This window comes from Bacillus sp. TH50 (genome assembly GCF_016650565.1).
In the GTDB taxonomy this organism is placed as follows: Bacteria; Bacillota; Bacilli; order Bacillales; family Bacillaceae_G; genus Bacillus_A; species Bacillus_A mycoides.
In genome coordinates this window covers 2,191,253-2,248,198 of record NZ_JAEKFM010000003.1, presented here as the reverse complement: position 1 = coordinate 2,248,198, position 56,946 = coordinate 2,191,253, and the positions used below count along the sequence as shown (strand labels likewise).

At 38.1% G+C, this 56,946-nt stretch carries 62 protein-coding genes and 1 other annotated feature (2 of these 63 only partly in view); of the genes, 44 read left to right on the top strand and 18 right to left on the bottom strand.

The genetic code is table 11. The annotated features are described in order from the left end of the window. The 3 genes from JFU23_RS11660 to mnmL form a co-directional block, all read right to left on the bottom strand. Positions 1-22 carry the 5' end (the start) of an ABC transporter ATP-binding protein gene (locus tag JFU23_RS11660; protein WP_002034419.1) on the bottom strand. Its footprint begins 812 nt before the window's first position, so the window shows 22 of its 834 coding nt (coding positions 1-22); its start codon is at positions 20-22; its stop codon lies off the left edge, out of view. A 185-nt stretch (positions 23-207) separates the two neighbouring features. Next, positions 208-780 carry a tRNA 5-(aminomethyl)-2-thiouridylate-methyltransferase MnmM gene (gene mnmM, locus JFU23_RS11655; RefSeq protein WP_002129524.1) on the bottom strand — a complete coding sequence of 191 codons (573 nt, stop codon included), beginning with the start codon at positions 778-780 and terminating at the stop codon, positions 208-210. Beyond that, positions 777-1,736 carry a tRNA modification radical SAM protein MnmL/YtqA gene (gene mnmL, locus JFU23_RS11650; RefSeq protein ID WP_002129523.1) on the bottom strand — a complete coding sequence of 320 codons (960 nt, stop codon included), beginning with the start codon at positions 1,734-1,736 and terminating at the stop codon, positions 777-779. Before mnmL ends, mnmM begins: the two co-directional genes overlap by 4 nt. Positions 1,737-1,847: 111 nt before the next feature. On the opposite strand from mnmL, the gene JFU23_RS11645 reads away from it, so the two are divergent. From JFU23_RS11645 to leuS, 9 genes are all read left to right on the top strand, one after another. Continuing rightward, positions 1,848-2,111, top strand: a complete 264-nt coding sequence (locus JFU23_RS11645) for a YtzC family protein (RefSeq protein ID WP_002089099.1) — start codon at positions 1,848-1,850, stop codon at positions 2,109-2,111. A 15-nt stretch (positions 2,112-2,126) separates the two neighbouring features. Next, on the top strand, positions 2,127-2,276 hold the full coding sequence (locus JFU23_RS11640; RefSeq protein WP_001129345.1) for a hypothetical protein: 150 nt from the start codon (positions 2,127-2,129) through the stop codon (positions 2,274-2,276). A gap of 129 nt (positions 2,277-2,405) precedes the next feature. Then, entirely contained in the window at positions 2,406-3,167 is a 762-nt protein-coding gene (locus JFU23_RS11635; RefSeq protein WP_002129519.1) for an ABC transporter ATP-binding protein, read from the top strand. Positions 3,168-3,184: 17 nt separating this feature from the next. After that, positions 3,185-5,044 carry an FtsX-like permease family protein gene (locus tag JFU23_RS11630; protein ID WP_201031933.1) on the top strand — a complete coding sequence of 620 codons (1,860 nt, stop codon included), beginning with the start codon at positions 3,185-3,187 and terminating at the stop codon, positions 5,042-5,044. A 345-nt stretch (positions 5,045-5,389) separates the two neighbouring features. Beyond that, on the top strand, positions 5,390-5,956 hold the full coding sequence (locus JFU23_RS11625; RefSeq protein ID WP_201031932.1) for a tyrosine-type recombinase/integrase: 567 nt from the start codon (positions 5,390-5,392) through the stop codon (positions 5,954-5,956). 34 nt (positions 5,957-5,990) lie between these two features. Further along, a complete protein-coding gene (locus JFU23_RS11620) occupies positions 5,991-6,488 on the top strand; it encodes a cation:proton antiporter regulatory subunit (RefSeq protein ID WP_001026048.1) in 498 nt (165 codons plus the stop codon). 3 nt (positions 6,489-6,491) lie between these two features. Next, positions 6,492-7,715: a cation:proton antiporter gene (locus JFU23_RS11615; RefSeq protein WP_002034427.1), complete on the top strand. Its 1,224-nt coding sequence runs from the start codon at positions 6,492-6,494 to the stop codon at positions 7,713-7,715. Between the two features lie 190 nt (positions 7,716-7,905). Beyond that, on the top strand, positions 7,906-9,099 hold the full coding sequence (locus tag JFU23_RS11610; protein ID WP_201031931.1) for an MDR family MFS transporter: 1,194 nt from the start codon (positions 7,906-7,908) through the stop codon (positions 9,097-9,099). Positions 9,100-9,298: 199 nt separating this feature from the next. Continuing rightward, positions 9,299-9,517, top strand: a binding site (T-box leader). Between the two features lie 65 nt (positions 9,518-9,582). After that, entirely contained in the window at positions 9,583-11,991 is a 2,409-nt protein-coding gene (leuS, locus tag JFU23_RS11605) for a leucine--tRNA ligase (protein WP_201031930.1), read from the top strand. A gap of 25 nt (positions 11,992-12,016) precedes the next feature. Here leuS and JFU23_RS11600 read toward each other — a convergent pair whose 3' ends face one another. Further along, positions 12,017-12,445, bottom strand: coding sequence for a GNAT family N-acetyltransferase (locus tag JFU23_RS11600; RefSeq protein ID WP_085312562.1), 429 nt, complete (start codon positions 12,443-12,445; stop codon positions 12,017-12,019). Between the two features lie 166 nt (positions 12,446-12,611). On the opposite strand from JFU23_RS11600, the gene JFU23_RS11595 reads away from it, so the two are divergent. Further along, positions 12,612-13,661, top strand: coding sequence for a VrrB protein (locus JFU23_RS11595; RefSeq protein WP_201031929.1), 1,050 nt, complete (start codon positions 12,612-12,614; stop codon positions 13,659-13,661). 44 nt (positions 13,662-13,705) lie between these two features. On the opposite strand, the gene JFU23_RS11590 is transcribed toward JFU23_RS11595, so the two are convergent. The 5 genes from JFU23_RS11590 to JFU23_RS11570 form a co-directional block, all read right to left on the bottom strand. Further along, positions 13,706-14,128 (bottom strand): pyrophosphohydrolase domain-containing protein, encoded by a 423-nt coding sequence (locus JFU23_RS11590; protein ID WP_002034433.1) that lies wholly within the window; start codon positions 14,126-14,128, stop codon positions 13,706-13,708. Between the two features lie 97 nt (positions 14,129-14,225). Then, entirely contained in the window at positions 14,226-14,411 is a 186-nt protein-coding gene (locus JFU23_RS11585) for a hypothetical protein (protein WP_201031928.1), read from the bottom strand. A 92-nt stretch (positions 14,412-14,503) separates the two neighbouring features. After that, positions 14,504-15,583 (bottom strand): Ger(x)C family spore germination protein, encoded by a 1,080-nt coding sequence (locus JFU23_RS11580; protein WP_201031927.1) that lies wholly within the window; start codon positions 15,581-15,583, stop codon positions 14,504-14,506. Further along, entirely contained in the window at positions 15,559-16,653 is a 1,095-nt protein-coding gene (locus tag JFU23_RS11575) for a spore germination protein (protein ID WP_201031926.1), read from the bottom strand. The genes JFU23_RS11580 and JFU23_RS11575 overlap by 25 nt, the downstream gene beginning before the upstream one ends. Positions 16,654-16,669: 16 nt before the next feature. Further along, the gene (locus JFU23_RS11570; protein WP_201031925.1) at positions 16,670-18,874 is read right to left on the bottom strand and encodes a spore germination protein; all 2,205 of its coding nucleotides are present in this window, start codon (positions 18,872-18,874) and stop codon (positions 16,670-16,672) included. A 152-nt stretch (positions 18,875-19,026) separates the two neighbouring features. Here JFU23_RS11570 and JFU23_RS11565 point away from each other — a divergent pair, with 152 nt between their 5' ends. Further along, positions 19,027-20,151, top strand: coding sequence for a homoserine O-acetyltransferase family protein (locus JFU23_RS11565; RefSeq protein WP_201031924.1), 1,125 nt, complete (start codon positions 19,027-19,029; stop codon positions 20,149-20,151). Between the two features lie 48 nt (positions 20,152-20,199). On the opposite strand, the gene JFU23_RS11560 is transcribed toward JFU23_RS11565, so the two are convergent. Continuing rightward, a complete protein-coding gene (locus tag JFU23_RS11560; RefSeq protein ID WP_002129493.1) occupies positions 20,200-20,382 on the bottom strand; it encodes a hypothetical protein in 183 nt (60 codons plus the stop codon). Between the two features lie 199 nt (positions 20,383-20,581). Here JFU23_RS11560 and JFU23_RS11555 point away from each other — a divergent pair, with 199 nt between their 5' ends. From JFU23_RS11555 to JFU23_RS11530, 6 genes are all read left to right on the top strand, one after another. Next, the gene (locus tag JFU23_RS11555) at positions 20,582-20,887 is read left to right on the top strand and encodes a rhodanese-like domain-containing protein (RefSeq protein ID WP_000141214.1); all 306 of its coding nucleotides are present in this window, start codon (positions 20,582-20,584) and stop codon (positions 20,885-20,887) included. A gap of 76 nt (positions 20,888-20,963) precedes the next feature. Further along, a complete protein-coding gene (locus JFU23_RS11550) occupies positions 20,964-21,188 on the top strand; it encodes a spore germination protein (RefSeq protein ID WP_000512595.1) in 225 nt (74 codons plus the stop codon). A gap of 20 nt (positions 21,189-21,208) precedes the next feature. Further along, on the top strand, positions 21,209-21,532 hold the full coding sequence (locus JFU23_RS11545; RefSeq protein ID WP_201031923.1) for a hypothetical protein: 324 nt from the start codon (positions 21,209-21,211) through the stop codon (positions 21,530-21,532). A 121-nt stretch (positions 21,533-21,653) separates the two neighbouring features. Then, positions 21,654-24,419: a BclA-related collagen-like exosporium protein gene (locus JFU23_RS11540; protein ID WP_201031922.1), complete on the top strand. Its 2,766-nt coding sequence runs from the start codon at positions 21,654-21,656 to the stop codon at positions 24,417-24,419. Positions 24,420-24,616: 197 nt separating this feature from the next. Then, positions 24,617-25,630, top strand: coding sequence for a GTP 3',8-cyclase MoaA (gene moaA / locus JFU23_RS11535; RefSeq protein ID WP_002138702.1), 1,014 nt, complete (start codon positions 24,617-24,619; stop codon positions 25,628-25,630). A 16-nt stretch (positions 25,631-25,646) separates the two neighbouring features. After that, on the top strand, positions 25,647-26,660 hold the full coding sequence (locus tag JFU23_RS11530; RefSeq protein WP_002190938.1) for a molybdopterin-synthase adenylyltransferase MoeB: 1,014 nt from the start codon (positions 25,647-25,649) through the stop codon (positions 26,658-26,660). Between the two features lie 42 nt (positions 26,661-26,702). Here the strand turns inward: JFU23_RS11530 and moaC are convergent, their stop codons facing one another. Continuing rightward, positions 26,703-27,188: a cyclic pyranopterin monophosphate synthase MoaC gene (moaC, locus tag JFU23_RS11525; protein WP_002129484.1), complete on the bottom strand. Its 486-nt coding sequence runs from the start codon at positions 27,186-27,188 to the stop codon at positions 26,703-26,705. An 83-nt stretch (positions 27,189-27,271) separates the two neighbouring features. Between moaC and JFU23_RS11520 the strand changes: the two genes are divergently transcribed. From JFU23_RS11520 to JFU23_RS11490, 7 genes are all read left to right on the top strand, one after another. Then, complete coding sequence (locus JFU23_RS11520; protein ID WP_201031921.1) at positions 27,272-28,561, top strand: molybdopterin molybdotransferase MoeA; 1,290 nt, start codon at positions 27,272-27,274, stop codon at positions 28,559-28,561. Next, positions 28,525-29,046 (top strand): molybdopterin-guanine dinucleotide biosynthesis protein B, encoded by a 522-nt coding sequence (gene mobB / locus JFU23_RS11515; protein ID WP_201031920.1) that lies wholly within the window; start codon positions 28,525-28,527, stop codon positions 29,044-29,046. The genes JFU23_RS11520 and mobB overlap by 37 nt, the downstream gene beginning before the upstream one ends. Next, complete coding sequence (locus tag JFU23_RS11510; protein WP_201031919.1) at positions 29,043-29,507, top strand: molybdenum cofactor biosynthesis protein MoaE; 465 nt, start codon at positions 29,043-29,045, stop codon at positions 29,505-29,507. The genes mobB and JFU23_RS11510 overlap by 4 nt, the downstream gene beginning before the upstream one ends. 2 nt (positions 29,508-29,509) lie before the next feature. After that, a complete protein-coding gene (moaD, locus tag JFU23_RS11505) occupies positions 29,510-29,743 on the top strand; it encodes a molybdopterin converting factor subunit 1 (protein WP_002067685.1) in 234 nt (77 codons plus the stop codon). Positions 29,744-29,842: 99 nt separating this feature from the next. Beyond that, on the top strand, positions 29,843-30,265 hold the full coding sequence (locus JFU23_RS11500; RefSeq protein ID WP_002138695.1) for a DUF3888 domain-containing protein: 423 nt from the start codon (positions 29,843-29,845) through the stop codon (positions 30,263-30,265). A gap of 33 nt (positions 30,266-30,298) precedes the next feature. Further along, complete coding sequence (glcU, locus tag JFU23_RS11495) at positions 30,299-31,156, top strand: glucose uptake protein GlcU (protein ID WP_002138694.1); 858 nt, start codon at positions 30,299-30,301, stop codon at positions 31,154-31,156. Between the two features lie 12 nt (positions 31,157-31,168). Further along, positions 31,169-31,954 (top strand): glucose 1-dehydrogenase, encoded by a 786-nt coding sequence (locus tag JFU23_RS11490; protein ID WP_002138693.1) that lies wholly within the window; start codon positions 31,169-31,171, stop codon positions 31,952-31,954. Positions 31,955-32,028: 74 nt separating this feature from the next. On the opposite strand, the gene JFU23_RS11485 is transcribed toward JFU23_RS11490, so the two are convergent. Then, positions 32,029-32,523: a CarD family transcriptional regulator gene (locus JFU23_RS11485; protein WP_087955830.1), complete on the bottom strand. Its 495-nt coding sequence runs from the start codon at positions 32,521-32,523 to the stop codon at positions 32,029-32,031. Between the two features lie 265 nt (positions 32,524-32,788). On the opposite strand from JFU23_RS11485, the gene JFU23_RS11480 reads away from it, so the two are divergent. Next, a complete protein-coding gene (locus JFU23_RS11480) occupies positions 32,789-33,025 on the top strand; it encodes a DUF2553 family protein (protein ID WP_002138691.1) in 237 nt (78 codons plus the stop codon). A gap of 1 nt (position 33,026) precedes the next feature. After that, on the top strand, positions 33,027-33,209 hold the full coding sequence (locus JFU23_RS11475) for a sporulation protein Cse60 (protein WP_000621746.1): 183 nt from the start codon (positions 33,027-33,029) through the stop codon (positions 33,207-33,209). Between the two features lie 33 nt (positions 33,210-33,242). Here JFU23_RS11475 and JFU23_RS11470 read toward each other — a convergent pair whose 3' ends face one another. Further along, complete coding sequence (locus JFU23_RS11470; RefSeq protein ID WP_002138690.1) at positions 33,243-33,470, bottom strand: DUF3973 domain-containing protein; 228 nt, start codon at positions 33,468-33,470, stop codon at positions 33,243-33,245. 423 nt (positions 33,471-33,893) lie between these two features. Here JFU23_RS11470 and JFU23_RS11465 point away from each other — a divergent pair, with 423 nt between their 5' ends. Next, positions 33,894-34,325: an SRPBCC family protein gene (locus JFU23_RS11465; protein WP_002015664.1), complete on the top strand. Its 432-nt coding sequence runs from the start codon at positions 33,894-33,896 to the stop codon at positions 34,323-34,325. Further along, entirely contained in the window at positions 34,326-34,649 is a 324-nt protein-coding gene (locus JFU23_RS11460) for an ArsR/SmtB family transcription factor (protein ID WP_002138687.1), read from the top strand. It begins immediately after the preceding gene. Positions 34,650-34,689: 40 nt separating this feature from the next. On the opposite strand, the gene JFU23_RS11455 is transcribed toward JFU23_RS11460, so the two are convergent. Next, on the bottom strand, positions 34,690-36,132 hold the full coding sequence (locus JFU23_RS11455) for an MDR family MFS transporter (protein ID WP_078173965.1): 1,443 nt from the start codon (positions 36,130-36,132) through the stop codon (positions 34,690-34,692). A gap of 212 nt (positions 36,133-36,344) precedes the next feature. Then, a complete protein-coding gene (locus JFU23_RS11450) occupies positions 36,345-37,616 on the bottom strand; it encodes a BaiN/RdsA family NAD(P)/FAD-dependent oxidoreductase (protein WP_201031918.1) in 1,272 nt (423 codons plus the stop codon). 402 nt (positions 37,617-38,018) lie between these two features. Here JFU23_RS11450 and JFU23_RS11445 point away from each other — a divergent pair, with 402 nt between their 5' ends. Beyond that, the gene (locus tag JFU23_RS11445) at positions 38,019-39,671 is read left to right on the top strand and encodes a putative polysaccharide biosynthesis protein (RefSeq protein ID WP_002089053.1); all 1,653 of its coding nucleotides are present in this window, start codon (positions 38,019-38,021) and stop codon (positions 39,669-39,671) included. A 41-nt stretch (positions 39,672-39,712) separates the two neighbouring features. Beyond that, the gene (locus tag JFU23_RS11440) at positions 39,713-40,441 is read left to right on the top strand and encodes a pseudouridine synthase (protein WP_085312545.1); all 729 of its coding nucleotides are present in this window, start codon (positions 39,713-39,715) and stop codon (positions 40,439-40,441) included. 83 nt (positions 40,442-40,524) lie between these two features. Here JFU23_RS11440 and JFU23_RS11435 read toward each other — a convergent pair whose 3' ends face one another. Further along, complete coding sequence (locus JFU23_RS11435) at positions 40,525-40,746, bottom strand: DeoR family transcriptional regulator (protein ID WP_000805512.1); 222 nt, start codon at positions 40,744-40,746, stop codon at positions 40,525-40,527. A 357-nt stretch (positions 40,747-41,103) separates the two neighbouring features. Between JFU23_RS11435 and pepV the strand changes: the two genes are divergently transcribed. From pepV to JFU23_RS11415, 4 genes are all read left to right on the top strand, one after another. After that, positions 41,104-42,510 carry a dipeptidase PepV gene (gene pepV / locus JFU23_RS11430; RefSeq protein ID WP_085312544.1) on the top strand — a complete coding sequence of 469 codons (1,407 nt, stop codon included), beginning with the start codon at positions 41,104-41,106 and terminating at the stop codon, positions 42,508-42,510. Between the two features lie 103 nt (positions 42,511-42,613). Beyond that, complete coding sequence (gene thpR, locus JFU23_RS11425) at positions 42,614-43,159, top strand: RNA 2',3'-cyclic phosphodiesterase (protein ID WP_201031917.1); 546 nt, start codon at positions 42,614-42,616, stop codon at positions 43,157-43,159. Positions 43,160-43,296: 137 nt separating this feature from the next. Continuing rightward, complete coding sequence (pulA, locus tag JFU23_RS11420) at positions 43,297-45,438, top strand: type I pullulanase (RefSeq protein WP_242483500.1); 2,142 nt, start codon at positions 43,297-43,299, stop codon at positions 45,436-45,438. Between the two features lie 245 nt (positions 45,439-45,683). Next, positions 45,684-46,481, top strand: a complete 798-nt coding sequence (locus JFU23_RS11415; protein WP_002034382.1) for a phosphotransferase family protein — start codon at positions 45,684-45,686, stop codon at positions 46,479-46,481. A 3-nt stretch (positions 46,482-46,484) separates the two neighbouring features. On the opposite strand, the gene JFU23_RS11410 is transcribed toward JFU23_RS11415, so the two are convergent. Then, on the bottom strand, positions 46,485-46,763 hold the full coding sequence (locus tag JFU23_RS11410) for a YtzH-like family protein (RefSeq protein WP_002015625.1): 279 nt from the start codon (positions 46,761-46,763) through the stop codon (positions 46,485-46,487). 232 nt (positions 46,764-46,995) lie between these two features. Here JFU23_RS11410 and trmB point away from each other — a divergent pair, with 232 nt between their 5' ends. Beyond that, entirely contained in the window at positions 46,996-47,649 is a 654-nt protein-coding gene (gene trmB / locus JFU23_RS11405; protein ID WP_002138679.1) for a tRNA (guanosine(46)-N7)-methyltransferase TrmB, read from the top strand. A 70-nt stretch (positions 47,650-47,719) separates the two neighbouring features. Then, positions 47,720-48,574: a YtnP family quorum-quenching lactonase gene (locus JFU23_RS11400; protein ID WP_434088054.1), complete on the top strand. Its 855-nt coding sequence runs from the start codon at positions 47,720-47,722 to the stop codon at positions 48,572-48,574. Between the two features lie 128 nt (positions 48,575-48,702). Here JFU23_RS11400 and JFU23_RS11395 read toward each other — a convergent pair whose 3' ends face one another. Beyond that, on the bottom strand, positions 48,703-49,014 hold the full coding sequence (locus tag JFU23_RS11395; RefSeq protein WP_002015622.1) for a PepSY domain-containing protein: 312 nt from the start codon (positions 49,012-49,014) through the stop codon (positions 48,703-48,705). A gap of 148 nt (positions 49,015-49,162) precedes the next feature. On the opposite strand from JFU23_RS11395, the gene JFU23_RS11390 reads away from it, so the two are divergent. The 8 genes from JFU23_RS11390 to JFU23_RS11355 all read left to right on the top strand — a co-directional run. Next, positions 49,163-50,236 (top strand): M42 family metallopeptidase, encoded by a 1,074-nt coding sequence (locus tag JFU23_RS11390; RefSeq protein WP_078184718.1) that lies wholly within the window; start codon positions 49,163-49,165, stop codon positions 50,234-50,236. A 289-nt stretch (positions 50,237-50,525) separates the two neighbouring features. Next, positions 50,526-51,035 carry a DUF84 family protein gene (locus JFU23_RS11385; protein ID WP_002089045.1) on the top strand — a complete coding sequence of 170 codons (510 nt, stop codon included), beginning with the start codon at positions 50,526-50,528 and terminating at the stop codon, positions 51,033-51,035. An 83-nt stretch (positions 51,036-51,118) separates the two neighbouring features. After that, positions 51,119-51,433 carry a thioredoxin family protein gene (locus JFU23_RS11380; RefSeq protein ID WP_002015619.1) on the top strand — a complete coding sequence of 105 codons (315 nt, stop codon included), beginning with the start codon at positions 51,119-51,121 and terminating at the stop codon, positions 51,431-51,433. A 79-nt stretch (positions 51,434-51,512) separates the two neighbouring features. Continuing rightward, positions 51,513-52,325, top strand: a complete 813-nt coding sequence (locus tag JFU23_RS11375) for a DUF1444 domain-containing protein (protein ID WP_002089043.1) — start codon at positions 51,513-51,515, stop codon at positions 52,323-52,325. After that, positions 52,322-52,936: a YtpR family tRNA-binding protein gene (gene ytpR, locus JFU23_RS11370; protein ID WP_201031916.1), complete on the top strand. Its 615-nt coding sequence runs from the start codon at positions 52,322-52,324 to the stop codon at positions 52,934-52,936. Before JFU23_RS11375 ends, ytpR begins: the two co-directional genes overlap by 4 nt. Before the next feature lie 144 nt (positions 52,937-53,080). After that, positions 53,081-53,425, top strand: a complete 345-nt coding sequence (locus JFU23_RS11365; RefSeq protein ID WP_002015616.1) for a hypothetical protein — start codon at positions 53,081-53,083, stop codon at positions 53,423-53,425. 40 nt (positions 53,426-53,465) lie between these two features. After that, on the top strand, positions 53,466-54,422 hold the full coding sequence (locus tag JFU23_RS11360; RefSeq protein WP_201031915.1) for an N-acetylmuramoyl-L-alanine amidase: 957 nt from the start codon (positions 53,466-53,468) through the stop codon (positions 54,420-54,422). Between the two features lie 156 nt (positions 54,423-54,578). After that, positions 54,579-56,946 carry the 5' portion of a DNA translocase FtsK gene (locus JFU23_RS11355; RefSeq protein ID WP_201031914.1) on the top strand. It continues 1,841 nt past the right edge of the window, so 2,368 of the gene's 4,209 nt are visible here — the first part of the coding sequence; its start codon is at positions 54,579-54,581; its stop codon lies off the right edge, out of view.

The following is a 56,946-nucleotide window of genomic DNA, read 5'->3' as shown; positions in this document are numbered from 1 at the left end:
TTCCTCTTAGTTCTACTAGCAAAGTTCTATCCTTCTTTCTTCAAATATTGTATACATCCATTATATAGGAGAATAAGAAAAAGACGTGCAATGAATGCACGTCTTTTTTTGTTATGTTTTGTCGAATGATCGATATATCTGAAAAATCGTTGATATAATTATCCTGCTATTTGCCGGACAGTAAACCTCACTGATTAAAGTTTCACTTTATCGCTTCTCAATCGCCACAATAAATGGCGGGTTATTTTGCTGGTTAATGAAGCCGTATCGCAAAACGTGAGCTTCTTTTTGATCTAGTTCTTCTGCAAATTTAAGTACAGCGTCGCGTTCTACTTGTCCTTCTGGATGTCCGTGGTAAATGACAAGGACGATGATACCTTCAGGTGCCATTACTTCTAATAATTGCTCGATCGCCGAGATTGTTGAGTTCGGTTTTGTGACGATATGCTTGTCACCGCCTGGAAGGTAACCTAAGTTGAAGATAGCGCCTGTTACTTTTCCTTTTGCATCTTCTGGTAGTACGGATAGAAGCGTATCGTGACTATCGTGAACTAAAACAGTACGTTCAAAAAGCTCTTTTTCTTTTAGGCGGATAGTAGAGCTTTCAATTGCTTCTTTTTGAATATCAAATCCAAATACTTTTCCGTTATCTCCAACGATTTCAGCTAGGAAGCAAGTGTCATGTCCATTTCCTAAAGTTGCATCTACAGCGTAATCGCCTTCTTTAACAGCCGTTTGCAGCAGCGAGCGAGCAAACGGTAATACACGTTCTAATTTCATTTTTGTTTCTCCTCATTTGCATATTTTCCTTGCCAGCTTCCGCGGCGTACAAATTCTGCATCGATGGAATTTAATACTTCCCATTTATTTAAGCTCCACATTGGGCCAATCATTAAATCAGGCGGACCGTCACCTGTGATGCGGTGCACAATTACATCTTCTGGAATAATTTCAAGTTGGTCAACAACGAGACTTACGTAATCTTCAAGAGAAAGGAATTCTAATTGTCCTTTTTCATATTGCTTCACCATTGGCGTTCCTTTTAATAAATGAAGTAAGTGGATTTTAATTCCTTGTACGTCAAGCTTTGCTACTTCACGAGTTGTTTCCATCATCATGTCATAATCTTCAAGGGGAAGACCGTTAATAATATGCGAGCAAACTCTAATGCCATGCTTACGTAATTTATTTACGCCCTCAACGTAAGAAGGATAATCGTGAGCACGATTAATAAGATTTGCAGTACGTTCATGGACGGTTTGTAGTCCGAGTTCAACCCAAAGGTACGTGCGTTTATTTAAGTCCGCTAAATATGCAACAACATCGTCTGGTAAGCAATCTGGACGAGTTGCGATAGAAAGACCGACAACATCTTTTTCTGCTAGAAGCGGTTCGAATTTTTCTTTTAACACTTCAAGTGGTGCATGTGTATTTGTGTAAGCCTGAAAATAAGCGATACATTTTCCGTCTTTCCACTTTGAGTGCATTTTTTCTTTCATTTCATGATATTGCGTTATAACATCATCGCGGCGATCGCCAGCGAAGTCACCAGATCCAGCAGCACTACAAAACGTGCAACCACCGTAAGCAACTGTACCGTCACGGTTCGGGCAATCGAAGCCAGCATCTAATGAAACTTTAAAGATTTTTTCACCAAATTCATTTCGTAAGTGGTAATTCCATGTATGATAACGTTTATTGTCATTTGTATATGGAAAAGGGTTTTGAACCTTCATTATTTTCCCTCCTAAGACGAGTCAAAATGAAACAAAATCCATTATAACATACTCATAAGGTTCATATGGAAGGGACACACTAAAGGGGAATTGAAGCAAGGAGGGACAATTATGGCAGAGCGTCAATCACTTGAAGAGTATATTACACAGGCAGAACAAGCGGTGGAATATGCGAAAGAACAATTAGACCAAGGCATGAGACAAGAGCATTACAATACGATGGAGTATTCGGATGCTCAGTTACAATTAGAACAAGCATATAACGACTTACAAACTATGCAGCAACATGCGAATGATGAGCAACGTGAGCAATTAAATAGAGCACGTATGGCAATTCGCCAATTGCAACATCAAATGATTATTACACCGCACTAATAAGGAGTGAATGTAATGGCAAAACGTTCAGATCAAAATAATCCAGAGCAAAAAACGCAAAATGGACATAACGCTGAATTTTCAAATGAACTTGATCCAGTTGTTCAAGTGAAACAGCGTAACAGTAAAAAAGGACAACCTCAAAGATCGAAGCAATCAGAGTAAACCAGGTCGAAATACGACCTGGTTTTATTTTATTACAAAAGTGTAAGGTAATTGTAATGTTAATAAATAGCAGTTCACCTCCAAAAGGCGCAAAATAGGTAATGGAAAAACAAGTGTAGGAGGATATATATGACGAAACCAGTTGTAGACGTGAAAAACGTTCAAAAAGTGTACGGTAAAAAAGGTGAGAACCAATCACACGCGTTAAAAGGTGTATCATTCTCAATTCAAGAGGGTGAATTTGTTGGTATTATGGGACCATCTGGTTCTGGTAAAACGACATTATTAAATGTAATTTCAACGCTTGATAAAGCAACGGGTGGCGTTGTTGAAATTGCGGGTACGGACATTACGAAAATGAAGCAAGGTGAGCTTTCTGATTTCCGTTCGCAAAAGTTAGGATTCATTTTCCAAGACTTCAACTTATTAGAGAACTTATCTATTTATGAGAACATTGCACTTCCACTTTCACTTCAAGGTGTTTCATCACGTAATATTGGACCGAAAGTAGAGAAAGTAGCGGATATGTTAGGGATTACAGAAATTCTTCAAAAGTATCCAACTGAAGTATCCGGTGGACAGAAACAACGTTCAGCAGCAGCACGTGCACTAGTGCATGAACCGGCAATTATTTTAGGAGACGAGCCAACAGGAGCTCTTGATTCGAAAAATGCAGCAAGTTTACTTGATGCGATGACAAACTTAAATGAAGAACAAGGCGTATCTATTATGATGGTTACGCATGATCCATATAGTGCAAGTTACTGTCAGCGTATTTTATTCATTCAAGATGGTGAGCTATATAAAGAAATTCACCGCGGTGGTACGCGTGAAGAATTTTATAAAGAAATTTTAGATGTGCTTGCGGACTTAGGCACACAAAAAGCGTAGGAAGGGAGGTCTAGGGCATGTTATTTAAACTTTCCATGTCAGGGCTAAAGAGTAAGCTGAAAGATTATATTGTCTTACTTGTTGGTCTTGTCATGTCGATTTCAATTTTTTATATGTTCCAAACGTTAGCGCTGAATAAAGCGTTTATCGAATCCAATTCTGTTATTAAGTCTATTGGTTTCGTATTCCAAGCAGGTTCATTTTTATTAGCAATTATAACGTTCTTCTATATTTTATATGCGAACTCTTTCTTATTATCTCTTCGTCAAAAAGAATTCGGTATGTACATGATGTTAGGTGCAAAAAAGCATAAAGTTACATTACTTATGTTTATTGAAACGATTGTATTAGGTGCTGCGTCTCTTGCGATTGGACTTACAGTTGGTGTAGGACTTGCAGAAGGTATCGGACAGTTATTAATGAAACAATTAGAATTTGCTGGTGAAGGCTATAAGGCATTTTATCTACCATCTATGACTGTTACTTGCATTTTCTTCTTTGCATTATTTGTATTATCAGCAATTATGAACAGTATTAAGTTATCACGTATTTCAGTACTGCAACTTGTACATGCAGATGCACAAACAGAACGTGTTGCGGTAAAAGGAAAAATGACAGGTGTCGTTGCAATCCTTGCTGTTATTTTATTAGGAATTGGCTATGCATCAATGATTTACATGGAAAAACTAAGAGAAATGGGAATCCTTATTGCATTAATTACAACAACAACTGGTACTTACATGCTATTTGGATCACTTCTCCCAGTTATCATTAGAAAGTTAAAGAGTAATAAAAAGCGTAGTGAAAAAGGACTTAATGCTTTTACGTTTGCACAATTAAATTTCCGTATTAATAGCTTAACGAAAGTACTTGCAACGGTAGCGATGTTAGTTGCTCTTGGAGCGGGTGCAATTTCAGGTGGTATGGCATTTAAAAATAACGTTATAAAAATGGTTGATGGTTTAGTAATATATGATTCAGTTATTCATAACCCAACAGCTGAAGAAAAGAAAATTTTAGATGGTATTACATTTAAAGAGAAAAATGAATATCGTTACAAAGTTGATAATAAATACGTTTATTATGTAAAAGAAGATTTAGAGAAAAACCCTCCTTTCGTACAAGATACAAAACAGATGGAAAGTATGAAGGATTTAGGAAAAACAAAGAAAGTTTCAGAGGAACTACCAGTAGGTGCAGTTTCTAGAGAAATGAATGAAAAAGATGCGAGTGCTAAAGAACTTCCAGAAGAATGGAACGAGGCTTTCAGAACAATTCAGCCATTTTATCTATATGAAGATCATGCAATTAAAATTGTAGATCAGAAAATGTACGATACTGTAAATGGTAAAGAAGGAATCGTAGTTACTGGAAAAACAGACGATTTTGTAGCATACACAAAAGAATGGAAAAAACTTGACGAGTTGCAGCTAGTTAAATATAAAAATGTAAAAGCTGAAAGATTAGATAGTAAATATCAATCTTACAATGGATTCTACGGCATTGCGAGTGGAACAGTATTTATGGGATTCTTCCTTGGAATTGCGTTCTTAGCAATGATGGCAAGTTGTTTAATGTTTAAAATTCTTTCTGGTGCATCAAAAGATATTACGCGTTATCAAATGCTTCGTAAAATCGGTGTGCGCCGTGAGTTATTAACGAAATCGATTTATAAAGAATTATTCTTAGTATTCTTATTCCCAGCAATTGTGGGGATCGCTCACGTATTAGTTGGTATGAATATTTTCGGATTTATTTTAATGGATCCTTACTTCCGTATTTGGGTACCAATCGTAATTTTCTTAGTTATTTATGCGATTTATTACTTCATTACAGTTCAATTGTATAAAGGAATTGTTCTTCCAAAAGAAGATTAATAGGTAAAAAGCCGAGTGAAAGTGCTCGGCTTTTTATATTTTCAGAAAAAACACTTTAATGTTACTGAAATATATAATATAATGTAAATAAGTAACATAATATGAAAGTATCAGCAACCGAAAAATGAAAGGAGGAATCCGATCTATAGAAAGAAGCTGAACTTGTACTCCCCCTATTTTTTCTACCCACACCGTATTTGTACAATCATAAATTTCCAAATGAAAAATTGTCGTAAGAGTATATTGTGAAAATAATGGATAATACATGGAAATCTCATAGCATGATAAGGTAAAATGGACAGGATAATGAGAAAATTACCGTTCATAAGATGAGGAGATACATGTATGGAAGTTGTAGAGGCATTAAAAGATATAAACCAAATTGAGGCTATGAAAAAGTATTTAAAAGAGCACTCGCAGCGAGATTATCTTTTATTTGTTATTGGAATTAACACTGGATTAAAGATTACTGAGCTACTTAGTATGAAATTTGAAGAGGTATTAAATGAAGATAAGACTGTTAAAGAGTTTTATTCTCTTCCTGTGAAAGATGAAAAATTTAAACAAGATATTTATTTAAATACAAAAGTAAAAGAAGCCATTTTAGAGTATGTAAAATCTATTGATGCTCAAAGAGAAAACTACGTATTTCAATCTAATAAAACGACAAATTCAATCTCACGCCAACAAGCATATCGTGTTATCCATAGCGCAGCTGAAGCGGTTGGGATTGTTGGAAAGATTGGAACGAATTCAATGCGAAAAACATTTGGATTTCATGCGTACAAAAGAGGAATAGCGATTGCGCTATTGCAAAAGCATTTTCATCACGCAACTCCATCAGAGACGCTCAAGTATTTAGGAATCTCAAAAGATGAGAAGTTTAAAACAGAGATTGATGTAGATTTGTAAAAGCCGTAACTAAAAACTTTAGGAGGCGGAAAATATGAATATTAGAGAGAGTGAACTACCGGGCATTGGTTGTAAGTTTGAAGTAATCACAAAAGGTAATGAAAAAATGGTTATCGTTATTCATGATGATGGCCGAAGAGAAATGTATCATTTTGATGCGGATCACGATGAGAGTATTTCAAGCATTTCTCTTCGTGATTCTGAAGCGAGACAAATTGCGGCTATATTAGGCGGAATGGTATATAGGCCGCAAGCGCTAGACACAATTGAGATGGCTTTTGAAGGATTATCAATTGAATGGTTTAAGGTGGAGAATAATGCACCAGTAGTACAACAAACAATTGGTAGCTTACATGTCAGAAAAACGTATAACGTAACGATTATTGCTATTTTGAAAAAGAATATGAAGAAATTCTTTAATCCAGGTCCAGACTCTATTATTGAAGCTGGCGATATGCTCGTATTGTCGGGTGAAAGACATGAAGTGAAAAGAATTATTAATGAATTGCTTTCAGCAGGAGGTGATTCCTAATCGATGGATACTTTAATCTTTGAAGTTGGAACTGCGTTAGTATTAGTAGCTTTTGCAGCTATCCTCGCTGCGAAGTTAAAGTTCTCGATTATTCCGTTTCTCATTATACTCGGTATGTTAGTGGGGCCTCATGCCCCAGATTTAGGACTTATCGATTTAAGGTTTATTGAAAGCGGAGAAGTTATTTCCTTCCTCGGCCGTGTTGGCGTCATATTCCTCTTATTCTATTTAGGTTTAGAATTCTCAATAAAAAAATTAATTAAATCAGGAAAGTCGATTGCTTTTGGGGGTAGTGTTCATATATCGCTTAATTTCATATTAGGTTTACTTTATGGATATATAATGGGCTTCCCCTTACTAGAAACATTAATTATTGCTGGAATTATTACAATCTCATCGAGTGCAATTGTAGCGAAAGTAATCGTTGATTTAAGAAGATCTGGTAATAAAGAGACAGAGCTAATTTTAGGAATCATTATGTTTGATGATATCTTTTTAGCTGTATATTTATCAGTTGTTTCAGGATTAGTACTCGGAGGTGCAACATCATTTGTAGGTGCTCTTACATCGGTGTTAATCGCAGTAGGGTATATGCTCCTATTCTTTGTAATCGCTAGAAAAGCTACGCCGTTCCTAAATAAAGTATTAGATATTTCGTCAAACGAAATTTTTATTATCGTAATATTCGCTATTTTATTCTTTGTAGCAGGATTTTCAGAAACAATTCATGTTGCGGAAGCGATTGGGGCTTTATTGTTAGGACTCGTCTTTTCAGAAACAGAGCATAGTGACCGGATCGAGCATCTCGTCGTCCCGTTTCGTGATTTCTTTGGAGCTATATTTTTCTTCAGCTTCGGTTTAAGTATAGATCCGTTTTCACTTGGAGGAGCAGTATGGTTGGCATTAGGAGCAGTTTTCATTACTCTCATCGGTAATTTTACAGCTGGAATGATTGCAGGTCGTAAAGCCGGGTTATCGCATAAGGCTTCTACGAATATCGGTTTAACACTTATATCACGTGGGGAATTCTCCATTATTGTCGCGAATCTCGGAATAGCGGGTGGCTTAATGGCAACGATTAAACCATTCTCAGCTTTATATGTTTTAATATTGGCGTCGTTAGGGCCATTATTAACGAAGGAGTCTGGGAGAATATACTCTCTACTAGACAAAATATTTAAATGGAGTGCGAAAGAAAGTGCAAAACGTAAAAAGGAAGTTGGATAACCTTTCGCGAGGGAACGATTCCATTATTTATAGATTAATATTTTACAAAGACGATTAGAATACATTCTAATCGTCTTTGTGCTATTATCTGAATTTCATCAACTATTAATCAGTTGCCTTCCTATTTAAAAACGACTACAATTTTACTGTTATATATATGAACGAAAAAAAGAGAATAGGAGGGGAGACTATGCCAAGGAAAGTATGGCTATTAGTAGCTGGGATGATTATTAATGTCACGGGTGCTTCTTTTTTATGGCCTTTTAATACAATTTACTTACATGATAGTTTAGGGAAATCTTTATCAGTAGCCGGAATGGTATTAATGATCAACTCGCTTACTGGTGTAATCGGAAACTTGCTCGGCGGTGTTTTATTTGATAAATGGGGCGGTTATAAATCAATTTTAGTAGGGATTGTCATTACACTTGTATCGATTTTAGGTCTTGTATTTTTCCATGGTTGGCCATTATATGTTGTGTGGCTAGCATTAATCGGATTCGGTTCTGGAATGGTGTCTCCATCGATGTATGCGATGGTCGGTACGGTTTGGCCAGAAGGCGGGAGAAGAGCGTTCAATGCAATGTATGTTGGACAAAACGTTGGGATTGCGATTGGAACAGCGTGCGGTGGATTAGTTGCGTCTTATCGTTTTGATTATATTTTCTTAGCGAACTTTATTTTATATTTTATTTTCTTCTTAATTGCGTTTATTGGATTTCGTGGTATGGAAGCAAAAAAAGAGCAAGAGGTACAAAAAGAAGCCGAAACGAAAAAAGGTTGGTCACTTACACCTGGCTTCAAAGCGCTTCTAATCGTATGTGTAGCATATGCTTTATGCTGGGTTACATACGTACAGTGGCAAGGGGCAATTGCGACTCATATGCGAGAATTAGATATTAGCCTCCGCCATTATAGTTTATTATGGACGATAAACGGAGCGATGATTGTTTGTGCGCAGCCACTTGTTAGTATGTTAATTCGCTGGATGAAGCGTTCTTTAAAACAACAAATTATGATTGGAATCATCATTTTTGCGGCGTCGTTTATTGTTTTAAGTCAAGCGCAGCAATTTACGATGTTTCTCGTTGCGATGGTGACATTAACAATTGGTGAATTATTCGTATGGCCGGCAGTTCCAACCATCGCAAATATACTTGCACCGAAAGATAAGCTAGGATTTTATCAAGGTGTTGTAAATAGCGCAGCGACTGTAGGGAAAATGTTCGGACCGGTCGTTGGCGGAGCGATTGTTGACTTATACAATATGGAAGTATTGTTTATTGCGATCATGGTAATGCTTGTAGTAGCGCTTATAGCAACGAGTATTTATGATAGACGAGTAAAAGTAGAAGAAACAGTTGAAGAAAAAATTGCAGTTTAGTTTGACGGAACATGCAACATGTTTTAGAATATATTTAAATAAATAGTAATAAAATATCCTTTGGAACAAGGGAGTTAGCTCGGCTGTCCTAAGACAAATTCGTTAGTTAGCAAGAGTAACGATTAACCGAGAAGCCCCCCGCTTCAAGTAAGCTCTTAAGAGATACTAAGTGGTGGGTAGTTCACATTAACTCATATTTGTAATAACAGTGAGAAGGAGTAGTAGTAATAGAAGCTGGTTTAGAGAGTTGACGGTCGGTGCAAGTCAATCCACGTTTCGTTATGAACTCGCCTTTGAGTTGCAGTTGTGAAATCATTAGTAGCAATTGCCGTTAATCCACGTTACGGATCTAAGCGAATGTATTTATTACATTAATTTAGGGTGGTACCGCGGGAATCTATAACCTCTCGTCCCTTTCTAGGGATGAGAGGTTTTTTGTATTTTGGGCGGTGAAAATAAATAGAATTTCAAGGAGGGTATCTCATGAGCTTTAATCATCAAGAAATTGAGAAGAAGTGGCAAGGGCATTGGGAAGAGAATAAAACATTCCGTACGCCAGATGAAACAGAAAAACCAAAATTTTATGCACTAGATATGTTCCCATATCCATCAGGTGCAGGCTTACACGTAGGTCATCCAGAAGGTTATACAGCGACAGATATTTTATCTCGTATGAAGCGTATGCAAGGATATAACGTTCTTCATCCAATGGGATGGGATGCATTCGGTCTTCCAGCAGAGCAATATGCACTTGATACTGGGAACAGCCCGGCTGAATTTACAGAGCTTAATATTAATACGTTCCGTAATCAAATTAAAGCATTAGGCTTCTCTTACGATTGGGATCGTGAAGTAAATACAACAGATCCAACCTACTACAAGTGGACACAATGGATCTTCCTAAAACTATTTGAAAAAGGTTTAGCTTACGTTGATGAAGTACCTGTAAACTGGTGCCCAGCACTTGGTACAGTACTTGCAAACGAAGAAATCATTGACGGTAAGAGTGAGCGCGGTGGACATCCAGTTGAGCGTCGTCCGATGAGACAGTGGATGTTAAAAATTACAGCTTACGGAGATCGTCTATTAGAAGATCTAGATGAGCTTAATTGGCCAGAAAGCTTAAAAGATATGCAGCGTAACTGGATCGGTCGTTCTGAAGGTGCAGAAGTACACTTCAACATCGACGGTACAGATGAGAAGTTCACAGTTTTCACAACGCGTCCTGATACACTATTTGGAGCAAGCTACTGTGTACTGGCTCCAGAGCACGCACTTGTTGCTAACATTACAACACCAGAACAAAAAGAAGCTGTAGAAGCTTACATTAACTCTGTTAAAATGAAGAGCGATTTAGAGCGTACAGAACTTGCGAAAGAAAAAACTGGTGTATTCACTGGTGCTTACGCAGTTAACCCAGTAAACGGTGAGAAATTACCAATCTGGATCGCTGATTATGTTCTTGCAACTTACGGAACAGGTGCTGTAATGGCAGTTCCAGCTCACGATGAGCGTGACTATGAATTCGCATCAACGTTCAATCTTCCAATGAAGGAAGTTGTAAAAGGCGGAGACATTTCGAAAGAAGCATATACAGGTGATGGTGCGCACGTAAACTCAGCATTCCTTGATGGTTTAAATAAAGAAGAAGCAATTGTAAAAATGATTGAGTGGCTTGAAGTAACAAGCGCAGGAAATCAAAAAGTAACGTACCGTCTACGTGACTGGTTATTTAGTCGCCAACGTTACTGGGGTGAGCCAATTCCAGTAATCCATTGGGAAGATGGTACAATGACAGCTGTGAAAGAAGAAGAATTACCATTAGTTCTTCCGAAAACAGAAAACATTCGTCCTTCAGGTACAGGTGAATCACCACTTGCAAACATTGAAGAGTGGGTAAATGTTGTTGATCCTGAAACTGGTAAAAAAGGTCGTCGTGAAACGAATACAATGCCGCAATGGGCTGGTAGCTGCTGGTACTACTTACGCTACATCGATCCAAACAACAGCGAAGCACTTGTAGACCCTGAAAAAGTAAAACAATGGCTTCCAGTTGATATTTATATCGGTGGAGCAGAGCACGCTGTACTTCACTTACTATATGCTCGTTTCTGGCATAAAGTATTATATGATATCGGTGTAGTTCCAACGAAAGAACCGTTCCAACAATTATTCAACCAAGGTATGATCTTAGGTGAAAACAACGAGAAAATGAGTAAATCAAAAGGTAACGTTGTAAATCCTGATGATATCGTAGCAAGCCACGGTGCAGATACACTTCGTCTATACGAAATGTTCATGGGACCATTAGATGCTTCAATCGCTTGGTCTGAAAATGGTCTTGACGGAGCTCGTCGCTTCCTAGACCGCGTATGGCGCCTATTCATTCAAGAGAACGGTGAATTAAGTGAGAAAATTACTGATGCACCAAACAAAGATCTTGAAAAAGCTTACCACCAAACAGTGAAGAAAGTAACAGAAGACTATGCAGAGCTTCGCTTCAACACAGCGATTTCTCAAATGATGGTATTCATTAACGATGCATACAAAGCTGAAACACTTCCGAAAGAATATGTAGAAGGTTTCGTGAAAATGATTGCACCAGTTGCACCTCACATCGGGGAAGAACTATGGAGCAAACTTGGATACAGTGAAACAATCACATATGCAAGCTGGCCAACATTTGATGAGTCTAAACTTGTAGAAGATGAAGTTGAAATCGTTGTTCAAATTATGGGCAAAGTTCGCGCAAAATTAACAATGAGTAAAGATGCATCAAAAGAAGAAATGGAACAACTTGCACTTGAGGAAATCAAAGAACAAATTGAAGGGAAAACAGTTCGTAAAGTAATTGTTGTTCCTGGAAAACTTGTTAACGTTGTTGCAAACTAATGAATGAAAGAAAAGCTCAGAGCCTCTATGCTCTGAGCTTTTTTATATAGAAAATAATTTCTGGATCGCCTTTATCTAGGTTTTCAATTATTCCACTACGCATAAATCCATTCGCTTTAAAAACTTTTTGCATATTTGCATTCGATTCGTTCGTTGAAGAAAATATTTTTTGAGTAGGAGAATTACTTAACATATATGAGATTAATGAGCTTGCATGACCTTGTCTTCTTTTCGTTGGCGAAACAATGATTAATGAGAGGAAAGTACAACCAAAGAAATTTGTATCGTATGTTAGAAAACCGGAAATAGAATTGTCCTCTTTTGCAATTATGCATTTTCCTTCATCAATAGCGTGTTTAATATAATTTCGTCTACTATCGTCTCCGATTACAGCGACATCTATATGTAAGATTGACTCTAAATCATCAATTGAAGCTTTTGCTATGTTCTCCAATGGAAATGCCCCCTTTCAAGTGAAAGAAAAATAATCAGTCAATTAATCCTATCATGAATGGAGAATGAAGAAAAAGGTGCGGAATTCCTATATAGACAAACACCTATTCTTCTATAGGAAATATGATAAAAAAGGTAGGTTAAATTGAGCAGAAGAGGTGAAAGGAATGAAAGGGATGGACAATAATGCACCACATGGCTTCTTCGGAGGTGGATCGGATAGTTATGGACAAATGATGTTTATGGGAGGAGATGGTCAACACGGATATGGCGGAATCCCAAGTTGGATGGGAGGAGAAGCTGGAGGATTTCCGACGTCAGTGGCGGGTGTACAAACAGGATTCCCAACATCAGTAGCTGGAGTGCAAACAGGATTTCCGGCAGTAGTAGGAGGTACACAAGGAGGAGTGCCTGTAGGTATGCCAACTACATTTCCATCTTTCGTTGGCGGTGTACAAACAGGATTTCCTGTACCTGGCGTTGGTGTTGTAGCTGGTGGAATCGGCGGATTCCCTCAAGGTGTTCACGGTCATCATGAGCATCACGGCCATCATCAACAACACGGTCATCATCAGCACCACGGTCATCATCAGCACCACGGTCATCATCAGCATCATGGCCATCATCAACAACACGGCCATCATGGTCACCAAGGCCATCATCAGCACCACGGTCATCATCAACAACAAGTACATCATCATGGTCATCATCAAATTCATCCGCAGGCTGTTCTTTTCCAAACACACCAAGGCCACCATCAGCACCACGGTCACCATCAGCACCACGGTCACCATCAGCACCACGGTCACCATCAGCACCACGGTCATCAAGATCATCACGGCCACCATCAGCAACAAGTACATCACCAAGGTCATCATCAAATTCACCCGCAGGCTGTCCTTTCTCAAACTCATCAAGGTCAACACCATCACCAAGGCCAACATCATCACCAAGGTCAACATCATCACCAAGGTCAACACCATCACCAAGGTCAACACCATCACCAAGGTCAACATCATCACCAAGGTCAACACCATCACCAAGGTCAACAGCATCATCAAGGCCAACAACAGCATCAGGGTCAACAACAATACCAACAGTATCAGCAGCAACAGCAGCCTTGGGCAGGTGGAATTGGAGCAGGGGCGGCAGCAGGAGCAGCAGGAGCAGCAGGAGCAGCAGGAGCAGCAGGGCACGCGGGACACGTGGGTCATTAATAGACCAAAGGAAAAAAGACATAATAAAAAACTGCTAGGAGATCCTAGCAGTTTTTTTCTGCCTCTTGACGTTGGCGTTCGATTTCCGCACGAAGTTGTGGTTCCGGTGCTTGCCATCCTTCTGGTTTCATAATTTTGCCGTCGCCCTCGCGGAATCGAGGCTTTCCATCAGGGAATAGTTTTGCCATGTTAGCATTGTTTACAATTTCGAATCCTTTATCTGGACGTACGCCCATTTCTGCAAACGTTCCGAATGCAAAGTAAATAAGGTCAATAAGTGCATCATATTGATCTTCAACAGTTGTTGCTTCTAGAAATTCTTCTAACTCTTCTTGCATAAAGCTAGCACGAATTTTTGCACGCTCTTCTGTTAGTTTTGTTGGAGTACTTGTCACAGGATGTCCGAACTCTTCATGCATTTTTGCAACAAGTTCGTACCCTTTATCTAAACCTTTTTCGTTTGTCATGTTGTTTCATCCTTTCTTACGTTATGCCGAAGTTTATTGTAACATAAGGTAGTTATTTAATAAAAAAACATCTTATGAGAAATAAGATGTTCGCTCGTTATTCTTCTTTCTTAATTAAAATGGATAAAATAAGATCGATGCCAAACATTCCGATGAGTAGCATTGGTATAACGACAAGTAAATAACGTGTGAAAGAAACATTTTTTAAGTATGTATGAGCAAATAAAAAGACGCCGAGAAATAAAATACCATTTAAAATAGGTTTTATTAATTTTTTAGACATAAGCTCCCCCGTAAATATCCCTTTTCTCTATTTAAAAATAAAAACTCCCTTCTCCGTTGTACCATGCCAGAGAGGGGAGTTCAATCATTAACTTATTCAATCACACCAGAATTTGTAATATTTACGGTGTATTTTATTTTAATAGGGACATCTTTATACATTCTTCGCCACTCTTCTAATTTGAATGGACGATAATGTTGTCTATATTTTGCTCCGAGTCCAAGAGGATCAACATTTAGAGATTTAAACTGTTTAATAAGTTTTGTAGCTTTCGCATCTAATTGTTTCTCAATTGATTTTGCTATTTTTTGCGTGTTCTTTTCATTTTCTAAGTTGAATTTTCGAGATAATTCTTGAATACGAGCTTCCATTTTCACATGAATATAGAAAGAAGGTTTTCCATTTTTTATATTTATTTCGTAGGTAGGAACGGAACGGATGTTATTAATCATTGTATAGCCAGGATTGGTTTTAAATTCATGTGAGTCTAAGCGGTGCTTTTCTAGTAGTCCTTTGAAAACAAACATATCGTGGTAATTAATTGTTCCGACTAACTTATCCTTTTTTAAGAGACCGATACCAGTAATTCTTATTTTATCTCCATGTTTTTTCAGGATAGGCATATAAGAATCTTGTCCTTCACGGTAGTACCTGAAGGCACCTAAATATAAATTGTCAGTTGGTAAAGGGCCAGTTTCCATATTATGTTCTAACAATTTTTTTATATAAATTGCAACGTTATAAGATGTAGTATATTTCCCCTTGAATAGTTCAGTACCGCTGCCCTCTAATAGGCCCACATAAAGTGAGTTACCAATATTCACATCACGAATTAATGTGTCAAAAGCTGTTGATAATCCTTTTTTAGCAATTTTTGTTGTGAATAAGGCAACACGCATTTGACCGCTTGCGAACGGTTGCGAGGATTCTAAAGATGTATCTGCCTTTACTTGTTTTACTGCGTTTCCTGTTCCTTCATAAACTTGAACTTTATTTCCCTTTTTTTGTATGGGGCAAACGAATGTAACTTTTACTTTATCATCTTTTGCTGTATCGAAGACAGTTCCTTGAATGAGTTGAACATCATCAATAATATTTTTTTGTAAGCAACCAGTTAGACTGAAGATACTTATGCAAACAAGAAGTATTAATTTTCTTTTGGTTTTTTCCATTTTCTTTTCACCCACACAATAATAAATAGAATTGGGATGTATACATATATAAGCCAAAAACTAACTTTAGATGTATTGCTAATAAAATCATTAATATCATGCCTGTTCGTTAAAAGTTGTGAAACAACTAAGGTGATAAGCATAAAGGCGATTAAAATACCACGTTGCTTAACACGAAAGATTTCATGAGTTCCTCTAGTAGCGGCCCATAAAGGTAAGATAAAGCTCGTAACAATAACGAGAGCATAAGCGGAAATAGCAATATACTCAAGTCGCTCTATAAAAGGAAGCTTAATAACTTGTGTCATTGAAAGTTGAGACCAAATTGTTTTGAGTAGTTGTTTTTCACTAAAGAAAGTAAAAGCGAGAATAGTACTAAACAAATATAAGCAATTAGAGAATAATGCCCCATATTGTGCGAATTTATGGGACTTCTCTGGCTCTTTAATAAACGGATAAACCATAAGAAAAATTTCAAACCCTGTCATACTATAAATAGATAGTTTGGCCGCTTTCAAAATATCGGTAAAAGAATGTGAAAACATCGGAAGTAAATTATCCCAATGTGAGAATTTCAAAATAAAAAGACTTAGAAAAAGATATCCTAAGGTTCCACCAACAGAAATGACACAAATTCCTGTAATGACGCGGAAGCCTGATGAAATAATGTAATAACTTATTAAACATATAAAGAATGTGAGCATCCAGGTGGACGCACTAGGAAACATCCATACTTGAATAATTTCGACATATGTTCTAACGACCGAGATACTCACAATAAAAAAATAAGCCATAAAGATGATACTAATACCATTTCCAATCCATTTCCCAAAAGTTTGCTTGTGTAAATCAATTAAGTTTCCCTCTGTATTTTTTAATGAATAGTACATCATCCATATAAGAATATGGATACAGATTCCTGTGAGTAGAACCCCCATCCAGCCATCGTACCCAGCTGCCTTTGCAATAATACGAGCGAATCCGAGAACACCAGCACCAAACTGTGCACTGTGAATTAAGAAGAAAACAAAGATAGGAGATATTTGATATTTTTCTTGGACTTTACTCATCAATGCACCTCATTTCTTAATCATCAAAATCCGATCTATGTTTTGTTGAAATTCCTTTTGCTGACTTTTTCACATGCTGTGGTCTCGCTTGTACATCTCTTGTATCAATCATCGTTAATGGAAAACGAATCCATGAATCTTTCATTGATTGTTGTCTAGTTGGATAAAAGAGAGCGTACGGTTTACGTAAAGAAGTTAGTCTAAAAAGATGGGTAAATAAAAAGATAAATCCAAGAGAGATACCAAATAGACCACCTATTTCTGCAAAGGCGAGAAATGGGAAACGCAGTAAACGAACGGCGTTACCCATTTTATAAATGGGCGTAATAAAGGAAGCTAACGCTGATAAGGCAACGATAATTAATAAAATATTACTCGTTAAACCAGCTTGCACGGACGCTTGCCCGATTACGATACCGCCTACAATACCGAGCGTTTGTCCGACCTTCATAGGTAATCGCGCGCCAGCTTCTCTTAATAAATCAATCGCAAGTTCCAAGAAAAGTGCTTCTATTAAAGGGGGAAATGGTACTTGAGCCCTTGATAAAATCAATGTTTCAAGTAAGTCACTCGGAACCAATTCATAATGATAATTCAAAACTGCAACGTATAATGGAGTTGCACAAATTGAGAATAGAACAGCGATCAATCTTAAAATTCTTGAGAATGTAGCGTACAGCCAAGAAACGTTATAGTCTTCTGGCGAAATGAAAAAATCGAAATATGATACAGGTGTTAATAGGACACTTGGAGAACCATCAACAAAAATAGCGATTTTTCCATCAATAAGTGCTTTTGTGACTCTATCAGTGCGTTCTGTATTTATATAGAGAGGGAAAATTGACTTTTCACCCATTAATTCTTGTATATAAGCACTATCGTTAATTTGATCATATTCAAGAGCGCGTAATGATTCCTCTAGAAAATCTACATTATCTTTTTCAGCTAGGTTGTCTAAATACATCATGACAACCTTTGTTTTTGAAAATTCTCCGATAATCATCTCTTTTGTGTGTAAATCTAAAACAGGAAGGCGTTTTCTTACTAAATTAATATTCGTATCAATAGCTTCTACAAAACCTTCTTGCGGACCAATAACTGTTGATTCATTTAAAGGAGGGCTTGGTGCCCGGTAAGTATCAATTGCAATGTTTGCAAGCATGCATTTTTGATCTTGCTGGTTCAATTGAATAATTGCATGTCCTTTTAAAACCATATCCTCAATTTTTTGTAAGTCGTTCGTAATTGTAATACCGCTCATTGGAATATGTTCTTTTAGCTCCTCAAGAGAAGAACAAGGATGTTCTAAAAGTGTAGGCATTAAATACTTTTGAAGCTTTTCTCCATCAAGTGAAGGACGGTAGTAAGAAATCCAATAAGGCAGTGTTTCATCGTCAGATGTATGGTAATTAACAAAGTCACTAGACTGTTTCATCTTCTCTATTAAATCTTGTAGAGAATGAATATGGTCACTTTCTGGTTTGCTAAAATCATAAATGCTGTTACTTCCTGAGCTTTGCTGTTTGTTTTGAGAATTGTCTTCTTGTTTAGAATTTTGCTGTTTGTCTTGAGAAGAATCATCTTGTTTAGAACTTTGTTGTTCCTCTTGAGAAAAATTACCTTGCTTAGAGTTTTGCTGTTTCTCTTTGGAAGAATCGTCTTGTTTAGAATCTTGCTGTTTCTCCTGAGAAGAATCATCATGCTTAGAGTTTTGTTGTTCCTCTTGAGAAGAATTACCTTGTTTAGAGTTTTGCTGTTTCTCTTTGGAAGAATCGTCTTGTTTAGAATCTTGCTGTTTCGATTGAGAAGAATCATCCTGTTTAGAACCTTGCTGTTTCGATTGAGAAGAATCATCTTGCTTAGAATTTTGTTGTTTCTCTTGAGAAGAATCATCTTGCTTAGAATTTTGTTGTTTCTCTTGAGAAGAATTACCTTGCTTAGAGTTTTGTTGTTTCTCTTGAGAAGAATTACCTTGCTTAGAGTTTTGTTGTTTCTCTTGAGAAGAATTACCTTGCTTAGAGTTTTGCTGTTTCTCTTGGGAAGAATCATCTTGCTCAGATTTTTTTTGTTCACTATTTTTACCTGTACTGTGTTTCATACTTCTAGTCTGTTCTTTGTTTTCATCCTCTTGATTACTAGATTGCTGTTTCGGAGTATTATCTGCTTCTTTTGTTTCTGTTGAATTTGATTTTTTCTTTTTACGTAACCAATTCCAAATCATATGTATGCCCTCTTTGATCTTGTAATATAGTGCTATTTTGTGGCTATTTTTGTATATTATTCATTTATTTATGAAAAGAAGAAGGAGAATGCTTTCCGTAGAAAAAATCCTTTAGTAAGCAGTTCATAATATGATGGGAAGAAGGTGAGTCTATGCAAATTGTAAAAAAGGAGAAATTTGTTTTAAAAGAGTTTGTGCTTGAAAATGGTAGGGAAATTCCTGTTCAAATGGGGTATGAGACGTATGGTGCTTTAAATAGAGAAAGATCAAATGCGATTTTGGTTTGTCACTATTTTAGTGCAACAAGTCATGCGGCAGGAAAATATACAGAGCATGATGAGGAAGCTGGTTGGTGGGATGGGTTAATTGGACTTGGAAAAGCAATTGATACAAATAAATATTTCGTTATATGCACTGATAACCTTTGTAATGTACAGGTGAAGAATCCCTACGTAATTACAACGGGACCAAAATCGATAAATCAGATGACTGGTTTTGAGTATGCGATGGATTTTCCAGTTTTCACATTTTTAGATGTAGCACGTATGCAATATAAGTTAATAAAAGATATGGGGATTGCTAGGCTACATGCTGTAATGGGACCGTCGGCAGGTGGGATGATTGCGCAGCAATGGGCTGTTCACTATCCTCATATGGTAGAGCGAGTGATTGGAGTTATTACGAATCCACAAAATCCAATTATAACGTCGGGAAATGTAGCGCAAAATGCGATTGAAGCAATTCAGCTTGATCCAAACTGGAAAGGTGGAAAGTATGGAGAAGAGCAGCCAACGAAGGGTCTTCATTTAGCAAATCGAATGATGTTTATGAATGCGTTTGATGAACATTTTTATGAAATGGCATTCCCGCGGAACAGTATAGAAATGGCACCTTATCAGGAATTTTCTGCATTAACATCATTTGAGAAGGAGATTAATAAAGTGATATGCAAAAGTATAGATTTAGTAGATGCAAATTCGTGGATGTACACTGCGAAAGCAGTCTTATTACATGATATTGCGCATGGATTTTCTTCTTTAGAAGAGGCTCTTTCTAATATAGAAGCGAATGTACTCATGATTCCGTGCAAACAAGATTTACTTCAGCCACCTCGTTATAATTATAAAATGGTAGACATTTTGCAAAAACAGGGGAAATATGCAGAAGTATATGAGATAGAAAGTATAAATGGGCATATGGCAGGAGCGTTAGATGTTCATTTATTTGAAAAGAAAATTTATGAGTTTTTAAACCGGAAAGTATCTAGTTTTGTGTAGGAAATAATTAATGTGGAAAGGTGCATGATTTATAGTAGGCACCTTTTTTTACATGATTTGCAGACGGAAAATATATGAAGCGATTGATAAACCGAAGAAAGCTATACTAAGTAATAGAAATAAGAATGACATTTCTTGAGGGGATTTTATCTTTTTATTATTTTTCATACTAAGAGCAATAACTGCAAAAACTAAGAAAATGATGCCCATAATGAAAAGAAAAAGTGTCATTTTAACTGGCTCCTTTCATCAAACAAGTATATTGAGGATACAATGCGTCAGTTATGTTTGTAAAGAATAAGTTTTGCTGGAAAATTGAGAAATAAATGTTCCATTCTTTGCGTTCCTTCCTTCGCGTGCTAAAATTGATGAGAAATGATTGTTTAAAGAAGAAACTGAAGGTTTTATTGTATATAAGGAGGAACTACATATGACAGAAGTAAAAACAATTACTACAGAAGAAGTGCAAGAGCGTTTAGAAAATGGAGAAACATTATTTTTAGTAGATGTAAGGGAAGATGAAGAAGTAGCGGCAGGGAAAATTCCAGAAGCTGTACATATTAAAATGGGCGATATTCCAAATAAAGTGGATTTCTTTGAGAAAGAGAATGAATATATCTTTATTTGCCGTTCGGGAATGCGTAGTGAAAATGTATGCCATTATTTAAATGAGCAAGGATTTAAAACAGTGAATATGGTTGGCGGTATGCTTCAATATGAAGGCGAAACTAAATAAGTAGCTGCAAAAGCTTGAAACGAGTCTGTTTCAAGTTTTTTTCTTTTGCATACAGTATACAAAAGGGGGAGGGGAAATGGGAATTAACATGCGTAAAGTAAAAATTATTAATAATACAGGAGCTGTTAATGTCGGCGACTGTTATGATATCTCACCTTTAGCTGTGGCAAAAATATATGCTGGTGCTGGAGGATCGAGTGCGGCTGTGTTTTTAAATGGGAAACGACAGCCAGAAGCTGTGATTAGAACATCAGTGTTTCTTCCGCCATTAGCGACGAGTACACGTACATTAGGTGCATAAAGGAAAGGTAGAGTGTAAGTATGCCTGCACGTATTAAAGAATTTATTATCGTTAATAATACTGGGAATATATTTACAGGTGACAATTTGAGTGATACTTCATTTACTGCTACGAAATCGTATAGTGGTTCAACGGGTTGCACTTGGATTGATGTTGTTACAGTAATAGGGACGGAGACGAAGCTGTGTTTACAACCGGGAGATTCGGTGACGACAACCTATACACGAGGTACCCCTGCTGGTGCTTTAACAGGAACAAATATGGGGCAAAGTGTAAATGCATCGGGTATAGCGCAAGCTGTCCCGAATACAGATAATATGGATTCAATTGCGGGACTCCCTTAAGGAATTAAGGGAGTTTTTATTATTTAAAATAAAAATAGTCTTTGAGATTGTTTTTGTAAATACATATTAAGAAGAAGAGGTTTGTTTAAAGTAAAAAAGATGGTGTGTAGGTGGTGAAAGTGTGAAAGAGCGCGATAGACAAAATTCATTAAACTCTAATTTCAGAATTTCACCGAATCTTATTGGACCTACCTTTCCTCCCGTTCCAACGGGATTTACTGGCATTGGGATTACTGGTCCAACCGGTCCACAAGGCCCGACTGGCCCACAAGGACCAAGGGGATTTCAAGGTCCGATGGGGGAGATGGGCCCGACAGGACCTCAAGGAGTGCAAGGGATTCAAGGACCAGCTGGACAAATGGGTGCAACAGGACCAGAAGGACAGCAGGGACCACAAGGATTAAGGGGACCACAGGGAGAAACTGGAGCGACAGGACCTCAAGGAGTGCAAGGGTTACAAGGTCCAATTGGTCCAATCGGAGCGACTGGGGCACAAGGCATACAGGGCATACAGGGATTACAAGGACCGATTGGGGCAACAGGACCTGAGGGGCCTCAAGGAATTCAAGGTGTGCAAGGGTTACCAGGGGCAACTGGTCCACAAGGGATACAAGGAGCTCAAGGGTTTCAAGGACCACAAGGACTGAGTGGAAGTACGGGTCCGACTGGAGCAACAGGTCAGGGGCTAACCGGCCCGACAGGAATAACAGGTTCAACAGGGATAACAGGTCCATCAGGAGGACCTCCTGGTCCAACCGGGCCGACTGGAGCAACAGGTCCTGGAGGTGGACCGAGTGGAAGTACAGGGGTGACTGGAGCAACAGGAAATACTGGAGCAACAGGTCAGGGGCTAACCGGTCCGACTGGAAGTACAGGAGAAACCGGTGCACAGGGCCCGCAAGGAATACAAGGAATACAAGGAATTCAAGGGTCAATTGGTCCAACCGGTCCAGAAGGCCCACAGGGCATTCAAGGTATTCCTGGTCCGACAGGATTGACGGGTGAACAAGGAATCCAAGGTATTCAGGGGATCCAAGGGATAACGGGAGCAACAGGAGATCAAGGTCCACAAGGTATACAGGGAGTTATAGGACCTCAAGGTGTAACAGGAGAAACAGGAGATCAAGGTCCACAAGGAATACAAGGGGTACCAGGTCCATCAGGAGCAACGGGACCACAAGGAGTTCAAGGGATTCAAGGTCCGATGGGGGATATAGGACCAACAGGTCCAGAAGGTTCAGAAGGACTTCAGGGCCCGCAAGGAATACAAGGAGTGCAAGGACCAGCTGGAGCAACAGGTCCAGAGGGCCCACAAGGAATCCAAGGAATTCAAGGACCAATAGGAGTAACAGGTCCAGAAGGTCCACAAGGAATTCAGGGAATACAAGGGATTCAAGGTATAACAGGAGCAACCGGAGCACAAGGAGCAACTGGAGTTCAAGGTGTTCAAGGGAATATAGGAGCAACAGGTCCAGAGGGCCCGCAAGGAGTGCAAGGTACTCAAGGGGATATAGGTCCAACAGGTCCAATGGGTCCACAGGGAGTGCAAGGAATCCAAGGAATTCAAGGACCAACGGGTGCACAAGGAGTGCAAGGTCCTCAAGGAATTCAAGGAATCCAAGGTCCGACCGGAGTAACAGGAGATGCGGGAGCAACAGGGGCGACAGGGGAAGGAACTACAGGCCCAACGGGTGTAACAGGCTCAACAGGGGTAACAGGACCTTCCGGAGGGCCAGCAGGGCCGAGTGGCCCAACAGGTCCATCAGGTCCGACGGGAGTGACAGGTCCATCCGGTGGACCACCTGGTCCGACAGGAGCGACAGGTGTAACGGGAGGAGTAGGAGATACGGGAGCAACAGGGGCGACGGGTGTGACCGGAGCAACTGGAGTAACTGGTGCAACCGGAGCAACGGGGCTGCAGGGTCCACAAGGAATACAAGGAGTACAAGGAGACATAGGCCCAACCGGTCCGCAAGGTGTTCAAGGTCCACAAGGGATCCAAGGTATAACGGGAGCAACGGGAGATCAAGGGCCGCAAGGAATTCAAGGCCCGCAAGGAATCCAAGGTCCAACAGGTCCTCAAGGAATCCAAGGAGGTCAAGGCCCACAAGGGATACAAGGGGCAACAGGTGTAACCGGAGCACAAGGCCCACAGGGAATTCAAGGGATACAAGGAGTGCAAGGTCCGACTGGTCCACAAGGCCCAACCGGAATACAAGGTGTGCAAGGAGAAATAGGTCCAACAGGTCCGCAAGGTGTGCAAGGTTTACAAGGTCCACAAGGCCCAACCGGGGACACGGGTCCAACAGGAGCGCAAGGCCCACAAGGAATTCAAGGTCCAACGGGAGCGACAGGTTCACAAGGAATCCAAGGTCCAACGGGAGCAACAGGAGCGACAGGAGCGACAGGTTCACAAGGAATTCAAGGTCCAACGGGAGCAATAGGAGCAACAGGGGCGACCGGGGTGACTGGAGTTAGTACAACTGCAACGTATTCCTTTGCAAATAATACTTCAGGAAGTGCTATTTCCGTGTTGTTAGGCGGTACGAATATACCATTACCGAACAATCAAAATATTGGACCGGGAATAACAGTTAGTGGTGGAAATACTGTGTTTACCGTTACAAATGCAGGTAATTATTATATAGCCTACACAATTAATATAACGGCGGCTTTACTTGTAAGTTCGCGTATAACTGTAAATGGAAGTCCGCTAGCAGGAACAATAAATTCACCGGCAGTGGCTACAGGTTCATTTAATGCGACAATTATTAGTAATTTAGCTGCGGGCTCTGCTATTAGTTTACAGTTATTTGGATTACTTGCAGTGGCTACATTATCTACGACAACGCCAGGAGCTACTCTAACTATTATTAGATTAAGTTAATAAGCAAAAAAACCTTGGAACTTTTATGTTTCAAGGTTTTTTATCCCTCTATTTGTGGGCTAATAATCAGTGGGGATGGACAAAACCCCCACTGATTAAAGTTTCACTTTATTCACCTTAGCAAAAACATCGCGGTTCAAAAATATATTATAATAGAATGAAGAGAGGTATAAATTTGGCAGAAAGGGAGAGTGGCGATGCAGGAGAAGGTTAAAGATTTTTTCGGACGCCCACTTCAAGATTTACGCATCTCTGTCATTGATCGTTGTAATTTACGGTGTACGTATTGTATGCCAGCGGAAGTGTTTGGTCCTGATTATGCTTTTTTGAAAGATGAGTTTTTACTGACATTTGATGAAATAGAGCGATTAGCAAAAGTATTTGTTAGCATCGGTGTACGGAAAATTAGACTTACTGGTGGCGAACCCTTGCTCCGTAAGGACTTAACAAAACTTATCGAACGTCTCGTGAAAATTGACGGTTTAGTAGATATAGGATTAACGACAAATGCGATTCATTTAACGAAGCAAGCGAAGGCGTTAAAAGAAGCTGGGTTACACCGAGTAAATGTTAGTTTGGATGCGATAGATGATAATGTGTTCCGCGCAATTAATGGCCGTAATATGAATACGAAGCCAGTGTTAAAAGGAATTATGGCAGCGAAAGAAGCAGGCCTTGAAGTGAAAGTAAATATGGTTGTGAAAAAAGGAATGAATGATCATCAAGTACTTCCGGTTGCTACGTATTTTAAAGAACAAGGAATCACGCTTAGATTTATTGAGTTTATGGATGTTGGCAGTACGAATGGGTGGAATTTTGATCAAGTTATTACGAAACGAGAATTAATTGATATGATTCATGGGGTGTATCCAATTGAGCCAGCTGAAGCTCATTATTTTGGTGAGGTTGCGAAGCGGTATCGGTACGTTGGAACGAATGTAGAGGTTGGTTTTATTACCTCTGTTTCTGAGTCATTTTGTTCTTCTTGTACGAGAGCAAGAATTTCGGCAGATGGAAAGTTTTATACTTGCTTGTTTGCAACAGAAGGAATGGATTTAAGGAAACTTCTGAGGGAGAACCTTTCGGATAATGAGTTATTAAAAGCTATACAATATGTATGGGAGAATAGAAAAGATCGATATTCAGATGAACGGACAGAAGAAAGTGCGAAAAATCGTCCGAAAATTGAAATGTCTTATATAGGAGGATAAGAAAGGGGGATGTCGTATGCAAGAGCGATATTCAAGACAAATGTTATTTTCTGGTGTTGGGGAAGCAGGGCAACGGAAAATAAGAGGGAAGCACGTGCTCGTCATCGGTGCTGGTGCGCTCGGAGCAGCGAATGCAGAAGCAATTGTTAGAGCAGGTGTTGGAAAAATTACAATTGCGGATCGTGATTATGTAGAATGGAGTAATTTACAAAGGCAACAATTATATACAGAAGAAGATGCGAAGCATTATAAGCCGAAAGCGATAGCGGCAGCAGAACATTTAAAGGCAATTAATTCCGAAGTAGAAATTGTACCGGTTGTGACTGATGTAACGGTGCAAGAAATGGAAGAGTTAATTAAAGGTGTAGATTTAATATTAGATGCGACAGACAATTTTGAAACGCGCCTTCTTATTAATGATATATCCCAGATGTATAACGTTCCATGGATATACGGAGGATGTGTTGGAAGTTACGGAGTAACTTATACAATCTTGCCAGGAAAAACGCCGTGTTTTCGATGTTTAATGGAACATCCGGCGAGCGGAGCGACATGTGATACGGCCGGTATTATACAGCCAGCAGTGCAATTAGTAGTTGCACATCAAATAACGGAAGCCTTGAAAATATTAGTAGAAGATTTTGAGGCACTTCGTGAAACGATGCTATCATTTGATCTTTGGAATAATCAACAGATGGCATTTAAAGTGAATAGGCAGAAAAAGGATACATGTTTATCCTGTGGAAAGTTACGTACATATCCGAGTTTAACATTTGAAGCACAAACGAAAACAGAAGTATTATGTGGGCGAAATACAGTTCAAATCCGTCCAGGTGTGCGTCAGGGTTTTAATTTAGAAGAAATTAAAAAGCGCTTACAAAAAAGTGTGGATGTAAAAGCAACGCCGTATTTATTATCATTTCCAGTGGAAGAATATCGTTTTGTTTTATTTACAGATGGCAGGGCGTTTATTCATGGTACGAATGATATGAATGTTGCGAAACGACTATATGCAAGATATATAGGTTGAACCTAAAGGGGAATCCTTTAGGTTCAAATGGAAAAGGTAGGATTAAGAATTTCTAATATAATCTCCATTTTTTCCGCCTGTTTTTTCAAGTAAGTACGTTTCGCCAATAATCATACCCTTATCAACGGCTTTACACATGTCATATACAGTAAGAGCGGTAGCGGAAGCAGCTGTTAAAGCTTCCATCTCAACGCCGGTACTACCTTCTGTTTTAACTTTTACTTCAATAAGTAGCCGATATTGTTCTTCTGACTGTTTCCAATCGAAAGAGACGTCAACACCTTTTAATAATAAAGGATGGCACATTGGGATAATATCAGAAGTACGTTTTGCAGCCATAATACCTGCGATTTGTGCGACGGCTAATACGTCACCTTTACCAATTTCGTTGCGTGAGATTTTATCAAAAATTTCTTTTGTAACGAGAATGCTAGAGCATGCTATTGCTGTTCGAACGGTTATTTTTTTGTCACTTATATCAACCATTTTAGCGCGCCCTTGGTCGTTGAAATGTGTGAATGAAGACATGGAATTCCTCCTTGAAGTAATTGCGATTTAATATATAAAGTGTAATCGAGATTAGATATTTTGCAAATATGAGGTGAGAAACAATGGTAGAAAAACGAATCCCGATTCAAGTTGCTGAGGCTGTAGAGCGGGTTATGAAATATGCTAAGCATGGTGAAGTAGAAGAAGTTTCTATTACAGAAAGTTACGGGAGGATTCTTGGAGAGGATGTTGTCTCAGATCACGACGTTCCTCACTTTGATCGTTCTCCTTACGATGGTTTCGCAATTCGAGCAGAAGACACGAAGGAAGCGAGTCAAGAGCATCCGATTGAATTTGAAGTAATAGGAGAGATCGGAGCAGGATCTGTTTTTACAGAAGAAGTAGGGGCTTTTCAGGCGGTTCGTATTATGACAGGAGCAGCTATTCCAGAAGATTGTAATGCAGTCGTAATGCTAGAACTGACGGAAGGATTCGATAGGAACGAAAGTACATATATGAAGTTAAAACGTCCTTTCCAAAATGGTGACAATGTGTCATTTAAAGGAGAAGATATAAAACAAAATCAAGTCCTCGTTAAGAAAGGTGTTGTAATCAATCCAGGTGTAGCCGCATTATTAGCGACGTTTGGATATAGCACTGTGAAAGTTGTAAAACAGCCTGTTGTCGGTATTGTAACGACGGGCAGCGAATTACTAGAAGTGCATGAGGCGTTAGAGCCAGGAAAAATTAGAAATAGTAACTCTTATATGATTGCCGCTCAAATTATGAAAGCTGGCGGAAAAGTGCGTTACTATGGACAACTTGCTGATGAGTTAGATGCATGTTTTACAGCCGTTAAATCAGCGATGGGTGAGGTTGATATTTTAATTACAACGGGCGGTGTTTCAGTAGGGGATTACGACTACTTACCGGCTATTTATGCAAGGTTACAGGCGAATGTACTCTTTAATAAAATAGCGATGAGACCTGGAAGTGTAACGACTGTAGCTGAAGTTGATGGAAAGTTACTTTTCGGTTTATCAGGTAATCCGTCAGCTTGTTATGTAGGTTTCGAATTATTTGTACATCCAATTATGAAAACGTATTTGCATGCGAAGGAGCCTCACGTATATAGAACTGATGCTATTTTACAAAAAGATTTTCCGAAACCAAATCCGTTTACTCGTTTTGTAAGAGCGAAAGCGAGTATTGTTAATGGGGCACTACAAGCGATGCCAGTCGGTTTAGATAAATCGAGTGCGGTCTCTTCACTTGCGGATGCAAATGCTTTTATCGTGCTGCCTGGAGGAACGAGAGGATTTGAAGCAGGAATGAAAGTATCTGTATTATTGTTAGAATGCTCTGAGGGAAGTGATTGGCCGTGGGCAAAGCCTCTTCAATCTTACAAATAGTAGGATATCAAAATAGCGGGAAAACAACACTTGTAGAGAAGATGGTGCATGCATTAACTGAAAGAGAAATGAAGGTTGCTACAATTAAACATCATGGTCATGGGGGCTTTCCTGAAGTAGCGCAAAAAGATAGTGAAAGACACAGAAAAGCTGGTGCTGTAGTAAGTAGTGTAGAAGGTGCTGGATTACTATCTTTGTCCTCTTTGCGAGATGAATGGTCCTTGCAAGAAATTATCCGCTTGTACGAATTTTTTGAAGTAGATATGATTTTAATAGAGGGCTATAAAGCTGAGAACTATCCGAAAGTAGTGTTACTTCGTTCTGCGGAAGACGCTGAACTTTTACATAAAGTAGAAAATATAGCGGCGATTATTACGTGGTATGATGCTCCATCAAATGTACGAGAAGAATATAAAGTATTTCATATAACAGAAGAAAAGTTGTATATAGAGTGGTTTTTACAAACGGTTAGGAGTGCAAAATGATAACTACATATTATGAAGTAATGGATACAGAAATCTCGATTGAAGAAGTGACAAAGAAAGTAGTTCGCCGTGAATGTGGTGCTGTCACAACATTTATCGGAACAGTTAGGGAGTTTACGAAAGGGCGTCGTACACTATACTTAGAGTATGTAGCTTATAAGACGATGGCAGAAAAGATGCTACAGAAAATTGGGTCAGAAGTGAAGGAGAAGTGGCCCGGTACACATGTTGCGATTACGCATCGCATCGGCACGCTGCAAATTTCTGATATAGCGGTTGTTGTTGCTGTATCAACGCCTCATCGCAAAGAGGCTTATGAAGCGAATGAATATATTATGGAGCGTATTAAGCAAATTGTTCCGATTTGGAAAAAGGAGTTTTGGGAAGATGGTGACTCATGGATTGGTGACCAATTAGAAAAAATACCATATCCAGCAGGAGAGCCTGGGAAGGAGTTATAAATATGATTCGAGTATTGTTATTTGCGAACTTGCAAGAAGAAGCAGGAACGAGTGAATTACAAATAGAGAAAGAAAATATTACTGTTGCAGAGTTAAAAGATATTGTTGCGAAAGAATATAATGTACCAGTGTCAGCGCCAATTATGGTTGCGATTAATGAAGAGTACGCAAATGAAGATGACACGATACACTCTGGTGATGTAGTTGCACTAATACCACCAGTGAGTGGTGGTTAATATTGGATTTATGCTATAAAAAACGGCTTTCCTAAATAGGGAAAGTCGTTTTTTTATGGCATTTTGGAGAACACTATCTTATAGGAAAAGGAGGAAGTTATGAAAAAGATATGTGTAATGATTGCAATGATATGTTCTGTTTTTTTCTTTTCTCCAAGCAATTCTTTGGCAAAAGAATCGACGGAACAGCTTTTAGAAAGTGCGTTACTGAATCGATATTACTCGGTTATAAGGCAAGTGACAGAAGATCAACATGAATGTGAATCCGTTACAAACATAAAGCGCATTGGGAAGAAAGATGAGTTTATTCCTAAATTTGCAGTTACGATACAATTTCTTACATTTCAAGGGGCGCATAATCCGCCGAATGATAAAGTTACACTTACTTTGGAAGACAATTTAGATCACATAAAGATAAAGAAAGTGGAGCGAGAAAAGAATGTTTCTGGTGCTATTGTAGAAAAGATTTGTGCACGAAAAAACGAAAAAATAAAAGCTCACTCTAATGATTTAGAGCGATAACCTATGACATTTTGTAGAGAAAGGTAATGAGCGATGGATATACTTTTAGCGATTTTACCAGCTATATTTTGGGGGAGTATTGTGCTATTTAACGTGAAACTGGGCGGGGGACCGTATAGTCAAACGCTTGGTACAACGTTCGGTGCACTTATCTTCTCAATTGTCGTTTATATTTTTATGAAGCCGGTATTAACTCCGACCGTTATTGGAGTTGGAATTGTATCTGGCTTATTTTGGGCACTTGGTCAAGCGAATCAATTAAAAAGTATTGATTTAATGGGTGTTTCTAGAACGATGCCGATTTCAACAGGGCTTCAATTAGTCGCGACAACATTATTTGGGGTTATCGTGTTTCATGAATGGTCAACGACGATATCGGTCGTTCTTGGAGTTTTGGCGCTCGTTTGTATTATTATCGGGGTTATTTTAACATCGCTTCAAAGTAAAGAAGAGAAGAGTGCAGAGCAAGCAGGAAATTTTAAAAAAGGAATTATTATTTTATTAATTTCAACAGTCGGTTATTTAGTTTACGTAGTAGTTATCCGGTTATTTAACGTGAACGGTTGGTCGGCTTTATTACCACAAGCGGTCGGTATGGTATTAGGCGGGATTTTACTCACATTTAAACATCATCCATTCAATAAATATGCGATTCGAAATATTCTTCCAGGATTGATTTGGGCAGCTGGAAATATGTTTTTATTCATTTCGCAGCCAAGAGTTGGGGTCGCAACAAGCTTTTCCCTTTCACAAATGGGAATTATTATTTCGACGCTTGGCGGGATTTTTATATTAGGTGAAAAGAAAACGAAGCGTCAATTAATTGGGATTGTTATTGGTATCGTTTTTATCATTGCAGCTGGAATTATGCTGGGGATTGCGAAAAGTTAAGGAGGTATTAAAATGTATAGCGATTTAGAAGGGAAAGTCGTCGTTATTACAGGATCAGCAACTGGTCTTGGAAGAGCCATGGGAGTAAGATTTGCTAAAGAGAAGGCGAAAGTTGTTATTAACTATCGCTCAAGAGAGTCAGAAGCGAACGATGTATTAGAAGAAATAAAAAAGGTAGGTGGAGAAGCGATTGCTGTAAAAGGTGATGTGACGGTCGAGGCAGATGTTGTAAATCTCATTCAATCTGCTGTGAAAGAATTTGGTACGCTCGACGTTATGATTAATAATGCAGGGATAGAAAACGCGGTACCGTCGCATGAAATGCCGTTAGAGGATTGGAATAAAGTAATTCATACAAATTTAACAGGTACTTTTTTAGGAAGTCGTGAAGCGATTAAATATTTTGTGGAACACGATATTAAAGGTTCGGTTATTAATATGTCTAGTGTTCATGAGAAAATCCCGTGGCCATTATTTGTGCATTATGCGGCTAGTAAGGGGGGGGTTAAGCTTATGACAGAAACGTTAGCGTTAGAATATGCACCAAAAGGTATTCGGGTAAATAATATTGGGCCTGGTGCAATTAATACGCCAATTAATGCTGAAAAATTTGCTGACCCGAAAAAACGTGACGACGTAGAAAGTATGATTCCAATGGGTTACATTGGAAAACCTGAAGAAATCGCAGCAGTAGCAACGTGGCTTGCTTCAGCAGAGGCAAGTTACGTAACTGGAATTACGTTATTTGCAGATGGTGGAATGACTTTATACCCATCGTTTCAAGCGGGGCGTGGGTAATATGAAAGGCCAAAGAGATTTAACTCTTTGGCCTTTTTTACGCAAAAAAAAATAGCGGTCGGCTATTTTTAAAATTAATGATTGATTGTCTCTTGAAGAAATTCTGTTGCTTGATGTTCTGAAACATTCTGTACGAGCGCAACTTCACTAATAACCATTTTACGCGCATTATCTAGCATTTGTTTTTCGCTCGCATTTAATGCTCGTTCTTTATTGCGACGAAGTAAATCACGAACAACTTCTGCACTATCTTGAAGATTGCCGTTCTTCATTTTTTCCATATTCATTGTATATCTTTGTTTCCAAGAGAGTGAGGGGTCTGATTCCCCATGATGAAATTCAAGAAGTATACCATCTAACGTACCTTTATCGACGATATAACGTATACCTGATTTTTGTAATTGATTCATCGGAAGCATTACTTGCATATCTTTACTAATGATGCGTATAACACAATATTGACGCGTAGTGCCTAATATTTCTTTCTCTTCAATTGCTTCGATGATTCCTGCACCGTGCATTGGATAAACGATTTTATCACCAATTTGAAACAAATCATCCACCTCCATATGTGGTAACTACTTTTAATGATAACATACTAGGATAAAAATGTCAAATTTTATATGATATCATATCTGATATGCTGTAGTCAATATATAAAAGTCGTTTTTTTGTTTGTTTTTTTGCTCTTATAGGTTGAATAAATAGGGGGAATTTTTTTAGAAAAATAGTACAGGCGCAGAAAGAGGGCATATCCACTTATTTTTAAGCATAAAATATAAAATCGCTAATACAATATACCTAAATCCGTTCTTTGCAAGGGAGGGAGAGAAGGTGGGGCGCACAATTAGAATTGATATTACAAATAAAGTTGTAGCTAGATTTAGGCAAGATTATTTGGAATTATATACGAGTAAGTTTATGATAGGTAAGTTTTATGTCTATACTGAAGATAAACAATATGTGTTAGAAGACGGATATATATATGAAGATGGAAAGTTTTATCGCATCATAGATACGCACCGTGGCAATAAACAAGCGGCGGAGGGCTGCGATCTAGGATGGTGTTAACATGATTCGTGTGAAAGTGTTTGATGAAAGTCATGAAAAAGACTTAGAAGACGCTGTAAATGTATTTTTGAAAAAAATTGATGATGGAAATTTTGTAGATATAAAGTATCAAGTTGGTGTTTCAATTAACGATGATGAAAATCAAATTTATTGTTTTTCAGCGATGATTGTTTATAAAGCATAAAAAAGAGCTGGGGAGCCAGCTCTTTTTTATGCTTTACGTTGGGACAACATGTGTCGGTAAAATATTCATAATAGATTGTGTTGCGCCTGTTTTCTTTTCCGTTAAAAGAACTTTTCCTGTTTCATGATCCTGAGCATCAGTGCACATACCGAGGTGATAACGATCACCTAAAAATGGATCAATATAAAAACCGTTTTTGAAAACTTTATCATTCGGGTGTTTTTCATGGTGAATTTCAGAACAGTTAATGCAATAGAACATAGCTTTCATCTCCTTTTTATTTTGTTTAAAAAAGTGGGGAGGTAGTCATTTCGCTCCTAAGGAAATGTTGAGGAGAAGAGAAATAACTACCTACCCAAATGGCGGGCATACTCCTTCTGATTTTTACATATCTCGCGCATTGTCCCCGAGGGAAGGAGGAGAGACGAAGTACAGATGAGATAAGTTAGGCGCTTCTCTCAATAGGAGTGATAGAGTTTCGTATTGAGGGAATTTTCTATTTTTCATTGCCTTTGTGAGTATATTATGAAGGAATGGTGAGAGGGTGTTTGTCCTGTTGAAAAAATGTTGAGAATTTCTCAACAGTGAAAAAGAGTCTTTCTTGACATGAAACCAAAAGGTGTTATATTGTTAATGTGAAACCAAAAGGTGTTATATTTTAATGCCGAATAAAGGAGATATAAAATGGAACAACAAAATACATTAAATGATATTAAACAAACAATCGTTTTTAACGCGCCTATTCAAAAAGTATGGAATGTAGTATCGACTGCAGAAGGAATTGCGTCATGGTTTATGCCAAATGATTTTGAATTGGCGGTAGGACATGAGTTTCATGTGCAATCACCTTTCGGACCATCACCATGTAAAGTTTTAGAGATTGATGAGCCGAATTATTTATCTTTCTCATGGGACACAGATGGCTGGGTTGTTTCATTTAATTTGAAAGACCTAGGCGATAATAAAACAGAATTTACGTTAATTCACGGCGGCTGGAAACATCCTGATGAAATCCTTCCGAAAGCGAATGCGAAGAGCTCTATTATTCGCGATAGAATGAATGGTGGCTGGGTAGCGATTGTAAATGAAAAACTGAAAAAGGTTGTCGAAGGTTAAATGTCCTCATCAGCAGCGAAATATGATGTGTTTCAAGCAATTGCTGATCCAACCCGCCGAGAAGTGTTACGGTTATTAAGTGATAAAGAGTTACCAATTTCAAAAATAACGGATCATTTTCCGATGAGCCGTACTGCAGTTGTAAAGCACCTTCATATTCTTTCAGAAGCGAATTTAGTGAGTGGAAGAAAGAGCGGAAGAGAGAAGATATATCGTTTGCATCCAGAACCATTAGAGGAATTACAGCAGTGGCTCTCGTACTATGAACGATTTTGGGATAATAAATTGTCCATGCTTAAACATATTGTGGAGAATGAAGAGTAGATTTTATGCAAAAAGGATGACCAAAATGGTCATCCTTTTTTTATTGTTCACTTGTTTGTTTAGCTGGCTTTAATAGGATCCAAGCGATAATTAATGTGAATACCGCTAATACGAAAGTACTCATATAAATGACGTGTACACTTGATGCTAATGCGGATTGCGATTCGGTTACCACGTTTGCTGTAGCCCCTCCATGTCCGCCAGAAGAAACAAGATCAAGGTTTTTAATGCCACGTGCATGAATCATCGTATTGAAGATCGTTCCGAAGATTGCAGCTCCTAGTGTTTGACTAAATGTATTAATAAATGTATTTAAACCAACTGCCGTTCCGCGCGTATGGGCCGGTACAGCTGCTTGAATTGTTACCATGTAAATTGGTGTAACAAGCCCCATTCCTAAGCCGAATAATCCGACTGCAACATAAATAAGGAATGATGGTGAATCTGTTGATAATGTAAATAATAAGAAAGTAGCAACTGATAAAATGCTAGCTCCAAGTAAAATAATTTGTTTCGTTTGTAACTTGCCAACTAAGTTACCGGAGAACATCGCACCGAATGTCCACATAACAGGAATCGGCATTAAAATGAGTCCAGCCTCTGTCGCATTTTTTCCTAAAACACCTTGGCTCCAAATTGGAAGATACACTGTAATACTAATAATCATTGCGCCAGCAATAAGTGTTAGTATGTTTATTGTAGATAATGTACGGTTAGAGAAAAGTGCTAGCGGAATTAATGGTTCCGGAGACTTTTTCTCGATGTATAAGAAAATAATGAATGAAACAGCGGCAAAGATTAATAGGCCAATAATTGAAATGTCTCCCCAGTTTTGCTTACTGCTACCTGTTAATAATGCGTATAGTAAAGCAATTGTACTTAATGAGAAAACTGTCGCACCAAGATAGTCGATATGTTGCTTAGCGGCGGACTTAACAGATTCCTTATAAGAAGTGGCAAACATTAAGCAAGCGATAATTCCAAAAGGAACGTTTAAGAAGAAAATATAGCGCCAAGAAAGAGAATCAACTAAAAATCCACCTACTAACGGCCCAATAACACCAGATACACCCCAAACTGCACTCATCCAGCCTTGTGCTTTCGCGCGGTCTTTCGCTTCGCTATATAGGTCTCCAATAATCGTCATTGTGATCGGCATAACAGCACCAGCCCCTATACCTTGAAGAGCACGGAAGAAGATTAATTGTTCCATTGATGTAACGACTCCGCAAAGTGCAGAACCGATTAAGAAGATTGTTGCTCCGATGAGCAGAACTTTTTTACGGCCGAATAAATCAGCTAGCTTTCCGTATATTGGAGTCGAAACAGCTGTTGCAAGCATATAGATTGCATATACCCAACTAACAAGTTCGACGCCTGATAAATCACTCGTTATACGAGGGATTGCTGTACTAACAATCGTTCCTTCTACCGCAGAAAGAAACGTCATTAGCATTAAAGACATCATGACTTTTTTTCTCATTTGTTTTCCCCTTACCCTTTTTCGAATATTCAACAATATAAAATATAAAGGTACTAAGGTATATAAAGCAACAAAAAAGCAATGGGAAGTTAGGAGGAAGGGATATTTTTGAAGAAACGGTCGATATATTTAAAGTATCGCCGATATAATTTCGTGTACTGCTTTGCTATTCCAACATACTAAAAAAAGAAACAGGAGTCCCTGTTTCTTTTTTAATATTGCATTTTCGCATTTTGTCCTGCTGTTGTTCCGGCAATTCGGCCAGTAACAAGGGCAGATGTAATGTTATAGCCACCAGTATAACCGTGAATATCAAGAACTTCTCCGCAGAAGTATAAACCATTCGTGAATTTCGAAGCCATTTCTTTCGGGTTAATTTCTTTAACGGATACCCCTCCGCCAGTAACGAATGCTTTTTCAATTGACTGCGTACCATTTACATGGACGGTAAATTCTTTAAAGTCTTTCACAAGTGCGCGAATCTTCTCATGAGAAACTTGTCCAGCTTGTTCGCTACCGTCAATTTCATTTTTTTCTAATAAGAATAGGAAGTAACGTTCAGGAACATAGCCTTTTAAAACGTTTTTAATTCCTTTTTTCGGATCTTCTTTCATTTGTTTCAGCATGCGCTGGAACAGTTGCTCACTATTTTCTTCTGGCAATGCATCGATACTCATGTGCACTGTGTTCGTTTTAAACTTTTTCATCGCGTTCACAACGAATTGGCTACAGCGAAGAGCAGCAGGACCAGATAGGCCGAAGTGAGTGAAAAGCATGTCCATTTTATGAGAAATGATAACTTTTCCTTTCGGGTTTAATACACTTAAGTTTACATCTCGTAAAGCAAGACCTTGTAATGTGCGGTCACGAATAAACGGTTCGTTTGAAAGAATTGGTACTTCTGTTGGGAAAAGTTCTGTAATTGTATGCCCAGCTTTTTCAGCCCAAGCGTATCCGTCTCCAGTAGAACCAGTTTGAGGAACAGATTTTCCGCCAACAGCGATAACGACGTGATTCGTTTCTAACACTTCACCTGTTTGCAGAATAACAGCCTTCGTTTGACCGTTTTCATACTCAATCGTTTCGACAGGCGTATTCGTACGTATTTTCACACCTAAGTCTTTTAATCGTGTTAACAGTGCATCTACAACAGATTGCGCTTTATTTGATACTGGGAACATGCGGCCATGATCCTCTTCTTTCAGTTGTACACCGAGATTTTCGAAGAATGTAATAATATCTTCATTACTGAAAATAGAAAAAGCACTGTATAAGAAGCGACCATTTCCAGGTATATGTTTAACGATTTCATCAAGTGGTAGACGGTTCGTTACGTTACAACGACCACCACCAGAAATCGCAAGTTTACGTCCTAGTTTATTTCCTTTATCAAGAAGTAAGACGCTTGCGCCTTCTTCAGCAGCACCGATTGCAGCCATTAGCCCTGAAGGACCGCCGCCGATGACAATAACATCATAATGCATAATATATCGACCTCATTTTCTACATTTCCTGCCTAAAAGAATAGCATGTTTTCCCTTAAAAGAAAAATAGAGTGAAGTACTGCTTAAGAGGAGAATTGTGGTACAATACAAAAGTTAGAGTTCAGCATTATCCTGCTATTTATGGGCAATAAGACTACTATCTTAAGATTTTGGAGAAGTAAAGAGGGAGTTAAAGCAGCCTGTAAATGCTTGAATGGTTAGTAGGAGGAGAGTCTCCCACTAATTATAGTTTCACTTTATCCCGCATTAACGGGCAGTAAAACTCCCACCTCAAAATTCGGCTAGAGCAAAGAAGTTAGGTGGGAGATAAACTGCCCGTAAAAGCCCGATTAGTTCAACTAATTATAGTTTCACTTTATGTAGATGTAGGAGGATTTTCGTATGTCCGATTCAAAATTTCTGCGCGGAACGCTTATTGTGACGTTAGGGACATTTTTAGTAAAGTTCTTAGGCATGATTTACGTTTTTCCGTTTCATGCATTAGTAGGCACAGAAGGCGGAACGCTCTATACATATGGATACATTCCATATACGATATTTTTAAGTATCGCAACGGCAGGAGTGCCGCTTGCTGTTTCTAAGTTTGTTTCCAAATATAATGCACTTGGAGATTATAAAACGAGCCGGAGAATGTTCCGCTCGGGAATGGTTATGATGATAGTAACAGGAGTTCTTTCCTTCTTAGTACTGTACATGACCGCACCATTATTTGCAGAAGCAATGCTTGGTAAACAAAGTTTACAAAATAAGATAGAAGAAGTTACGACGATTATTCGCCTCGTAAGTTTTGCGCTTATTGTTGTGCCGGCAGCAAGTTTGATTCGTGGTTATTTCCAAGGCCACCAATCGATGGGACCGACTACGGTTTCACAAATTATTGAGCAAATTATTCGTATCGTCTTTTTATTAGCGGGTAGTTTCATCGTTATTAAAGTACTTGGCGGTACAGTAGCAACGGCAGTTGGGGTTGCGACATTCGCTGCGTTCGTTTCAGCAGTTGGAGCACTTGGCGTATTAATTTGGTACTGGTTAAAACGTAAAAAATATTTGGATCAATATTTAATTGAGCAAACTGTACCAGAATCGACGGTAAGTACCGCTCAATTGTTTAAAGAGTTGTTTGCATATGCAATCCCTTACGTTGTAATTGGATTAACAATTCCTTTATATCAACAAATTGATACATTGACATTTAACTCTATTATGCAGGCGATTGGTCAAGGAGATATCGCAGAGCGAGCACTCGGTATTTTCACGATGTGGACGCATAAATTAATTATGATTCCAGTATCACTTGCAACAGCGTTTAGTTTAACGCTCGTGCCAGCGATTACAAAGTCGTTTACTGAAAAGCAATACCGCTATTTGAAATTACAAATTACACAAACATTCCAGGCGAATATGTTTTTAACATTGCCAGCAGTTGTCGGTATTTCTACACTTGCATATCCGATTTACACTGCTTTCTACGATTCAGACCCACTAGGTGGACAAGTATTAATGTGGTATGCGCCAGTTGCATTGTTATTCGCTTTATTCACAGTAACAGCAGCAATTCTGCAAGGGATTAACCAGCAGAAACATGCGGTTATTGCGCTTGTGATGGGTGTTATTTTGAAATTTGCATGTAACGTAATCTTTATTCGTTATTTCGGTACAGTTGGGGCGATTTTGGCTACTGCAGTCGGCTTCTTAGCTTCCGTATGGTATACGAATAGACAAATTAAAAAACACGCACACTATTCATTTGGTGTTGTATATAAGAGAACATTCCAAATTGCAGTCTTAACACTTGTAATGGTTATTGCTGTAAAACTATCACAATGGCTTCTATCCTTCATGATTTCGCCTGATGGCCGTATTGGTGCTCTTATTACAGTTGCGATTTGTGCAGGTATTGGTGGTCTTGTTTACGGATTGTTAGCGATTCGCACAGGAGTACTAGAAAGAGTATTTGGCGGAGAAGCTTTAGAGAAAATCCAGCGTAAACTTGGTAGTAGATTCAAAATAAAGTTGAAATCAAAAGGGGCGTAAATACGTCCCCTTTTCTATGATAAATAAAGAAGGTGAAGAACATGAGATTAGATAAATTATTAGCGAATATGGGACACGGAAGTAGAAAAGAAGTAAAGAAATTACTGAAAGACGGCGTTGTGAAGATTGATGGAACGCCAGTGAAAGATGCGAAGTTTCATGTGAATGTAGAAGAGCAAGAGGTTATGATTCACGGTGAAGTTGTGGAATATAAAGAGTTTGTTTATTTAATGATGCATAAACCACAAGGTGTTATTTCAGCGACAGAAGATGATAACCACGAAACAGTAATAGATTTATTAGAATTAGAAGATGCGATTTTCGATCCATTCCCTGTTGGAAGGCTCGATATTGATACAGAAGGTTTCTTATTAATCACAAATGATGGGAAGTTAACGCATCAACTATTATCTCCGAAAAAGCATGTGCCGAAAAAATATTATGCACACATTTCAGGTGTTGTAACGGAAGAGGATGTAATAGAATTCGCTAAAGGTGTTATTTTAGAAGATGGCTATGAAACGAAGCCAGGCGAACTTACAATTTTAAAAAGTGATGATATTTCTGAGATTGAACTCGTTATTACAGAAGGGAAATTCCATCAAGTAAAGCGTATGTTTGAAGCTGTAGGGAAAAAAGTAGTGTATTTAAAGAGAACAGAGATGGGACCTTTATTGTTAGATGAAGAGTTAGAACTTGGGCAATATCGCGAGCTAACAGATGAAGAAGTAGAAATGTTAAAGACGTATCAAGTAGATAACGAGAAGTAACGCCAATTTTAGAGTATAGAAAAGACCCCTTTCTAAATATATAGAAAGGGGTATGTATTTATTTACATACAATTATTTTTTTGTTATGAGGTCATTCTCACTTTCTTTCCTGTCGTTGTCCACTTGCCGCGGCAAGGGCTATACACGAGTTCATTAAACTGCAACACATTTAGATCACGTTGTATCGTTCGCGGTGTGATCCCGAACTCATCTACAAGGTCTTTCGTTGTTACCGTACCGTTTTCATTGATGTACATATAAATCGATTTAATGCGTGTTAGCATACGAGTAGTTGTAGGTTTCAAGAGAAAACCACTCCTCTACCAGTTTTTTTGACCCCATTCAGGAAAGAAGGTCGTTACTACCATTGTACTCTACATGATAAAATTCATGCTTTAATCTACTTAAATTTTACAAAAGTTTAACAAAGATTCATATAGAAAAATATTGGAAGTTGACATTGTATATTTGGTCAGTCAACTAACTCATAAATTTCTACGTAAAACGCCAAATTCCTGCAAATTTCTTTGAGAAAATAAAAGAAAAACTAATAAGAAATATCTGAAATATTAAAATTGTTAGTTATTAGGTTTTCATGTATGGCATAAGAGATTTTCGTTTGCTATGATGAAAGAGACAATATAGTGAAGGATGGATGCGTGATGTCAACGATTAATTGGACAGAAGAAGTTACAAAACGAAAAGATGATTTAATTCTTGATACACAACAATTTTTGCAAATTAAAAGTGTATGGGAAGAAGAATCTGCGAAAGAGGGCGCGCCATTTGGTGAAGGTGTAGAAAAAGCCTTATCTTTCATGTTACATAAAGGAGAAGCAGAAGGTTTCGCTTCTAAAAATTTAGAAGGGTATGCAGGTCATCTTGAAATGGGACAAGGAGAAGAATTAGTAGGTATTCTTTGTCACGTTGATGTTGTACCAGAAGGAGATGGCTGGACAACTCCTGCGTATAGTGCGGATATTCGCGACGGGAAGATTTTTGCACGCGGTGCAATTGATGATAAAGGGCCGACGATGGCAGCTTATTATGCGATGAAAATCGTTAAAGAATTAGGCTTACCTCTTTCAAAACGTGTTCGTATGATTTTAGGAACAGATGAGGAAAGCAATTGGAAGTGTGTAGATCATTATTTTAAAAATGAAGAAATGCCAACAATCGGTTTTGCGCCGGATGCAGATTTTCCAATTATTAATGCGGAAAAAGGAATTTCTGACATACAAGTTGTGCAAAATGGTAGCGAAGAGAAAGAAGGCACATTTAAGCTTCTTTCATTTGAGTCAGGTCGTCGTTTAAATATGGTTCCTGATTTTGCAGAAGCAGTTATTACAGGAGAAGATGTAAATGCACTTACAGTAGCATATGAAGAGTATTTACAAACTGCTAAAAAAATAGGTAAAGCAATTGTAGAAGGAAATACGGTGACGTTGCAAATCAAAGGGATTTCAGCTCACGGATCTACTCCAGAAAAGGGAGAAAATGCAGGTTTATTATTGGCAAACTGCTTAACGAAAGTTTCTCTTGATGGAAAAGGGGCTTCATTTGCATCGTTTGTAACAGAAACATTTACAGGTGATATTATTGGAGAAAAAGCTGGTATTTCTTATAAAGACGATATTAGCGGCCCGTTAACAGTGAATGTTGGTCGCCTGTCTTACTCGCAAGAAAACGGTGGTAATTTAGGATTAAATGTACGCTATCCAGTTACGACTAACTTTGAAGAAACGATTGCAAAGTTAAAAGAATATGTTGGTACTCATGGATTTGAAGTAGCGGATTATTCTAACTCTCGCCCGCATCACGTTGACAAAGATCATACGTTAATTCGTACTTTGCAACGCGTATATGAAGAACAAACGGGTGAAAAAGCTGAATTGTTAGCAATTGGCGGTGGTACTTATGCTCGTTCATTGAAAGCTGGCGTTGCATTTGGCCCGTTATTCCCAGGAAAAGAAGAACTTGCGCATCAAAAAGACGAGTACATTGAAATTGAAGATTTATTAAAAGCGACAGCGATTTATGCGCAAGCAATTCATGAATTAGCGAAATAAAAGATATTTAAATAATGACCGCTCTCTACTTTAGAGGGCGGATTCTTTTTAGCTGAATGAGATAAGGAAGAAAAGCAACAATAACATAAAGGAGACGATGTAGATGGTGACGCATTATTTTGTCGCAGTAACTTTACCACGTCATATAAAAGAAATTCTTTCTAATTATAAAGAGGAAGTGAAGGATGAATTACCATTTCGCTCGTGGGTACATGAAGAAGACTATCATATTACCCTTTCATTTTTAGGAAGTGCGACAGAGGAACAGTTAGAAGGAATAAAGAATGGATTACAAACACTTACAGAAAAAACGGAATTATCGTTCACGTTACAAGGACTTTCTACGTTCGGACAGGTGGACCAGCCTCGTATATTTTGGGCGGGGATAAGTGATAATCAAGATTTGTTTACTTTACAAAAGCAAGTGCATACAATTTGTGAAGAAAATGGCTTCTCTCTAGATACACGTCCTTATCATCCACATATTACTGTTGCGCGTAAATGGGTAGGAGAAAAAGTATTTGATCTGACAAATATAAAAGATTTACCTGTAACATCATTTCAAGTAGATACGATTACTTTGTATGAATCTCACGTTAAGGAAACGCCGAAGTATAAATCGATTACTGAAATAAAACTACAAAAATAGAATGTATGAAAACGTTTTTTATACAGGTGAATATACTATAGGGAATAATGTGTTACTGTATAGAGCTTCGCTGATAAGAAAACCCTTATCACTTGCAGCTCGTTTCATTTTAATTTTGAGAATGATGGTGATTTTTTATGTTGAAAGTAAAACGTCCATTTGATGCCTATTTAGATGAAATGAATAAAATTACAATTTTGCTCCCGCATGCGTATGGAACAAGCCGGACATTTCGTTTACAAGAAGGAAGCAATGTGAAAGAGTTACCGATTGTTCATACTATTGCTCTTCCAGATGCAACGAAGTATGAATGTTTTATAGAAGAGCCAATAGATGTGGGGAAGTATTATACAGTACGGGACGAACGGAATGAAGAAACAGATTTACAAATAGGCGCTGTGATTCGAACAGTAGTTTTCGATGAAAAATATTATTACGAAGGTACCGACTTAGGTGCTGTGTATAAAAAAGAAGAAACAATATTTAAAGTATGGGCTCCGACTGCAAGGCTTGCGAAAGTACGGATTTATAAAAGTGATAAAGAATATATTGATTATGAAATGTACAGAGAAGAAAACGGAGTGTGGATTCATACATTACAAGGTGATCATGATGGAGCACGATATACATTCCTTGTTTGTATTAATTTAATATGGAACGAAGCGGTTGATCCTTATGCAAAGTCTGCGACGATAAATGGAAAATACGGCGTCGTTATCGATTTGGAAAAAACGAATGTGACAAAACGAGTAGAATTATCACCATTACAGTCAATGACAGATGCCATATTGTATGAACTGCATATTCGTGACGCTACTATTCACCCAAACAGTGGGGTGAATAAGAAAGGAACATATAAAGGGCTAATGGAAGAGGAGACAGTAGGGCGAAATGGGACATTAACAGGATTGTCTCATATAAAAGATTTAGGCGTTACACATGTTGAACTATTACCTTTACATTGTTTTGGTGGTATAGATGAAGTGAATCCTGCTTCCGCATATAATTGGGGCTACAATCCGTTATATTACAATATGCCAACAGGATTTTATGTTACAAACCTTTCTGATCCATATAACAGGATAGTAGAGTGTAAACAACTAATTGAAACATTTCATGATCACGGCATCAGGGTGATTATAGATGTTGTATATAATCATGTTTATGAAAGAGAATTATCATCATTTGAGAAGCTTGTCCCGGGATATTATTTTCGTCATGGGGAAGACGGTATGCCTTCTAATGGGACGGGAGTTGGAAATGATATAGCATCTGAACGGAAAATGATGAGGAAATTTATTATAGAATCTGTTTTATATTGGCTTACTGAATACAATGTTGATGGATTCCGATTTGATTTAATGGGAATTTTAGATGTTGAAACGATGAATGAATTAGAAAAAGAAGTACGAAAAATAAAGCAGGATGCGCTGTTATTAGGTGAAGGATGGGATTTGCAAACACCGCTTCCTCTTGAAGAGAAAGCGACGTTAAATAATGCGAATAAAATGCCATGTATCGCACAGTTTAATGATCAATTTCGTGATGGAATAAAAGGAAGTACTTTTAATATAAATAAACGTGGCTTTGCATTTGGTGGGCATGTAGACTGTAATCATTTGCAGTATATAGTAGCTGGTAGCCTTTTAAGTATGAAAGAAACAGGATTGTTCCTAGAGCCAATGCAAAGCATCAACTATGTAGAATGTCATGACAATATGACGATGTGGGATAAACTAGTGCAAAGTAATCCAGAATCAGAAGAAATTTTGAAAAGGCGTCATCGTTTAGCAACCGCAATGGTTATTCTTTCACAAGGGATTCCTTTCTTACATGCGGGGCAAGAGTTTTATCGTACGAAGCAAGGGAACGAAAATAGCTATAATGCAAATGATGAAATTAATCAATTAGATTGGGATCAAAAAGAGAAAGAGATGGAGACCATTAACTATATAAAAGGGTTAATTGCGATTCGCAAAGGGCACGGGGCATTCCGATTACAAAATGCGGACCTTATAAAAAAGCATATGACTTTTTTGCAAACATCTACAGAAGTACTGGCATACCACCTAGAGCATGTAGAATTATTTGGACCGTGGAAAGAGATTGTAGTTTTATTTAATAGCGGTTTAGAAGCTAAAACGGTGCAGCTTCCAAAAGAAGAAACGTGGCATGTGTTAGTAAACGAAAAGCAAGCGAAAATAGAGCCAATTTCTTCATTTAGAGGAAAGGAACTTCAATTGGCTCCAATTAGCACGTATATATTGACGATAATGTGACAAATCGCTACTTGACGATGAGAATGTAATAAATGTAGAATTGACAAAGGTGACGATTTTCATAAGTTGTCATTCTATGATTGATTTTGTAAAATAAACTAGAAGAACAGGTGATTTATCCTGTTTTCGGCTTATGCCAAGTTTTTTCATTCAAATACAGTAAAATATATGAATCCACAACATGCGTAGAAATGTTGCGGTTTTTCTTTTCATAACTATAAAAGATAAGGATTTGTTAACGGGTAATGAATATGGAATGGTTGGAACAATTATTAGGAAAAGAGTGGAGTCTTATACCGGCTGGTGGAGTAACGGGCGATGCATATATTGCGCAAAACGGACAACAAAAGTTATTTTTAAAGCGGAATACATCGCCCTTTTTAGCGGTATTGTCAGCAGAAGGAATTGTTCCAAAATTACTTTGGACAAGAAGGGTAACGAACGGTGATGTAATTTCTGCTCAAAAATGGCTTCCGGGACAGAAGTTAGAGCCAGAGGATATGAAACTAGAACGTGTTGCGAAACTTTTGAAGAAAATACACTCCTCTAAAGCGCTTGTGCAGATGATTCAAAGGCTAGGAAAGCAGCCGCTTCATGCGCAAGAGTTATTACAACAATTACAGCTCGTTTTAAGAGGAGATATAAGAGTTGATGAAACAATTCAGCAAGGTCTTCAATATTTAACGGAGTCATTAAAAGATATTGAGTACAATGAATTCGTTGTATGCCATTGTGATGTAAACCATAACAATTGGATATTGTCGGACGAAGATGAATTGTTTTTAATTGATTGGGATGGGGCTGTTATTGCTGACCCAGCTTTAGATCTTGGTATGTTATTATATTGGTATGTTCCGCGCCATGAATGGAGTGAGTGGCTCGGATATTATGAGATTGAACTAGATGAATCATTGCTTAGGCGTATGAGATGGTATGTGATAGCACAAACGATTTTATCTATGCAATGGCACACAACAAAAAAGCAGCAAGCAGAAGCTAAATATTGGCATCAATATTTACAGCAACTACTTGCTTCAGAATAATACTTAAGAAAAATTGTCCATTCCAGCAATCCACTGAGTAAGTTGTTCTTGATTATTGGAAATATGGTTGTCCAAATTAGAGGAAGATTTACCCGATTGACTATAAGAATATACATCGTTTAGCATTACTTTAGTGTCACTACTTATACTATCGTTTGCGAGTAACGATTGAATGAGTCGCTCTAATTGCTCGCATTCAGAAACTGTCCCGCAGCAATCACTTTGATGGTTGATTAAAATATCTTTTAATACTTCTAATTGATGCTGTTGATTAATTGGCATGAACGGATCATCCTTTCGAGTGTTTTTCTCTCTCTAGAAATGTAAGAGAAAAAGCTATTTCGTCATGGAATGTTTAATGCTTTATGTAGTTTTTATCAAAATGGTACATCTTATACTTGAAAGAAACGGACCGAGTGCTCGTACGTACTTGGTTTTTTGTTTGATAGATTGATTAAAACAGAAAGAAGGAATTTTTCCTTTAAAATAGTTTTGTAAAGAGAGGGAGACATCTATGCGTTTAAGACATAAGCCTTATGCAATGGATCGAATTAATGAGTATTCACATATCGTAATTGGAAACCCAGAGGAGAGCGCTGGTAACTGGAAAGAAATATTTGGAAATGAACAGCCAATTCATATTGAAGTAGGTACAGGACGTGGCCGCTTTATGTATGATATGGCAAAAGCAAATCCGCATATTAACTATATTGGAATTGAAAAATTCACAAGTGTTGTTGTAGATGCACTTGATAAATTAATTGAAGAAGAAGTACCGAACTTAAAGTTAATTAATAAAGATGCTGAAGATTTAACAGTTTTCTTTGCGAAAGGTGAAATTGACCGCGTTTATTTAAACTTCTCAGATCCATGGCCGAAGAATCGTCATACGAAGCGTCGTTTAACGTATAAAACATTTTTACGCAATTATGAAGAAGTGTTAGTAGATGGCGGAGAAATTCATTTCAAAACTGATAACCAAGGTTTATTTGAATATTCTCTTATGAGTATGGCTGAGTATGGTATGTTATTAACTTACCTTAGCCTAGATCTTCATAATAGTGATTATGAAGGAAACATTATGACAGAATACGAAGAGAAATTCTCTAGTAAAGGTCATCGTATTTACCGAGTTGAAGCAAAATATCGTACGGAGCCTATGCAGTAATGCATAGGTTTTTTATATGAAAAATAATCGGAATATTATGTTAAAATTAAATGAAAAAGGGGGATGGGATATGGAACAGTTACAAATTGGAAATATAAAAGTGACGTGGCTAAAAGGTGGGAATACACATTTAGATGGAGGCGCGATGTTTGGAGTTGTGCCAAAAGTACTTTGGTCACGAAAATATAAACATAATGATACAAATCATATTTATTTACGAACAGATCCGTTACTCTTACAAACGAAAGAAGGAAACATGCTTATTGATTCAGGGATAGGGAATGGTAAATTGAATGAGAAAATGAAGCGGAATCAAGGTGTAACAGAAGAATCATCAGTTAAGGAATCTTTAGAAAAATTGGGACTGCATAATGAAGATATTCATTACGTCTTAATGACGCATCTTCATTTTGACCATGCATCTGGTTTAACAAAATGGGAGGGAAATCACCTTGTTCCGGCGTTTCCGAACGCAACGATTTATGTAAGTGAGACTGAATGGAATGAAATGAAAAATCCGAATGTTAGATCGCGTAATACATATTGGAAGGAAAATTGGGAGCCAATCGTTGATAAGATTGTTACGTTCAAGCAAGAAATAGAAATTACGGATGAAATAAAGATGGTGCATACGGGTGGTCATAGCGATGGACATGCCGTTGTCGTCCTTGAAAGTCAGGGTGAAACGATGCTTCATTTAGCGGACATTTTACCGACGTATGCACATCAAAATGTATTATGGGTAATGGCATATGATGACTATCCAATGACATCGATTGAACATAAACAAAAGTGGATGAAGTATGGTGCTGAAAAAGAGGCGTGGTTTACTTTTTATCATGATGCATATTACCGTGCAGTAAAGTGGAATGAGGAAGGGCATATAGTGGAGAAGATAGAGAGAAAAACAAATATAGAAGCTTAATATTAATAAGAGGAAGGTGTCCAAAAATATTTATTGGAACAATCTCCACTTATTATGTATTGCTGTTATTATCAGTTTTTGTTGGTAATTCTAAAAAAAAAGAGGTTCACCTAATGGGAAACCTCTTTTTATGCTGCTATAACCTCTAAAACAGTACCTGTTTTAGCATCAACTAAAAATTCAAATCGTTCTTGTATTTCATCTAACATCGTTGTAAGACCGCCGCGATAAACTTCGTACGCGACATCATATTTTTCAAATGCCTCTGGAACCATATGTACCCAAGAGCCAGTAATTTCACCTTTATGACTTAATGCTTGTTTCACCATTTTCAATGCTTTTTCTGAAGAAATATGGGATTGTTCTTGTACTTTGTTTGCAACGAAATAACCAGCTGCGAACCCAACGCCAAGACCTGTGACTAAACCTTTCCAGCTCATATATTCACCTCAATTCTGTAAAATAAAAATAGTGTACCAATAATAATTATAATGCAAATGCAACTAAAAAAGAAGAAACTAGAAACATTTCGAAAATTTCGTTACAATAAAAGAGGTATTCTACTAAGGTTTGAAAGAAGGGGACTTCGTGAATAAAGAGACATTACAATTATTTCGTACGTTAACAGAATTACAAGGTACATCAGGTTTTGAACATGATGTGCGCAGTTTTATGAAGCAAGAATTAAGCAAATATGCTGATGAGATTGTGCAAGACGGTTTAGGTAGCGTATTTGGCCTGAAAAAAGGGGACGAAACTGGCCCGCGCGTTCTTGTAGCAGGTCATATGGATGAAGTAGGTTTCATGGTTACGCAAATTACGAAAAATGGGATGCTTCGTTTTCAAACGTTAGGTGGCTGGTGGAGCCAAGTACTATTAGCTCAGCGTGTACAAGTTATGACGAAGAATGGTCCTGTTATTGGGGTTGTTGGTTCCATTCCTCCTCATTTATTAAGTGATGCGCAACGTGCAAAACCGATGGATATAAAAAATATGTTAATTGATATAGGTGCAGATAGTTATGAAGATGCGATTGAAATTGGCATAAAGCCAGGGCAACAAATCGTTCCAATCTGCCCATTCACGCCAATGGCAAATGAAAAGAAAATTATGGCGAAAGCTTGGGACAACCGCTATGGATGTGGCCTTGCTATCGAATTGCTAAAGGAATTAAAAGATGAAACATTACCAAACACATTATACTCTGGTGCGACTGTACAAGAAGAAGTAGGTCTTCGCGGAGCACAAACTGCTGCAAATATGATTCAACCAGATATTTTCTATGCGCTTGATGCAAGTCCAGCAAATGATGCATCTGGTGATAAGACGCAGTTCGGTCAATTAGGAAAAGGCGCTCTTCTTCGTATTTATGACCGTACAATGGTAACACATAGAGGAATGCGTGAATTCATTTTAGATACAGCAGAAACACATAACATTCCGTACCAATACTTTATTTCACAAGGTGGTACAGATGCGGGCCGTGTGCATACAAGTAACTCTGGTATCCCATCAGCAGTAATTGGTGTTTGTGCACGCTACATTCATACACATGCTTCTATTTTACATGTTGATGATTATGCGGCAGCGAAGGAATTAATTACGAAGCTTGTGAGAGCGACGGACAAAACGACGTTAGAGACAATTAAGAATAACGCGTAAAGAGGAAGGGTGAAAAACCCTTCTTTTTTTAGGTTGAATAGATGACCCAGCGATGAATGGGAGCGGTCAGTGTCTAGTTGGTGTTCGAGCGATGTATTAAGACCGCGGGTAGGAAGAGAGAGGAAGGCTGTTTTTGGAAAACCTTTTCTTTTTTTAGGTGGGAGAGATGACACAGAGATGCGTGTGTGCGGTCAGGCGCACTACGGTATAAATCTCAGTCATGAAGACTGATTTGGTGTTCGAGGCTAGTATTAGGATAGAATGATGAATTTATATAGAGGTGAATGAAATGAAGGTAGTGGTTGGATCGAAGAATAAGACGAAGGTTGGGGCTGTGGAGAAGGTTTGGGAAGATGCTGAAATTACATCTCTTTCTGTTCCATCAGGAGTAGCAAATCAGCCTTTTTCAGATGAAGAGACGATGCAAGGAGCAGTAAATAGAGCGAAGAGAGCATTGCAGGAAGGTGCAGCTCATATCGGCATTGGGCTAGAAGGCGGCGTTATGAAAACGGAGCATGGGTTATTTATGTGTAACTGGGGTGCTTTAGCGACGATTGAAGGTAAAACATTTGTTGCGGGCGGGGCACGTATTAAGTTACCAGACGATTTTTTAGCACCGCTTGAAGAAGGAAAAGAGCTAAGTGAAGTGATGGAAGAGTTTGTAGAGCGAAAAGATATTCGTAGTCACGAAGGTGCTATCGGTATTTTTACAGATGATTATGTCGACCGAACGGAATTATTTGTACACGTTGTTAAGTTACTTGTTGGGCAATATAAGTATGATGAAAAGCAAGCATAAACCTTGCACCATGCGCGATGTATGGTAGTATAAAGAAAAGATTATAGTGTGAAAAAGTGCACTCGTTAGAGGAGGAAATATAGATGAAATCATTAGAAAGCATGGAACAATTCCAAGAATTAAAAAATGAAGAGAATGTAGTCTTCATGTTCTCAGCAGAATGGTGCCCAGATTGCCGTTTCGTTGATCCATTTATGCCAGAAGTAGAAGAGAAGTATAGTGATTTCTCATTTTACTATGTAGATCGTGATGAATTTATTGATTTATGCGTGAAAGTAGACGTATTTGGCATTCCAAGCTTTGTAGCGTACAATAAAGGTGAAGAAACTGGACGCTATGTAAATAAAGATCGTAAAACACAAGAGCAAATCGAAGAGTTTATTGAAGGTTTAAAATAAGACAATTAGCCAATTGAATTGTAAAAACAACCTCTACCTTCGCGGGGGAGGTTATTTTTTTGGAAGGGAGGAAAAAGAGATGAAAATGACAAGTAAAAAGATGAAAGACGAGTTAATGAAGAAATTATCTCGACCAGAATGGGACTGTCATTATGATAGCGAGAAAGAAGTTCTTCGTATTGAACAAACAGACTCGAAAAAAGGTATTAACGTATCACTTCCAGGAGTAGTTGCAAAATGGGAAGTGAACAAAGAAAAAGCAATTGAAGAGGTCGCTTATTACGTACAAGAAGCGCTAATTGCAATGCATAAAGAAGAAAATAGCACGGCGAAAATTTTACCTGTTATTCGCTCTACTTCTTTCCCGAAACAATCAGAAGAAGGAAATCCGTTTATTATGACGGACCATACGGCGGAAACACGTATTTACTATGCGCTTGATTCTAATAAAACATATCGATTAATTGATGAGCGCCTATTGCAAAAATTAGAGCTTACAGAGGAACAAGTACGTGAAATGGCATTATTTAATGCTCGCTCATTAGGCTATGAATTTAAGCAGGAGACAGTAGCAGGTAATACATTCTACTTTTTAAACACAAATGATGGATACGATGCGAGTCGTATTTTAAACGAATCGTTACTACACTCGATGCGTGAAAAGATCTCTGGTGATATGGTTGTTGCAGTTCCTCACCAAGATGTATTAATTATTGCTGATATCGTCAACGAAATCGGTTATGATATTATTGCACAAATGACAATGAAATTTTTTGCCGAAGGGCATGTTCCGATTACATCACTTTCATTCGTATATGAAGATGGGGACTTCGAACCAATCTTTATTTTAGCGAAGAATCGGAAGAAGACAGATGGAAAAGAGAAAGGATGAACGAAGTGAACGTTTTTTACAACCTTGAAGGAATTGGTGACACTTTAATTGTTACCTTACAAGATATTACTTTAGAAAACCGTACATTTGACCGCAAAGGAGATGTTGCTCGCGTATACGATCGTGAAAGCAACGTAACAGCAGGATTCAACATCTTTAATGCGTCTTCTTATGTAGAAGTAACAGACAACGGAAACGTTACATTAACGAAAGAGTTTGTTGAAAAAATTAACGGAATTTTAGCGAAGAATGGCTTTGAAGAAAAAGTAGAAGCTGATTTCACGCCGAAATTTGTGGTAGGCTATGTAGCTGAAAAAGAGAAGCATCCAAATGCTGATAAATTAAACATTTGTACAGTAGAAATCGTTACAGAAACATTACAAATCGTATGTGGTGCACCAAACGTTGATGCAGGACAAAAAGTTGTTGTTGCAAAAATCGGTGCTGTAATGCCAAGTGGTATGTTAATTAAACCAGCTGAACTTCGCGGTGTTCCTTCTTCTGGAATGATTTGCTCTGCACGTGAGTTAGAGCTTCCAGATGCTCCAGAAGAAAAAGGTATTCTTGTATTAGAAGATAGCTTTGAAGTTGGACAAGAATTTAAATTTTAATTGATGTTAGAAAAAGTAGTCTCGCATATGTGAGGCTATTTTTTTGTGCGAAATTCCTAGGATTGTAACGTTTCCTCTCAAAATCTATATTGTATTTCAAAAACGGATTAGTTAAAATTTAGAAAAAAAGAAGGGGGTAGACGTATGAAGCAACAACCAAAAATTGCAGAACTTCTGAAACGAATTGAAACTTCAAAACAGCAAGATATCGAACTAGGTTCCTATGAAATATATGTGTTTAGCGAAAATGAATTAGAAAAAGGACAAATCGGTTATCGATATGATAAACATAAAAATTCATTAATAAGTGAAGAAAGTGGAAAATGGAAAGAGGAATGGATTGTTATCGGATATGAAACGGATATGGGGGATCCTGTTTTCGTAAATGTAGCTGATGATGCTTATCTAGTCTATACCGCAGAGCGTGGTACAGAAACGTGGCAACCCGTTCATATTGGAAATATGGATGAAATTATAAAACAATTATAAGAAAAACTTTGAGACCGGTGCAAAGTGATAGGAGAGAAAAATGAAGTATATAAAAATAATGAGCGCTATTGCAGTCATTGGAATATATATGGGAGGTTGTTCGCAAGAAGAGCCGAAAAAAGAAACAACATCTTCTATACAAGAAAAAAACAAAGATAATAAGGAAGACGCACCGGTAGAAAAGCAGCAAGAAGAACAAGAAAAGAAAGAACAGCCGCAAGCAATTCAAACGAATGAGCAAGTGGAACATAAGCAGGAGGAAGTGCCGGCCGAGGAAAAGAAAGAGGAAACTACGCCGCTGCCGCCAACTGAGCAACCGCTGCAAAATAATGAACAAAAAGTAGAGAGTAATGAAAAACAAGAAAAGTTTCTCGTCGTTATTGATCCAGGTCATCAACAAAAAGCGAATTTAAATTTAGAGGCAATTGGTCCAGGAGCAACTACGCAAAAATATAAAGTAACAGACGGAACAGCGGGAGTTGTAACGAAAAAGAGGGAATCAGTTCTTGTATTAGAGATGGCTTTTATATTGAAAGAAAAACTGGAAGAAAAAGGTATACAAGTATTGATGACGAGAACGTCACATGAGGCTGATATAAGTAATAAGGAACGAGCAACATTCGCGAATGATCATAAAGCGAATTTATTTTTGCGCCTTCACGCAGATGGTTCTGAAAATCCAAATCAAAGTGGATTTGCTGTATTGACACCGGCAGAAGGAAGTCCGTATACGAAAGAGATTTATGCTGAAAGTCTTCAAATCTCTCAAACGATAGTAAATAAAATGAGAGAGAATCATCAAGTGAAAGTAAATGGAATTAAATTTCGGGATGATCTTTCTGGATTTAATTGGTCAAAAGTTCCAGGAGTACTATTAGAACTTGGATTTATGTCAAACCCTGAAGAAGACAAAAAATTATCTGACCCACAGTATGTAAATTCTTTATTGCAAAGTGTAACGGATAGTGTGGATGAATATCGGAAGGGTAAAGATTAAACGAGGTCTTACATGTAAGACCTCGTTTTTCTATATGAAAAACAATCGCGAATTAGAATATTATGGATAAAACTAATATGCTTAATTTTACCTGCACTTTTTGCCGAATGCTGATACAATAAAGGATGTTACTATTTAGTAGAAAGAGTGGTAAACATGTTAGATTGGATGAAAAAGCTGTTTAACAAAGAGGAAGAAAAAACAGTGATGAATAAAGAAGTACCGGCACAAATTGAAAGTCAGCCGAAAATTCCTCGTGTAAACCACTACACTGAAGCAAGAGAAGCACAAATGGCAAGTCGGAATGCAGGGAAATGTCGTTTTCCATTAATACCAGATAATGGCTTCGATGAGGAGGATGTAAGAGAACTGCCTAACTTTGAAGAACAACCTATTCAAAGAGGAGCATATGAAGAACAGCCTACTCAAAGAGGAATAAAAGTGGAAAGAAGCAGACGACCGTATGTGGAAACAGAAGCACCTACATATGAGGAACCGGAATTGCAATATGAACCGGAACCAGAGCCTGTCGTAAAAAAAGCATTCGTACCGTCGCAAGAAAGTAACCGTAGACCATTTCGTCCAACAGAAATGATTTCTCCGATTTATGGATATAACCGTCCTTCAGTAGAAACGAAGGTTGTGCAGGAGGAAGAAAAGGTAAGAGAAGATCTTGAAATATCTGTTGAAGGAAAAGCTGTTGTTGACGCATGGTTAGAGAAAAAGGGATATACATTATCTGACTTTTCGGGAGTTCTACAAGGAAGTTCATCTGTTAAGAACGGAGTGAACGAACGAAGTAATAAAGTAGAAGAAAAATCGGTTGTGGATACATGGTTAGAGAAAAACGGTTACGAAGTTGAACGTCAAGCCCCTTCATTAGAAGAAAGCCTAAGTGATGATTTGCTTCATAAAACAGTAGGACAGCATGTGGAAAAAGAGGCTACAATTGTACAAGCCTTGAAGCAGGAGCAAGATGTAGTGGCGTTATCATCTACAGAAGATAACGAAGAAACTTTACAAGAAGAGTCAATAGATTCTAAAGTAGAGCATGTGTATTCGATATTAACAGAAGAAAATGAATGTAATACAGAAATAGAAGAAACTGTTGCTGAAGTTGCAGCAAATCAAGTCGAAGAAGAAACCTTAGAAGATGTAGTGATTGTAAAAGCAGATGAAAAGCTTGAAGAAACAATTACTATAGAAATACCAGATGCTTTTGAAGAAGAAGCTAAGGAAGCAGAAGAAGTTGTGGAATTAGAAGAAACTGAGGAAGCAATAGAAGAAGTTGCAGAATTAGAGGAAGCTGAGGAAGCGACAGAAGAAGTTGTGGAATTAGAGGAAGCTGAGGAAGCAGCAGAAGAAGTTGTAGAATTAGAGAAATCTGAGGAAGCGACAGAAGAAGTTGTGGAATTAGAGAAACCTGAGGAAGCAGCAGAAGAAGTTGTGGAATTAGAGAAATCTGAGGAAGCGACAGAAGAAGTTGCAGAATTAGAGGAAGCTGAGGAAGCGACAGAAGAAGTTGTGGAATTAGAGGAAGCTGAGGAAGCAGCAGAAGAAGTTGTAGAATTAGAGAAATCTGAGGAAGCGACAGAAGAAGTTGTGGAATTAGAAGAAACTAAGGAAGCGACAGAAGAAGTTGCAGAATTAGAAGAAGCTAAGGAAGCGACAGAAGAAGTTATGGAATTAGAGAAATCTGAGGAAGTGACAGAAGAAGTTGTGGAATTAGAAGAAACTAAGGAAGCGACAGAAGAAGTTATGGAATTAGAGAAATCTGAGGAAGTGACAGAAGAAGTTGTGGAATTAGAAGAAACTAAGGAAGCGACAGAAGAAGTTGTGGAATTAGAAGAAACTAAGGAAGCGGCAGAAGAAGTTATGGAATTAGAGAAATCTGAGGAAGTGACAGAAGAAGTTGTGGAATTAGAAGAAACTAAGGAAGCGACAGAAGAAGTTATGGAATTAGAGAAATCTGAGGAAGTGACAGAAGAAGTTGTGGAATTAGAAGAAACTAAGGAAGCGACAGAAGAAGTTGTGGAATTAGAGAAACCTGAGGAAGCAGCAGAAGAAGTTGCAGAATTAGAGGAAGCTGAGGAAGCAGCAGAAGAAGTTGCAGAATTAGAAGAAGCTAAGGAAGCGACAGAAGAAGTTGTGGAATTAGAGAAACCTGAGGAAGCGACAGAAGAAGTTGCGGAGTTAGAGGGTACTAAGGAAGAAGAACCAATTTCTCAAGAAACAGTAATTGAAGAAACGATGAATACAGATTTAGTGGAAAATACACCAGTTGCAGAGCAACCAGTGATTTCTCAACAAGAAACAATTACGTTCAAGGAAGAAAGTGAAGTATTCGTACCAGTTTCAGAAACGGATGAGCAAACAAAGAAAGATGTTCAAAACTTTGCGAACGTTTTAATTGAAGAAGCGGAAGAAAAGAAGCAAGTTGCTGAAGAACAGCCTGCTTTACAAATAGAAGAACTGAAACGTGAGAAAAAACGTCATGTCCCATTTAATGTTGTCATGTTAAAGC

What these genes read in the sequence shown, in the direction of transcription:
- JFU23_RS11465 (WP_002015664.1), top strand. Translation starts at nt 33,894, where the DNA reads ATGGAACAACAAAATACATTAAATGATATTAAACAAACAATCGTTTTT.
- mnmM (WP_002129524.1), bottom strand. Translation starts at nt 780, where the DNA reads ATGAAATTAGAACGTGTATTACCGTTTGCTCGCTCGCTGCTGCAAACG.
- JFU23_RS11615 (WP_002034427.1), top strand. Translation starts at nt 6,492, where the DNA reads ATGGATACTTTAATCTTTGAAGTTGGAACTGCGTTAGTATTAGTAGCT.
- JFU23_RS11545 (WP_201031923.1), top strand. Translation starts at nt 21,209, where the DNA reads ATGCCTGCACGTATTAAAGAATTTATTATCGTTAATAATACTGGGAAT.
- JFU23_RS11500 (WP_002138695.1), top strand. Translation starts at nt 29,843, where the DNA reads ATGAAAAAGATATGTGTAATGATTGCAATGATATGTTCTGTTTTTTTC.
- JFU23_RS11580 (WP_201031927.1), bottom strand. Translation starts at nt 15,583, where the DNA reads ATGGAAAAAACCAAAAGAAAATTAATACTTCTTGTTTGCATAAGTATC.
- JFU23_RS11400 (WP_434088054.1), top strand. Translation starts at nt 47,720, where the DNA reads ATGGAACAGTTACAAATTGGAAATATAAAAGTGACGTGGCTAAAAGGT.
- JFU23_RS11510 (WP_201031919.1), top strand. Translation starts at nt 29,043, where the DNA reads ATGATAACTACATATTATGAAGTAATGGATACAGAAATCTCGATTGAA.
- JFU23_RS11640 (WP_001129345.1), top strand. Translation starts at nt 2,127, where the DNA reads ATGGCAAAACGTTCAGATCAAAATAATCCAGAGCAAAAAACGCAAAAT.
- JFU23_RS11455 (WP_078173965.1), bottom strand. Translation starts at nt 36,132, where the DNA reads ATGAGAAAAAAAGTCATGATGTCTTTAATGCTAATGACGTTTCTTTCT.
- JFU23_RS11490 (WP_002138693.1), top strand. Translation starts at nt 31,169, where the DNA reads ATGTATAGCGATTTAGAAGGGAAAGTCGTCGTTATTACAGGATCAGCA.
- JFU23_RS11590 (WP_002034433.1), bottom strand. Translation starts at nt 14,128, where the DNA reads ATGACAAACGAAAAAGGTTTAGATAAAGGGTACGAACTTGTTGCAAAA.
- JFU23_RS11635 (WP_002129519.1), top strand. Translation starts at nt 2,406, where the DNA reads ATGACGAAACCAGTTGTAGACGTGAAAAACGTTCAAAAAGTGTACGGT.
- leuS (WP_201031930.1), top strand. Translation starts at nt 9,583, where the DNA reads ATGAGCTTTAATCATCAAGAAATTGAGAAGAAGTGGCAAGGGCATTGG.
- JFU23_RS11415 (WP_002034382.1), top strand. Translation starts at nt 45,684, where the DNA reads ATGAATATGGAATGGTTGGAACAATTATTAGGAAAAGAGTGGAGTCTT.
- pepV (WP_085312544.1), top strand. Translation starts at nt 41,104, where the DNA reads ATGTCAACGATTAATTGGACAGAAGAAGTTACAAAACGAAAAGATGAT.
- JFU23_RS11470 (WP_002138690.1), bottom strand. Translation starts at nt 33,470, where the DNA reads ATGTTCTATTGCATTAACTGTTCTGAAATTCACCATGAAAAACACCCG.
- JFU23_RS11410 (WP_002015625.1), bottom strand. Translation starts at nt 46,763, where the DNA reads ATGCCAATTAATCAACAGCATCAATTAGAAGTATTAAAAGATATTTTA.
- JFU23_RS11595 (WP_201031929.1), top strand. Translation starts at nt 12,612, where the DNA reads ATGAAAGGGATGGACAATAATGCACCACATGGCTTCTTCGGAGGTGGA.
- thpR (WP_201031917.1), top strand. Translation starts at nt 42,614, where the DNA reads ATGGTGACGCATTATTTTGTCGCAGTAACTTTACCACGTCATATAAAA.
- JFU23_RS11445 (WP_002089053.1), top strand. Translation starts at nt 38,019, where the DNA reads ATGTCCGATTCAAAATTTCTGCGCGGAACGCTTATTGTGACGTTAGGG.
- JFU23_RS11385 (WP_002089045.1), top strand. Translation starts at nt 50,526, where the DNA reads ATGAAGGTAGTGGTTGGATCGAAGAATAAGACGAAGGTTGGGGCTGTG.
- JFU23_RS11565 (WP_201031924.1), top strand. Translation starts at nt 19,027, where the DNA reads ATGCAAATTGTAAAAAAGGAGAAATTTGTTTTAAAAGAGTTTGTGCTT.
- mnmL (WP_002129523.1), bottom strand. Translation starts at nt 1,736, where the DNA reads ATGAAGGTTCAAAACCCTTTTCCATATACAAATGACAATAAACGTTAT.
- JFU23_RS11485 (WP_087955830.1), bottom strand. Translation starts at nt 32,523, where the DNA reads ATGGAGGTGGATGATTTGTTTCAAATTGGTGATAAAATCGTTTATCCA.
- moaA (WP_002138702.1), top strand. Translation starts at nt 24,617, where the DNA reads ATGCAGGAGAAGGTTAAAGATTTTTTCGGACGCCCACTTCAAGATTTA.
- JFU23_RS11620 (WP_001026048.1), top strand. Translation starts at nt 5,991, where the DNA reads ATGAATATTAGAGAGAGTGAACTACCGGGCATTGGTTGTAAGTTTGAA.
- JFU23_RS11645 (WP_002089099.1), top strand. Translation starts at nt 1,848, where the DNA reads ATGGCAGAGCGTCAATCACTTGAAGAGTATATTACACAGGCAGAACAA.
- JFU23_RS11450 (WP_201031918.1), bottom strand. Translation starts at nt 37,616, where the DNA reads ATGCATTATGATGTTATTGTCATCGGCGGCGGTCCTTCAGGGCTAATG.
- trmB (WP_002138679.1), top strand. Translation starts at nt 46,996, where the DNA reads ATGCGTTTAAGACATAAGCCTTATGCAATGGATCGAATTAATGAGTAT.
- moaD (WP_002067685.1), top strand. Translation starts at nt 29,510, where the DNA reads ATGATTCGAGTATTGTTATTTGCGAACTTGCAAGAAGAAGCAGGAACG.
- JFU23_RS11460 (WP_002138687.1), top strand. Translation starts at nt 34,326, where the DNA reads ATGTCCTCATCAGCAGCGAAATATGATGTGTTTCAAGCAATTGCTGAT.
- JFU23_RS11610 (WP_201031931.1), top strand. Translation starts at nt 7,906, where the DNA reads ATGCCAAGGAAAGTATGGCTATTAGTAGCTGGGATGATTATTAATGTC.
- pulA (WP_242483500.1), top strand. Translation starts at nt 43,297, where the DNA reads ATGTTGAAAGTAAAACGTCCATTTGATGCCTATTTAGATGAAATGAAT.
- JFU23_RS11530 (WP_002190938.1), top strand. Translation starts at nt 25,647, where the DNA reads ATGCAAGAGCGATATTCAAGACAAATGTTATTTTCTGGTGTTGGGGAA.
- JFU23_RS11395 (WP_002015622.1), bottom strand. Translation starts at nt 49,014, where the DNA reads ATGAGCTGGAAAGGTTTAGTCACAGGTCTTGGCGTTGGGTTCGCAGCT.
- JFU23_RS11375 (WP_002089043.1), top strand. Translation starts at nt 51,513, where the DNA reads ATGAAAATGACAAGTAAAAAGATGAAAGACGAGTTAATGAAGAAATTA.
- JFU23_RS11440 (WP_085312545.1), top strand. Translation starts at nt 39,713, where the DNA reads ATGAGATTAGATAAATTATTAGCGAATATGGGACACGGAAGTAGAAAA.
- JFU23_RS11475 (WP_000621746.1), top strand. Translation starts at nt 33,027, where the DNA reads ATGATTCGTGTGAAAGTGTTTGATGAAAGTCATGAAAAAGACTTAGAA.
- JFU23_RS11380 (WP_002015619.1), top strand. Translation starts at nt 51,119, where the DNA reads ATGAAATCATTAGAAAGCATGGAACAATTCCAAGAATTAAAAAATGAA.
- JFU23_RS11550 (WP_000512595.1), top strand. Translation starts at nt 20,964, where the DNA reads ATGGGAATTAACATGCGTAAAGTAAAAATTATTAATAATACAGGAGCT.
- JFU23_RS11555 (WP_000141214.1), top strand. Translation starts at nt 20,582, where the DNA reads ATGACAGAAGTAAAAACAATTACTACAGAAGAAGTGCAAGAGCGTTTA.
- JFU23_RS11630 (WP_201031933.1), top strand. Translation starts at nt 3,185, where the DNA reads ATGTTATTTAAACTTTCCATGTCAGGGCTAAAGAGTAAGCTGAAAGAT.
- JFU23_RS11575 (WP_201031926.1), bottom strand. Translation starts at nt 16,653, where the DNA reads ATGAGTAAAGTCCAAGAAAAATATCAAATATCTCCTATCTTTGTTTTC.
- moaC (WP_002129484.1), bottom strand. Translation starts at nt 27,188, where the DNA reads ATGTCTTCATTCACACATTTCAACGACCAAGGGCGCGCTAAAATGGTT.
- JFU23_RS11560 (WP_002129493.1), bottom strand. Translation starts at nt 20,382, where the DNA reads ATGACACTTTTTCTTTTCATTATGGGCATCATTTTCTTAGTTTTTGCA.
- JFU23_RS11625 (WP_201031932.1), top strand. Translation starts at nt 5,390, where the DNA reads ATGGAAGTTGTAGAGGCATTAAAAGATATAAACCAAATTGAGGCTATG.
- JFU23_RS11570 (WP_201031925.1), bottom strand. Translation starts at nt 18,874, where the DNA reads ATGATTTGGAATTGGTTACGTAAAAAGAAAAAATCAAATTCAACAGAA.
- JFU23_RS11520 (WP_201031921.1), top strand. Translation starts at nt 27,272, where the DNA reads ATGGTAGAAAAACGAATCCCGATTCAAGTTGCTGAGGCTGTAGAGCGG.
- JFU23_RS11585 (WP_201031928.1), bottom strand. Translation starts at nt 14,411, where the DNA reads ATGTCTAAAAAATTAATAAAACCTATTTTAAATGGTATTTTATTTCTC.
- ytpR (WP_201031916.1), top strand. Translation starts at nt 52,322, where the DNA reads ATGAACGAAGTGAACGTTTTTTACAACCTTGAAGGAATTGGTGACACT.
- JFU23_RS11360 (WP_201031915.1), top strand. Translation starts at nt 53,466, where the DNA reads ATGAAGTATATAAAAATAATGAGCGCTATTGCAGTCATTGGAATATAT.
- glcU (WP_002138694.1), top strand. Translation starts at nt 30,299, where the DNA reads ATGGATATACTTTTAGCGATTTTACCAGCTATATTTTGGGGGAGTATT.
- JFU23_RS11365 (WP_002015616.1), top strand. Translation starts at nt 53,081, where the DNA reads ATGAAGCAACAACCAAAAATTGCAGAACTTCTGAAACGAATTGAAACT.